Annotated in this window: 41 protein-coding genes, 3 tRNA genes and 1 pseudogene (2 of these 45 cut by a window edge); 15 read left to right on the top strand and 30 right to left on the bottom strand. The window is 67.1% G+C overall.

The annotated features are described in order from the left end of the window. The 8 genes from AAHH99_RS19125 to AAHH99_RS19090 form a co-directional block, all read right to left on the bottom strand. Positions 1 to 3,063: the 5' portion of an NAD-glutamate dehydrogenase gene (locus tag AAHH99_RS19125; RefSeq protein ID WP_418770086.1), read on the bottom strand. Its footprint begins 1,830 nt before the window's first position; only the first 3,063 of its 4,893 coding nucleotides appear in the window; it begins with the start codon at positions 3,061 to 3,063; the stop codon falls past the left edge of the window. A 135-nt stretch (positions 3,064 to 3,198) separates the two neighbouring features. Next, complete coding sequence (gene ettA, locus AAHH99_RS19120; protein WP_418770085.1) at positions 3,199 to 4,872, bottom strand: energy-dependent translational throttle protein EttA; 1,674 nt, start codon at positions 4,870 to 4,872, stop codon at positions 3,199 to 3,201. Between the two features lie 122 nt (positions 4,873 to 4,994). Next, positions 4,995 to 5,453 carry a single-stranded DNA-binding protein gene (gene ssb / locus AAHH99_RS19115; protein WP_418770084.1) on the bottom strand — a complete coding sequence of 153 codons (459 nt, stop codon included), beginning with the start codon at positions 5,451 to 5,453 and terminating at the stop codon, positions 4,995 to 4,997. A gap of 240 nt (positions 5,454 to 5,693) precedes the next feature. Next, positions 5,694 to 6,536, bottom strand: a complete 843-nt coding sequence (locus tag AAHH99_RS19110) for a hypothetical protein (protein ID WP_418770083.1) — start codon at positions 6,534 to 6,536, stop codon at positions 5,694 to 5,696. Between the two features lie 119 nt (positions 6,537 to 6,655). After that, positions 6,656 to 8,659, bottom strand: coding sequence for a cytochrome c oxidase assembly protein (locus tag AAHH99_RS19105; RefSeq protein ID WP_418770082.1), 2,004 nt, complete (start codon positions 8,657 to 8,659; stop codon positions 6,656 to 6,658). Positions 8,660 to 8,763: 104 nt separating this feature from the next. Continuing rightward, the gene (locus AAHH99_RS19100; RefSeq protein WP_418770081.1) at positions 8,764 to 11,106 is read right to left on the bottom strand and encodes a glycerol-3-phosphate 1-O-acyltransferase; all 2,343 of its coding nucleotides are present in this window, start codon (positions 11,104 to 11,106) and stop codon (positions 8,764 to 8,766) included. After that, on the bottom strand, positions 11,103 to 12,755 hold the full coding sequence (locus AAHH99_RS19095) for an HAD-IB family hydrolase (RefSeq protein ID WP_418770080.1): 1,653 nt from the start codon (positions 12,753 to 12,755) through the stop codon (positions 11,103 to 11,105). Before AAHH99_RS19095 ends, AAHH99_RS19100 begins: the two co-directional genes overlap by 4 nt. Then, on the bottom strand, positions 12,752 to 14,236 hold the full coding sequence (locus tag AAHH99_RS19090; RefSeq protein ID WP_418770079.1) for a wax ester/triacylglycerol synthase family O-acyltransferase: 1,485 nt from the start codon (positions 14,234 to 14,236) through the stop codon (positions 12,752 to 12,754). Before AAHH99_RS19090 ends, AAHH99_RS19095 begins: the two co-directional genes overlap by 4 nt. A 150-nt stretch (positions 14,237 to 14,386) precedes the next feature. On the opposite strand from AAHH99_RS19090, the gene AAHH99_RS19085 reads away from it, so the two are divergent. Next, positions 14,387 to 14,459 (top strand) — tRNA-Arg (locus AAHH99_RS19085). A gap of 137 nt (positions 14,460 to 14,596) precedes the next feature. Then, positions 14,597 to 14,761 (top strand): annotated as a pseudogene (locus AAHH99_RS19080) (IS481 family transposase); the annotation flags it as partial. A gap of 104 nt (positions 14,762 to 14,865) precedes the next feature. Here the strand turns inward: AAHH99_RS19080 and AAHH99_RS19075 are convergent. Beyond that, positions 14,866 to 16,416 (bottom strand): hypothetical protein, encoded by a 1,551-nt coding sequence (locus AAHH99_RS19075; protein WP_418770078.1) that lies wholly within the window; start codon positions 16,414 to 16,416, stop codon positions 14,866 to 14,868. Positions 16,417 to 16,533: 117 nt separating this feature from the next. On the opposite strand from AAHH99_RS19075, the gene AAHH99_RS19070 reads away from it, so the two are divergent. From AAHH99_RS19070 to AAHH99_RS19055, 4 genes are all read left to right on the top strand, one after another. Beyond that, positions 16,534 to 17,286, top strand: a complete 753-nt coding sequence (locus AAHH99_RS19070; protein WP_418770077.1) for an acyl-[acyl-carrier-protein] thioesterase — start codon at positions 16,534 to 16,536, stop codon at positions 17,284 to 17,286. 62 nt (positions 17,287 to 17,348) lie between these two features. Then, complete coding sequence (locus AAHH99_RS19065; protein WP_418770076.1) at positions 17,349 to 18,797, top strand: PE-PPE domain-containing protein; 1,449 nt, start codon at positions 17,349 to 17,351, stop codon at positions 18,795 to 18,797. Between the two features lie 111 nt (positions 18,798 to 18,908). After that, complete coding sequence (locus AAHH99_RS19060; protein ID WP_418770276.1) at positions 18,909 to 19,256, top strand: hypothetical protein; 348 nt, start codon at positions 18,909 to 18,911, stop codon at positions 19,254 to 19,256. A gap of 29 nt (positions 19,257 to 19,285) precedes the next feature. Then, the gene (locus AAHH99_RS19055; protein ID WP_418770075.1) at positions 19,286 to 20,038 is read left to right on the top strand and encodes an enoyl-CoA hydratase; all 753 of its coding nucleotides are present in this window, start codon (positions 19,286 to 19,288) and stop codon (positions 20,036 to 20,038) included. 1 nt (position 20,039) lies between these two features. Here AAHH99_RS19055 and AAHH99_RS19050 read toward each other — a convergent pair whose 3' ends face one another. The 9 genes from AAHH99_RS19050 to AAHH99_RS19010 all read right to left on the bottom strand — a co-directional run bounded on the left by AAHH99_RS19050 (position 20,040) and on the right by AAHH99_RS19010 (position 29,923). Further along, complete coding sequence (locus AAHH99_RS19050; protein ID WP_418770074.1) at positions 20,040 to 20,420, bottom strand: YchJ family protein; 381 nt, start codon at positions 20,418 to 20,420, stop codon at positions 20,040 to 20,042. Positions 20,421 to 20,438: 18 nt separating this feature from the next. Continuing rightward, a complete protein-coding gene (locus AAHH99_RS19045) occupies positions 20,439 to 21,611 on the bottom strand; it encodes a dihydrolipoamide acetyltransferase family protein (RefSeq protein WP_418770073.1) in 1,173 nt (390 codons plus the stop codon). Next, complete coding sequence (locus tag AAHH99_RS19040) at positions 21,608 to 22,639, bottom strand: alpha-ketoacid dehydrogenase subunit beta (RefSeq protein WP_418770275.1); 1,032 nt, start codon at positions 22,637 to 22,639, stop codon at positions 21,608 to 21,610. The genes AAHH99_RS19045 and AAHH99_RS19040 overlap by 4 nt, the downstream gene beginning before the upstream one ends. Positions 22,640 to 22,667: 28 nt before the next feature. Next, a complete protein-coding gene (gene pdhA, locus AAHH99_RS19035) occupies positions 22,668 to 23,777 on the bottom strand; it encodes a pyruvate dehydrogenase (acetyl-transferring) E1 component subunit alpha (protein WP_418770072.1) in 1,110 nt (369 codons plus the stop codon). Between the two features lie 100 nt (positions 23,778 to 23,877). Beyond that, complete coding sequence (locus tag AAHH99_RS19030) at positions 23,878 to 24,693, bottom strand: HpcH/HpaI aldolase/citrate lyase family protein (protein WP_418770071.1); 816 nt, start codon at positions 24,691 to 24,693, stop codon at positions 23,878 to 23,880. Beyond that, positions 24,693 to 25,217 carry a MaoC family dehydratase gene (locus tag AAHH99_RS19025; RefSeq protein WP_418770070.1) on the bottom strand — a complete coding sequence of 175 codons (525 nt, stop codon included), beginning with the start codon at positions 25,215 to 25,217 and terminating at the stop codon, positions 24,693 to 24,695. Before AAHH99_RS19025 ends, AAHH99_RS19030 begins: the two co-directional genes overlap by 1 nt. Then, complete coding sequence (locus AAHH99_RS19020; protein ID WP_066840722.1) at positions 25,214 to 26,377, bottom strand: acyl-CoA dehydrogenase family protein; 1,164 nt, start codon at positions 26,375 to 26,377, stop codon at positions 25,214 to 25,216. Before AAHH99_RS19020 ends, AAHH99_RS19025 begins: the two co-directional genes overlap by 4 nt. After that, on the bottom strand, positions 26,374 to 28,365 hold the full coding sequence (locus AAHH99_RS19015; protein ID WP_418770274.1) for an acetyl/propionyl/methylcrotonyl-CoA carboxylase subunit alpha: 1,992 nt from the start codon (positions 28,363 to 28,365) through the stop codon (positions 26,374 to 26,376). Before AAHH99_RS19015 ends, AAHH99_RS19020 begins: the two co-directional genes overlap by 4 nt. Positions 28,366 to 28,372: 7 nt before the next feature. After that, a complete protein-coding gene (locus tag AAHH99_RS19010; protein WP_418770069.1) occupies positions 28,373 to 29,923 on the bottom strand; it encodes a carboxyl transferase domain-containing protein in 1,551 nt (516 codons plus the stop codon). Between the two features lie 90 nt (positions 29,924 to 30,013). Between AAHH99_RS19010 and AAHH99_RS19005 the strand changes: the two genes are divergently transcribed. After that, the gene (locus AAHH99_RS19005; protein WP_418770068.1) at positions 30,014 to 30,646 is read left to right on the top strand and encodes a TetR/AcrR family transcriptional regulator; all 633 of its coding nucleotides are present in this window, start codon (positions 30,014 to 30,016) and stop codon (positions 30,644 to 30,646) included. Between the two features lie 27 nt (positions 30,647 to 30,673). On the opposite strand, the gene AAHH99_RS19000 is transcribed toward AAHH99_RS19005, so the two are convergent. From AAHH99_RS19000 to AAHH99_RS18990, 3 genes are all read right to left on the bottom strand, one after another. Continuing rightward, complete coding sequence (locus AAHH99_RS19000; protein ID WP_165595612.1) at positions 30,674 to 30,829, bottom strand: DUF6131 family protein; 156 nt, start codon at positions 30,827 to 30,829, stop codon at positions 30,674 to 30,676. A gap of 33 nt (positions 30,830 to 30,862) precedes the next feature. Next, a complete protein-coding gene (locus AAHH99_RS18995; RefSeq protein WP_418770067.1) occupies positions 30,863 to 31,072 on the bottom strand; it encodes a hypothetical protein in 210 nt (69 codons plus the stop codon). Between the two features lie 91 nt (positions 31,073 to 31,163). Then, positions 31,164 to 33,005 carry an alpha/beta hydrolase family protein gene (locus AAHH99_RS18990; protein WP_418770066.1) on the bottom strand — a complete coding sequence of 614 codons (1,842 nt, stop codon included), beginning with the start codon at positions 33,003 to 33,005 and terminating at the stop codon, positions 31,164 to 31,166. Between the two features lie 125 nt (positions 33,006 to 33,130). Between AAHH99_RS18990 and AAHH99_RS18985 the strand changes: the two genes are divergently transcribed. Further along, on the top strand, positions 33,131 to 33,925 hold the full coding sequence (locus AAHH99_RS18985; protein ID WP_418770065.1) for an MmpS family transport accessory protein: 795 nt from the start codon (positions 33,131 to 33,133) through the stop codon (positions 33,923 to 33,925). On the opposite strand, the gene AAHH99_RS18980 is transcribed toward AAHH99_RS18985, so the two are convergent. Continuing rightward, positions 33,922 to 35,232, bottom strand: coding sequence for an MFS transporter (locus AAHH99_RS18980; protein WP_418770064.1), 1,311 nt, complete (start codon positions 35,230 to 35,232; stop codon positions 33,922 to 33,924). The two genes, AAHH99_RS18985 and AAHH99_RS18980, sit on opposite strands and share 4 nt — an antisense overlap. Positions 35,233 to 35,258: 26 nt before the next feature. On the opposite strand from AAHH99_RS18980, the gene cmrA reads away from it, so the two are divergent. Beyond that, positions 35,259 to 36,065: a mycolate reductase gene (gene cmrA, locus AAHH99_RS18975; RefSeq protein WP_418770063.1), complete on the top strand. Its 807-nt coding sequence runs from the start codon at positions 35,259 to 35,261 to the stop codon at positions 36,063 to 36,065. Between the two features lie 81 nt (positions 36,066 to 36,146). Here the strand turns inward: cmrA and AAHH99_RS18970 are convergent, their stop codons facing one another. Continuing rightward, positions 36,147 to 37,754 (bottom strand): helicase HerA-like domain-containing protein, encoded by a 1,608-nt coding sequence (locus AAHH99_RS18970; RefSeq protein ID WP_418770062.1) that lies wholly within the window; start codon positions 37,752 to 37,754, stop codon positions 36,147 to 36,149. A gap of 83 nt (positions 37,755 to 37,837) precedes the next feature. On the opposite strand from AAHH99_RS18970, the gene orn reads away from it, so the two are divergent. Then, positions 37,838 to 38,485, top strand: a complete 648-nt coding sequence (orn, locus tag AAHH99_RS18965) for an oligoribonuclease (protein ID WP_066840825.1) — start codon at positions 37,838 to 37,840, stop codon at positions 38,483 to 38,485. Positions 38,486 to 38,526: 41 nt separating this feature from the next. Then, positions 38,527 to 38,602, top strand: a tRNA-His gene (locus AAHH99_RS18960). Positions 38,603 to 38,779: 177 nt separating this feature from the next. Here AAHH99_RS18960 and AAHH99_RS18955 read toward each other — a convergent pair. Further along, on the bottom strand, positions 38,780 to 39,997 hold the full coding sequence (locus AAHH99_RS18955; RefSeq protein WP_418770061.1) for a L,D-transpeptidase: 1,218 nt from the start codon (positions 39,995 to 39,997) through the stop codon (positions 38,780 to 38,782). 159 nt (positions 39,998 to 40,156) lie between these two features. Here AAHH99_RS18955 and AAHH99_RS18950 point away from each other — a divergent pair. Beyond that, a tRNA-Lys gene (locus AAHH99_RS18950) sits at positions 40,157 to 40,229 on the top strand. A gap of 520 nt (positions 40,230 to 40,749) precedes the next feature. Here AAHH99_RS18950 and AAHH99_RS18945 read toward each other — a convergent pair. Next, positions 40,750 to 40,977 carry a DUF3618 domain-containing protein gene (locus AAHH99_RS18945; protein ID WP_418770060.1) on the bottom strand — a complete coding sequence of 76 codons (228 nt, stop codon included), beginning with the start codon at positions 40,975 to 40,977 and terminating at the stop codon, positions 40,750 to 40,752. Positions 40,978 to 41,087: 110 nt separating this feature from the next. Between AAHH99_RS18945 and bcp the strand changes: the two genes are divergently transcribed. Next, a complete protein-coding gene (gene bcp / locus AAHH99_RS18940) occupies positions 41,088 to 41,561 on the top strand; it encodes a thioredoxin-dependent thiol peroxidase (RefSeq protein WP_418770059.1) in 474 nt (157 codons plus the stop codon). On the opposite strand, the gene AAHH99_RS18935 is transcribed toward bcp, so the two are convergent. From AAHH99_RS18935 to AAHH99_RS18920, 4 genes are all read right to left on the bottom strand, one after another. Beyond that, the gene (locus AAHH99_RS18935) at positions 41,538 to 42,884 is read right to left on the bottom strand and encodes a dipeptidase (RefSeq protein ID WP_418770058.1); all 1,347 of its coding nucleotides are present in this window, start codon (positions 42,882 to 42,884) and stop codon (positions 41,538 to 41,540) included. The genes bcp and AAHH99_RS18935 overlap by 24 nt on opposite strands. A gap of 122 nt (positions 42,885 to 43,006) precedes the next feature. Continuing rightward, positions 43,007 to 43,399 carry a holo-ACP synthase gene (locus tag AAHH99_RS18930; protein WP_064396968.1) on the bottom strand — a complete coding sequence of 131 codons (393 nt, stop codon included), beginning with the start codon at positions 43,397 to 43,399 and terminating at the stop codon, positions 43,007 to 43,009. A 43-nt stretch (positions 43,400 to 43,442) separates the two neighbouring features. Further along, positions 43,443 to 52,694: a fatty acid synthase subunit beta domain-containing protein gene (locus AAHH99_RS18925; RefSeq protein ID WP_418770057.1), complete on the bottom strand. Its 9,252-nt coding sequence runs from the start codon at positions 52,692 to 52,694 to the stop codon at positions 43,443 to 43,445. A gap of 524 nt (positions 52,695 to 53,218) precedes the next feature. Next, positions 53,219 to 53,944: a DUF1906 domain-containing protein gene (locus AAHH99_RS18920; protein ID WP_418770056.1), complete on the bottom strand. Its 726-nt coding sequence runs from the start codon at positions 53,942 to 53,944 to the stop codon at positions 53,219 to 53,221. 164 nt (positions 53,945 to 54,108) lie between these two features. Here AAHH99_RS18920 and AAHH99_RS18915 point away from each other — a divergent pair, with 164 nt between their 5' ends. Next, the gene (locus AAHH99_RS18915) at positions 54,109 to 55,317 is read left to right on the top strand and encodes an ABC transporter substrate-binding protein (RefSeq protein ID WP_418770055.1); all 1,209 of its coding nucleotides are present in this window, start codon (positions 54,109 to 54,111) and stop codon (positions 55,315 to 55,317) included. On the opposite strand, the gene AAHH99_RS18910 is transcribed toward AAHH99_RS18915, so the two are convergent. Continuing rightward, on the bottom strand, positions 55,307 to 56,080 hold the full coding sequence (locus tag AAHH99_RS18910) for a MerR family transcriptional regulator (RefSeq protein ID WP_418770054.1): 774 nt from the start codon (positions 56,078 to 56,080) through the stop codon (positions 55,307 to 55,309). The genes AAHH99_RS18915 and AAHH99_RS18910 overlap by 11 nt on opposite strands. A 322-nt stretch (positions 56,081 to 56,402) precedes the next feature. Here AAHH99_RS18910 and AAHH99_RS18905 point away from each other — a divergent pair, with 322 nt between their 5' ends. Then, positions 56,403 to 57,671, top strand: the 5' portion of a protein-coding gene (locus AAHH99_RS18905) for an MFS transporter (protein WP_418770053.1). The gene runs 15 nt beyond the window's last position; only the first 1,269 of its 1,284 coding nucleotides appear in the window; the start codon lies at positions 56,403 to 56,405; the stop codon falls past the right edge of the window.

Below are 57,671 nucleotides of genomic sequence, written 5' to 3'. Positions count from 1 at the left end.
GCGGTGGTCGAAGGCAGCCAACAGGCGAATGTGCTTGGACAGCAACATGCCGTTGCCGAACACGTCGCCGCTCATGTCGCCGACACCGACGACGGTGAAGTCCTCCGCCTGGGTGTCGACACCCATTTCGCGGAAGTGCCGCTTGACCGACTCCCACGCGCCTCTGGCGGTGATGCCCATGGCTTTGTGGTCGTATCCCACCGACCCGCCCGAGGCGAACGCGTCGCCGAGCCAGAAGCCGTAGGACTTGGCGACCTCGTTGGCGATGTCGGAGAACGTCGCGGTGCCCTTGTCGGCGGCGACAACGAGATAGGCGTCGTCGCCGTCGCGGCGCACCACATCCGGCGGCGGGGTGACCTGGCCGGACCCCTTGTCGACGTTGTCGGTCACATCGAGCAGACCGGCGATGAACAGCTTGTAACACGACACGCCTTCGGCGCGTTGGGCTTCGCGGTCGTCGGCGGCGTCTCCGGTCGGTGTCGGCGGCTGCTTGACGACGAAACCGCCCTTGGCGCCGACGGGCACGATCACCGCGTTCTTGACGGCCTGTGCCTTGACCAACCCGAGGATTTCGGTGCGGAAGTCCTCGCGGCGATCCGACCAGCGCAGGCCTCCGCGCGCCACATAGCCGAACCGCAGGTGCACACCCTCGACCCGCGGCGAGTACACGAAGATCTCGAACTTCGGTCGCGGCAGCGGCAATTCGTCGATCAGGCCGGGATCGAGTTTGAACGACAGCACGTCCTCGTGCCGAGCCGACTCCTGCCGCCTGACGAAGTAGTTGGTGCGCAGCGTCGCCTGGATCATCGACGCGAACGCCCGCAGCACACGGTCGGTGTCCAGGCTGACCAATGCGTCGATGTCGGCGCTCACCGCCGCGGCGGCCGCCTGGGCGTCGTGACGTTTCGGTGCATCATCCTGCTCGTCCTCGAACGGACAGAACAGCGCCTCGAACAGTTCGACCAGCGAACGCGCGGTCTTGGCGTGGTCGTTGACCACGGCCTCGATGTGCGACTGGCTGTACGGAAAACCCGCCTGCCGCAGGTATTTCGCGTAGCTGCGCAGGACCGACACCTGCTGCCAGTTCAGACCGGCCCGCATCACCAGCTCGTTGAACCGGTCGGTCTCGGCGCGGCCCTGCCAGATCGCGGTCAGTGCGTCGGCGAAACGCGTGGCGGTTCGGGTTCGTTCGGATTCGCTCTCGATGCGCGGGATCGACTTGTGCGGTGAGATTTTGAACTGGTAGATCCACACCACGAGTCCGTCGGGCCGTTCGACGGTGAACGGGCGCTCTTCGAGAACCACCACGCCCATCGACTGCAGCATCGGCAGCAGATCGCTCAACGAAGCGGAGTGCCCACCCAGATACAACGTGAGCTGCGCGGTGCCTTCCTCGAGATCGGTGAGCACCGGTTGGATCGAACCGTCCTGCAGCTCTTCGATGACCGTGATGTCATCGATCGCGTCGAGCGGCGCGACCGCCTGCTTGTACGCCTCAGGGAAGGCGGCGGAATAGTGTTGCGCCGTGCGCTGATTGATCGAACCCGTCTTCACCGCGCCGATCAACCGGTCTCCCCAGGTGCGCGCCGCTTCGGTGAGCAGATCCTGGATCCGCGATTCGTTGGTCGGGGACGTGTCGATGTCGCGGGCGTTGGTGTCGTCGGGCATTCGCACGGCGAAATGAACTACCGCCCATGGCGATTCGCTCACCCGCGCGGTGTACTCGATGCTTACACCGCCGAGTTCGCGCACGAGGATGTCCTGCATCTCCAACCGCACCGCGGTGGTGTAACGGTCGCGCGGTAGGTACACCAGGCACGAGACGAACTGCGCGAGCGAATCGGCGCGCATGAACAGCAACGTGCGCCGACGGGACCCGAGGTCGACGACGGCTTTCACCATGTCCAGCACGTCCTGCGCCGACAGGGCGAACAATTCCGCTCGGGGAATGGTCTGGATGATGTCGAGCAGCAGTTGCCCGGGGTGGCTGGGGTCGTTGCGGGACAGCGACAACGCCTCGTTCACTCTGCGTGAGATCAACGGGATCTCAAGCACGTTCGCGTTCATGGCCGCCACCGTGAACAAGCCGACGAAGCGATGTTCGATGACGGTCGGCCCGTGTTGTTCGCGCACGACCGCGATGTGCGGATAGGCGCCGTATCGCAGGTAGCTCGGAATGGTGGCCTGCGCCAATACGAGAAGGTCGTCGTCGTCGGTCAGCGGCGGCAGCACATCGTGGCGAAGTCGAAGCGCCCCCAGCCGGCTGGACGGATCGACCGACGACCGGCCGTCCTGTATCGAACATCGCTGGTAACCCAGCAGCACGAAATGTCCGTCGGCCAGCCATCGCAACAGCGCGGCGACGTCCTCGCGGTCGGGCCCGCGGAACCTGTTGCCGGTGTCGGTGGCCAGGTCGTGCGCCAACCGGCGCAGCGTCGACGACAGTTCGTCGGCATCGAGCGCGACATGACGCGCATCGGCGAGCACGCTCGGCAGCATCTGCGCCACCTGGGCCAGCGCCTTGGGGTCGACGGTCGCCGCGAGCTGAACGTGAATCCAGGCCTCGAACACACCGTTTCGGGACCCGCCGGCTTCAGCGGCCGGCGCGGCGTCGAGCAGTTCGCCTGCCCGAGCGCGGTGCACCCGCAGCACCGGGTTCATGATCGCGGTGTAGGCGACGCCGAAGCGGTGCAGCAGCACCGTGACCGAGTCCATCACCATCGCGGAGTTGTCGGTGACGATCTGCAGCGCGGGGCCGAACCCGGGCGGGTCGTCGGCGCGGTACACCTCGACGCGGGTATCGCCGTAGGGGCGGAAGCGACCGAGCCGGTGATGCGCCGCGATGAGGTTCGGCGTGACGACCTTATGCGCCGTCGCCGTCACCGGCATGGTGACCGTGGACTCGGCGGCGGGGGCGTCGGCGTGCGGACCCCGGTAGGTCTCGAGATAGGCCCGCGCGAGTCGCGCCATGGTCTGGTCGTCGAGTCCAGGAGAGTGGTTGGCCCCGGTGACGCCGACCCCGGCGCCCGCTGATCTCCCGACGTCTCCCGGATTCACCGACATGCGACGCTCCTGAACTGTAGGCGCGGACCTCCGCCATTGGATGTCACCACCAGCCCCGATGGGCGAAGCGGCTCCGCGGTCCGCAGAAGACGACCCTAGTAGCCCGCACGCGGGCTTTGCGGCTACCCCGCCGGATCAGTCGCGCGTGAGCTTCCGGTGCGTCACGCGATGCGGGCGGGCGGCCTCGGCGCCGAGCCGTTCGACCTTGTTCTCCTCGTAAGCGCCGAAGTTACCCTCGAACCAGAACCACTTGGCCTCGTTGTCCTCGTCGCCCTCCCACGCCAGGATGTGGGTACACGTGCGGTCCAGGAACCACCGGTCGTGGGAGATCACGACCGCGCAGCCGGGGAAGCTCTCGAGCGCGTTCTCCAGCGACGACAGCGTTTCGACGTCCAGGTCGTTGGTCGGCTCGTCGAGCAGGATCAGGTTGCCGCCCTCCTTGAGCGTCAACGCCAGGTTGAGCCGGTTGCGTTCACCGCCGGATAACACACCGGCCGGCTTCTGCTGGTCCGGGCCTTTGAAGCCGAACGCGGAGACGTAGGCCCGCGACGGGATCTCGTTCTGGCCGACCTCGATGTAGTCCAGTCCGTCGGAGACGACCTCCCACACCGTCTTCTTCGGGTCGATGCCCGCACGGCTCTGGTCGACGTAGCTCAACTTGACCGTCTCGCCGACCTTGACCGTGCCGCTGTCGGGCTGCTCGAGGCCCACGATGGTCTTGAACAGCGTCGTCTTACCGACACCGTTGGGACCGATGACCCCGACGATGCCGTTACGCGGCAGCGTGAACGACAAATCCTTGATCAGGGTGCGTCCACCGAAGCCCTTGTCGAGATGCTCGACCTCGACGACGACGTTGCCCAGCCGTGGCGGCGTGGGAATCTGGATCTCCTCGAAGTCGAGCTTGCGAGTCTTTTCCGCCTCGGCGGCCATCTCCTCGTAGCGCTGCAGGCGGGCCTTGCTCTTGGCTTGCCGTGCCTTGGCGCCCGATCGGACCCAGGCGAGCTCGTCTTGGAGACGCTTTTGCAGTTTGGCATCCTTGCGTCCCTGCACGGCGACGCGCTCGGCCTTCTTCTCCAGGTACGTCGAGTAGTTGCCCTCGTAGGGATAAGCCCGCCCGCGGTCGAGTTCGAGGATCCACTCGGCCACGTTGTCCAGGAAGTACCGATCGTGCGTGACGGCGAGGATCGCGCCCTTGTACTCGGCGAGGTGCTGTTCGAGCCACTGCACGCTCTCGGCGTCCAGGTGGTTGGTGGGCTCGTCGAGGAGCAGCAGGTCGGGCTTGGACAGCAGCAGCTTGCACAACGCGACCCGTCGGCGCTCGCCTCCGGACAGATGGGTGACCGGCTCGTCGGGCGGCGGGCAGCGCAACGCGTCCATCGCCTGCTCGAGCTGGGAGTCGATGTCCCAGGCGTCGGCGGCGTCGAGCTCCTCCTGCAGCCGGCCCATCTCCTCCATCAGCTCATCGGAGTAGTCGGTGGCCATCAGCTCGGCGACCTCGTTGTAGCGGTTCAGCTTCTCCTTGATCGCCACGCCCTCTTCGACGTTCTCGCGGACGGTCTTGTTCTCGTTGAGCGGGGGCTCCTGCTGCAAAATGCCCACAGTCGCTCCGGGCTGCAGGAACGCGTCGCCGTTGTTGGGCTGGTCCAGCCCGGCCATGATCCGCAAGACGCTCGACTTGCCGGCCCCGTTGGGACCGACGACGCCGATCTTCGCGCCCGGAAGGAAGTTCAGGCTGACGTCGTCGAGGATGACCTTGTCGCCGTGCGCCTTGCGGACCTTCCGCATCGAATAGATGAATTCGGCCATGCCGTGGGATGCCTTTCAAAGTTGCGAGTCTCTCGGGTGATGCTCGCGGACCATCGTAGGCGTGGCCCCGCCGGCGCAGCCGAGTGAGCTACTCGAGCTCCTGCGCCGGCGGCGTCCCCGCGCTACGCGGTCAGGGGCAGCGCCGTGTGGGGCTGCTCCGTGTCGTCGTCATCACCGGTGTCTTCGGAGTGGTCTTCCGGGTCGGTGAACCGCTGTTCGGTCTGCTGGCGCCCCCGGTCGATGCGTGCCGAGCACCGTGCCAGATCCGGCCCGACCGATGTGGCGCGAACTTCGACCGACGAGCGTCGGTTGCCGTCCCGGTCGTCGTATTCGCTTGTGTAAACGTGTCCGACGACGATGACGGGGTCGCCCTTGACCAGCGCCGCGCTGGTCCCGGCAACCACTCTCCCCCAGCAATTCACCGTCACGAACAACGAGTTTCCGGGCTCCCATGTTCCCTCTGCCGTGCGGCGGCGCGAGTTGCTCGCGACCCGGAACCGGACCATCTCCTGATCCCCCACCCGCCGATGGATCGGGTCGGTGACGATGTTGCCGACGATGGTGAACGGTGTCTCGAACATGACGATCTCCTGTTTCTTTGCGTTTGCTTGCCGACCAGCCTTGTGGCGTGTCGGTGACACCGCTATTGAGCGCCGCGGCGCCGACACCGGAAGAAGATCAGCGCGCGTCGCGCAAAGATGCTGTGGATGAATCAGGCGTTGGGGATGAGCCGCCTATCCCCCCGCCGAGCCCAACGTTTTGGTTGCTCGACTCGCGCGAACTCGACCATTGCGTCGGTTTCGAGCGGGCGTCCCCGGAACCTACGGGCGCCAGCCCCTCGACAGCAGGGCGTTTCGCGCCTGCTCGACGATGTCGACCCCGCGGTCCTCTTTGATGACGTGGATGACGTGCCAACCGAGCCGCTGCAGAACGCGATTGACCTGAACGTCGAGCACATATTGTCGCCGGCTGGTGAGGTGTTGTTCTCCGTCGTACTCGGCGCCGACTTTGAAGTCCTCCCAGCACATGTCGATGCGCCGGACGTAGCGGTCCCACTCGTCACGGACGACGAATTGTGTGGCGGGGCGAGGTAGGCCGGCGTCGATGAACAGCAGCCGCAGCCACGTTTCCCTCGGCGACTCGGCGCCGCCGTCGACGAGCGGCAGCGCCGCCCGTAGCTGGCGCAGACCACGCACACCGCGATGACGTTTCGCCAGTAGCGCGACGTCCTCGGTGGCGAACGGGCACGCATTCATCAACGCGTCCAGGCGTGCGACAGCCCGGTCACGAGGCTGATGGCGGCCCAGGTCGAACGCGGTTCGAGCCGGGGTGGTCACGCGAATGCCCGCCACCGTGGTGACCTCGCCCTCCCCGAGGGTCTCGTCACGGACGATCAGCCCGCGCTGGCGCCGGAGCGCCGCGACCAATTCGATGGGAACGTCGTCCACGACCCATTTCGCCCCGTGCATCGCAGAGGCGGCCACCCCGGCGATCACCGCCGAAGGCGAGGCGAGGGATACGCCGGCGATCCGGTCGCGCAGCGACACGTCGTGGCGTCTCGGCACGTAGATGCCCCGATACAGCGGCCGATACTGACTACGCAGGCGTGCCCTCGTGAGGTGGCCGGCGGCCACGGCGTCACGGCCGACGAACGGGATCTCCACACTGTTGGGACGCAGACGGCCGCTGGTCTGGCTCCCACCGTTCTCGAAACCGACGCAATGGTCGATTCGCCGGCCGGAAACCAGCCAAAGCGTCGGTCTGGGCGCCAGATCGCCAGATCTCAGCGCGAAGAGGCGTCGCGGCGGGCGAGCTCGGCGAGCATCGCGTTGTAGGCGGCGAGCTCCGCGTCGTCGTCGCGGTCGGCGGCCCGGTCGATCCGCTCGGCCGTGCGCTGGTCGCTGCGCGTCCACTGGATCAGCAGCGCGAGCATCACCAGCACGAGCGGGACCTCACCAGCGGCCCAGGCGATTCCACCGCCGGTGCGCTGATCGGCGAGCAAGTCGGTGTGCCAGCTCAACTGCAATGACCGGTAGAACGGCTCGCCCAGCACGGTCTTGGTCCCCATCAGCACCACACCGAAGAACGCGTGCAGCGGCAGCGACGCGAACACCATCGCGACCTTGCCCAGGTGAGGAATCTGGCGCGGCGCCGGATCGATACCGATCGTCACCCAATAGAAGAGGTATCCGCTGAGCAGGAAGTGCACATTCATAAGCACGTGGGCGCCGTGGTTGTCGACCGCCGCGTCGAACAGCCCGCCGAAGTACAGCCCATAGAAACCCGCCACGAAGATGACCGTCGCGATGATCGGCTGGGTCAGGAACCGCGACACCCGCGAGTGCAACGCGGCCAGCAGCCACTCCCTGGGACCCGGCGGCTCGCCGCGGCGAGCGGTCGGCAGTGCCCGCAGGGCCAGCGTCATCGGCGCGCCGAGCACCAGCAGGATCGGCACCAGCATCGACAGCGTCATGTGCGCGATCATGTGCATCGAGAACATGGCGGGCATGTAGCGGCCCAGCCCCGACGACGTCGCGATCAGCAGCGACGCGCAGCCGCACAGCCAACCCAGTGTCCGTCCGACCGGCCACGCGTCACCCCGACGGCGAAGGCGACGCACACCGAGCAGGTAGACCACTGCGAAGACGATCGCGGCGGTGCCGAAGATCAGGTCGAAACGCCAGTCGAGCACGATCCGCTCGAAAGTGGGCGGGCCTGTGAGGTCGTATCCGATCGCCACCTCGACGGGGGTGGGCTGTTCGGCCAGCGGCGGTGGTGGAGTGCGGCCGAGCCCGACCGCGATGCCGAACGTCGCCCCGAACAGCAGCGCCTCGAGCAGCGCCAGACGCATCAGCGGACCGCGCGCGTCCGGGTCTTCCTGCAACGCGGCCACCGCGGAGCGGCGTTGCCACCAGCCGATCACCGCGAGCAGGGCCAATGCGCAGATCTTCGCGACGATCAACCAGCCGTACTCGGTGCGCACCAGGTCGGCGGGTTCGACGCGCACGAGCGCGTTGATCACACCGCTGACGGCCATGACGACGAAGCACCAGAACGCGAGCGCCGAGAACCGGCGGGCGGCGAGATCGGCGTGCTTGCCGCGCCGCATCGCGTGTACCAGCAGGGCGAGCAGACCACCCGCCCACAGCGCTGCGGCGGCCAGGTGAAACAGCAGGCTGTTGGTTGCCATGTCGTGAGCGCCGCCGGTGGACGAATGCCCGGCCAACCCAAGCGGGATCAGCGTCGTCAACGCCCCGCCCAGCAGGACCGGCGTCCATGACCAGCGGAGCACCGGGATGCTGGCCACCGTGACGGCGGCAGCCAGAAACGCCGTCCACCGCCACGCGCTGGCCATGTCGACGAGGTCGGCCGCCGACCAGACGGCCACCGGGTCGAGCGTCTGGTTCAGTGGCTGACCCGAGACGTCGGACACCGTCAACGGAACCATCAGCGCCGCGCACACCGTCCAGGCCGCGGACGCGCCGGTGCCCAGGCGCAACGCGCGGTACCCGCCGGCGTCGAGCACGCCGTTGGTTTGGGGCGGCGTCAGGAACGCGGCGAACAGGAAGGATCCGACGGCGATGACCGCAGCGATTTCGCCGGCGGCCCGCACGAACGGCAGGCCGTAGGTCGTGATCGGGCCGGGATCCGGCAGTCCGGTCGCACTCAGCGCGTCGGCCAGCGACAGAGCGCCGATACCCGCGGCGATCGTCCCCGCCAGGACAGCCACCCCGACGAGCACCGGCCATACCGCGCTGGTGCGCATGCGCGATGCCGTCGTCGTCATCCCACCAGCGTATGGCGCGGCTCGGCCTTCAAGGGAATCGCCGAGCGTACGGTTGCTCACGCTGCTACTCGCGATACGCGTACACCACCGTGCGCTCGGCGGACTCAGGAGGCTTGGCGCGCCTCACGACGCGCGATCTCGCGCGCGATGAACTGCTCGCGGGCGAGCTGCTCGACCTTGTCCATATCGCGCAGGATGGCCCGCAGTTCGTCCCGGAACGCGGTACGGCGCTCGTGCAGGTCGGCGGCGGGTTCGATCAGGTCCTGGTCGGCGGCGACCTGGCGGGCGGTCGCGAACAGCAACGCCGACACCGCTTCGTTGCTGCGCACCCGGCTCTGCGCGACGTACTGGTTGCCCAGTCCGAGTGCCTTCTTCGTCAGGTCCTTCTCGTCGATCTCAGCGGGGGCGTCGAGCAGCACGTCGGCGACGATCTCGTACGCCTCGAAGAACGGGCGCAGCATGGCGCCCGCCAACAGCGGCGACTTGGTCCGCAATAGCTGCTCGACCTGCGGCTCACCGGCCGTCACCTGCTCCTCCCAGCCGCTCTGCCAGGACAGTTCCTCGGCGACGTGTTCACGGAACGCCGCCGAATCGGCGAAGTAGAAGTCGAACTTCAGCAGATCGCGCAGTCGCATCACCTGCGACCAGAACGCCTCCAGCCGGTCGGACCCCGCACGGCCGGCGTGCACCAGCGCCAACTCGACCAACGAGGTTTCGAGGAACGCGTCGATAAGGGTGTTGCGGTAGAACGCCGCTTCGTGTTCGTCCTCGGGAGCGATCCGCCAGACCGGCTCGCGCCCGCCCTCGACGCAGGTGACGGGGTGCCGGTTGGACAGCGCGTCGAGCGCGGCCCGCACACCTTCTGGGGTGCGCAACCGCAACGCGCTGTTGGTCATCGGGGTCTGCTTACGCTCGAGGTAGTCCAGCGAAGGCTGCAGAGTGTGATGAATCTGGTTCAGCGTCAATGCGATTCCGCGCGTAGTGAGCAACAGCGCCGACACCAGCGCCGAGGCGTTGACCGGTGTCGCCCGCAGGATCCGCCACGACACTTCGAACGCCATCTTCTGCAGGGCAAGGCGTTTGGCGCTCTCATCGGTGGTCATCGGCCCGTGCGGCGCATCGAGGTACTCGCGCATGGAGACGGCCTCGGGGAAGCGGACGTAGATCTTGCCGTAGTTGCGCTCGCCCTGGGCCTTGATGAAGTTGTACATCCACGACAGGCTTTCGGGCGTCTTCTCGCCGCCGCGGGCGTAGGCGGCGTATTCGGACGTCTCGTGCAGCTGGTCGAAGCTGATCGACACGGGCTGCAGCAGGATGTCCTCGCTGCGGCCGTCGAGGTACGCGTCGGCCACGTAGGCGAGCAGGCCGAGCTTGGGCGGCAACATCTTTCCGGTCCGCGACCGCGTACCCTCGATAGACCAGCTGAGGTTGAATCGCTTCTCGACGATGTAGCCGACGAACTGCCGCAGCACATACTTGTAGAGCGGATCGTCGAGCTTGCGACGCAGGAAGATCACGCCCGAATGGCGCATCAACGGCCCCATGAAGCCGAACGAGAGGTTGATGCCCGCGAAGGTGTGCACCGGCGGTAACCGGTTTTCCTGCATCGCCACCGGTACGATCACGCCGTCGAGGTAGGACCGGTGCGAGAACAACAGCACTGCCGGATGGTTCTCCAGGTTGCGCCGCATCAACTCGACTTCGTCGCGGTCGTAGTCGATATTGGGATCGAAGCCGCGGCTGAAGATCGCGCGCCCCAGCGATGGAATCAGATCGACCGAGAACCGACTCCACCCGGTGGAGAGTTCGTCGAGCATCTCCCCAGCGGTCTCGAGGTCAGCACCCGGAATTTTCGTCAGCCCTTCGCGGAAACGCGCCGACGCCAACAACTCCGGCTTGATGAGCCGTGGTGATTTGTATTCGGGTCCCAGCAGCCGCAGTTCCACCCGCTCGATCGCCAGAATCGCGCGGCGGATTACGAAACGCGCGAATTCCCGGGGGTTTTCGGCGACGGTAGTGTCGGCCCACTGCTGACGCAGTTCGGAGACCTTCGCCGGTTCACCGGCGACGACGCGGGCTCGCGTCCGGTCGCGGCGCAGGATGCGGCGCTGCAGAATCTCGGGCGGCCGATAGGTGTCGCGGCCCGAGAGCAGCGCCACCACCTTGGATCGGGTGGGCAGGCCGCCGGGCACCCAGAACACCCGCACCGGCACCACGGAGCGGTCTTCTCCCGCTTCGAGTTCGGACACGAGCGAAGCCAGCACACCGGCAGGCGGGTCCTCATACGGCAACAACAGGACGTCGATCTTGGCCTCGGGGTTCTCGCGCCGTTGCCGCTCGAGCCAGTCGTCGAGCAGATCACGTTCGGCCGCAGAGGAAGCCGACGCCAGCACGAGCGCGTCACCGGTGGGCGTGAAGGGCGTGTACTGATCGACAGACGGCTTCACGGACGCCCCCTCCCCGCGGATTTCGTCGCCGACTTCTTGGCGGCCGGCGCGTTGCGCACCGACTTGGTCGCAGACTTGGCTTCGGACTTGGTCGCCTTCTTGGTCGCCTTCTTCGCCGTCTTCTTGGCGGGCGTGCTCTTCGGCCGCACGTTGCGGTCGTAGAGCTCGGGAAGCGACGACTCGTCGTGCGGCCAGTCCGCCAACGTGTCGAGGTAGAGCTGGCGCACCTCGGCGATGCGCTCCCCGAGATTGTCGTGCGTCCAGTCGTCGACCGGGATGGGCGGATAGACCACGACGTCGACGGTGCCCGGGTTGAAGGTGCTCGAATCGCGCGCCGCGATCACTTCGGCGTTGCGAATGACGATGGGCACCACCGGAATACCGGCTGACATCGCGATTCGGAACGGCCCCTTCTTGAACGGCCCCACCTCGGTTGTGTCCAACCGGGTGCCCTCCGGCGCGATCAGGATCGACAGCCCCTTGCGCGCGAGTTCCTCGACTTTCTTAAGCCCTTCGACCGCCTTCTGCGGATCCTCGCGGTCGATGAACGCAGCGTCCATGATCTTGCCGAGGGTGCCGACGATCGGATCCTTCTCCAACTCCTTCTTGCCCACCGACGTGAAGTTGGTGTCTACCAAGTGGCCTGCGATCAACGGGTCGGCCTGGTTGCGGTGGTTGAACAGGAACACCGCGGGACGCTTCTTGGTCAGGTTCTCCTTGCCCAACACGTTGATGTTGATGCCAAGGGTGCTCATCAGCGCCCGGCCGAAGGCCGCGGTGAAGAAGTTGACCCCGTTGCGCTTGCTCCGCGTCAACAGCCCCAGACCGAGCGCCCCGGCCGCGATGGGTCCCATCGTGGCGATACCCGCCGCCGTGCGCAGATGTGAGACCGGGCTCGCACCACTGCGACTGCTGAAGCGCAGCACCGGCCAGCCCCGCTTCGCGGCGACCGCGGCGAGTTTGCCTCCCGGATTCGTCGGGCGGGGGTTGCCCACCAGATACATCAGCGCGACGTCCTCGTCGCCGTCGGCGTAGAAGTAGCTCATCGACAGGTCGACACCGTGCTCGGCGGCGAACTTCTGCACCGCCCTGGCCTTGCCCGGCCCCCAAATAATCGGGCGTGTCACCTCGCCGGTGAGCAATCCGTGCTCATCGATCTCGAACTTGTTGCTCAACACATTCGAAATGCCGAGGAAGCGCGCGACCGGCTCGACCTGCACCGTCAGCGCCGACGAGCTGAGGACGACGGTGTGACCGCGGGCCATGTGCGCGCGCACCAACTCGCGCATCTCGGGATAGATCCGGCCGACGATCTTCTGGACGAACAACCGCTCGGCGAGTTCGTCGACGTCCTCGAGCGAGTTGCCGCGCAACATGCGCGCACCCTTGCCGATCAGGTCCTCGAACTCCGACCGCCCCAGTTGGTGGTTGAGGCCGGCCTGAACCATGCCGATAAACTCGCCCATCGACATCTGGCGACGACGAAACCGGTCCTGCGTCATCACGACGCCCGTGAAGCCGGCGACCAGGGTGCCGTCGAGATCGAAGAACGCGCCGACTTCGGGTCCCTGCGGGCTGGCCTGAATCTCGGCGACCGAACCCGGCAGACGCATGGTGCGCCGCGAGGTCTGACCATTTGGCGAAGTCATTGCGCTGCGCTCCCATTCGACGACGAAACAGTGGAAGGGGCCGGGTCGACGGTGAACGAGGCGGGTTCGGCTCGACCGTCGCCGCCCAGGGCGAGGACCTCGTCGAAACCCGACAGCAGGCAGCGCGCCCACAACTCCTGGTCGGTGATCGCCGCGCGGTCATAGCGGGTGGTGATCGTGCAGTAACCCGAGCGCGAGATCAACACCACCATCATCGCCACGCCCGGCAGCGGACCAAGTCCGTACTGGCGCAGGACTTTTGCGCCCGCGATGTAGGTGTCCCCCGCGTACACCGGGACATTGCTGGCCTGCACGTCGGAGTTCACGATCGAGCCGGCCATCGTCTCGAGGGCGGTGTCAGGTAGCAGGCCGACCAACGGAGCGATGGCGCTGACCATGTCGATCGCGCGTTCCTCGCGCTTGGTGGTCATCTGCGAGCGGATGTTGCGGATGCGGATCTCGGGGTCTGTCAGGCCGATCGGCGCGGCGAGGTTGAGACCCGCGAACCGGTTTCCGCCCGCCGGGTCCGCATCCGAGCGGAGGTTGACCGGAACCGCCATCGGCAGCGTGTCGAGCGGTACGCCCTTGGCTTCGTGGTAGAGCCGCAGCGCGCCACTCAAGCCCGCCAGATACGCGTCGTTGATCGAACCGCCGGCCGCCTTAGCGGCCCGGTGCAGGATGCCGAACTCGATGTCGATGGCTTCGCTGCGCGACGACAGGCTGCGTCGCCGCAGCACCGGCGACGGATCGGCGACGGGACCGATCACGCGCGCACCCGACATGGCGTATCCGACAGCGCCGCCGAGCCGGGAGATCGGGTCGCGGATCACCTCCCCTGCTACGTGCGCGGCGCCGAACAACGCTCCGCGCACGCGGCCCGCGATGGTGCCGGGCAACCGGACGAGCCCTTGGCGCATCAGGTCGTTGGGCGACAGGTCCTGCGGGATGGGAAGGGGCGGGAGGGGCTGTGGCGACGGGTCGCGCTCGAGGTCATAGAGATTGGCGAACATCTCGACTCCGCCGACACCGTCGGTGACCGCATGGCTGAGGTGAACGACCATCGCGGCGCGGTCGTGGGCGAGTCCTTCGACGAGCGTCGCCGTCCACAGCGGCCGGGAGATGTCGAGCGGCGATTGCGCGGCAACCTCGGCGAGGTCGAGCACCTGACGGAACGTGCCGGGTTGCGGGGCGCGCACCCGACGGAGGTGGAAGTCGAGGTTGAAGTCGGGGTCCACCACCCACCTCGGCGCCACGGTCGGCAGCGTCGGCATCACCACCTTCTGCCGCAGCCGCAAGACCTTGCGCGAGGCGGCGTCGAACTTGGCGCGGAACGTCTCCCAGTCCGGCGCGCAGTCCAGGAGCTCGACGGTCATGATCCCCGAACGGGTACGCGGATTGGCCTCGCCGCGATGCAGGATCTGGTCGAGCGGGCTGAGCTCCTCAGGAAGTCCCGCCGCATCGAGTTCCGGCACGTCGCTCATAACCCGTAACGTCCTCCTGGTCGTGAAGCTGTCGTCCCCACGCTAGTCGGCGGCAAGAGGGCGCGAGAGCCCTTTAGTGCTGTCGTGCGGCAGGAGTTGGCGCGTGCTGACCGGTGACGCCGTGGGCCATTGGTTAGGGTTAGCCCACCCGCCCCCGTAGCTCAGTGGATAGAGCAACCGCCTTCTAAGCGGTCGGTCGCAGGTTCGAGTCCTGCCGGGGGCACTTCGCGTTTTGTATTAGGTCGGCTGATGCTGGACATATCTGTTTCGGGTGATTCCTGACAGTGTTTCGGCTGATGCTTGACAGTTGCTTCGGTTGATCCTTGACACTCCCTTAATGAGGGAGTTGAGCGTGGCTAGCAAGTCAGCCTGGGGCAGCACTACGCCGGTTCGCGCTGTGATGTTCACGTCGACGGTGACCTGCTGCGCTTTTACATTGGCGACGTTCTGGTCAAGACCGCCGCACGCGCCAGCACCGGCAAGGTAAGAAACAAACGGGCCCTGCGCACCCAAACAGAGCCCTAACCACCACACCGAGTGTCAAGGATCAACCGCAGTAGATCCGTCAAGAATCAACCGAAGCCCAACAGGGGGCGCTCATAGCGCGGCGCCCTCCATGCCCGGCGCCGTCACCTCCGCGCACCAGCGATCACGGCGGCGGTCTGCGGATCGCTGGCATCACACTGCGGGAGGATCGCGTCGTTCGGATACCCGATGCCGACGGTCCAGGCGTTGCCGGATTCGTTCTTCTCAGAGCCGCTTGACACGCAACTCTGGAGACGGGCTCGGGCGATTGCCTCGAGGCAGCGCCACTGCTGATAGCGAGGATCCGTCTTGTCGGCCTCGATGTTCAGCCACTTGCTGTAGTCGTCCAGGTCCGTGAAGAGTCGGTCGTCGAACAGAGTTCCGTACATCTCGAACCCCTTCGCGCACACCAGCGTGTTCTCGAAGGCGTCCGGATTGTTGACCCCCGGGAAACCCTTCACCGTGGCACGGATGTCCCGATAGGCGGTGAAATTGGGGAAGTACTGCGGCAACTCGTTCAGCGCAATGGGCTTGCCCCCGGGTTTGGTGGGCTTTTGAATCGTCAGGGTGTTGGTGAACAGCTGCCAGCGCCACATGAAGTCGTTCACCTGCCCAACCTGCTTGTCATCGGCGGCGAGGTCGCCGGCGGCAATGGCCGCCGGCAGAAATTTCTCCTTGAAGAGCTGCTGCGGTACCGCATAGGTCGAGGTGAAACCGTTGTAGGAGAGTTCAAGGACGACGATCTGTTTGTCGTTGTCCACGGTGTACTTGGCGTGCATCACCGAGTCCGGGGCGGCCAGCGTGTCATCGGTGCTACCGGGCGTCCGTACGGCGTAGCCGGCAGGCGGCCCTCCGGCCCCGTTGCCCAGCGCCATCAACGGATAGGCGGTCCAACCGTCGAAAAGTTCGTCGTTGAATCCCGCCTGCCACGGTGAGTTCCAGGGCACGACCTCTCGCGCATCGCCGACGTCGAAGCCGGTGTTGCCCGCAGTGAGTTCGAAGTTGAAACCGCCGTTGGCCCACAGGGTCTTCGTTCCGCCGAACCCGCAGTAGGTCGGAGCCACATCGGAGAAGACGGGCATCGGTTGAAGAATGGTCATCTGGTCCCAAAGGCTTTGCGCATCGTGGATCGCGGGCAGAGCACTGCGGGTGACCGGCAAGTCGAAGGAGATCTCCTCGAAGTTGTTCTTCGCGAACATATTTGGGCCGTCGTAGTAGCGCAGCCAGACTGGGGGCCTGCCGTCGCTGGGACACTTGCGCGCATCCAGCCGAAATGCGTCGGTCTTCCGGGTGGTGGTGAAGGTGGGGTCGCCGACGATGCCGATCGCGTCACCGTCCTTGGTGAGGCAGACCGCGGCTTGATTTCCGTTTTCGACCCTCAGCTGCGGCGGGCCGCAGAGTTCGGACAGGAAATTGCCGTCCGTGGCGAAGGTCTGCGCGGGTGAGGAGCAGCTGACGAGGGAAAGGGTCAGGACTGAAATTGCCGCGATGGCCACAGCGTTGACTCTGGAAAGCCTGATCGGCATTGAGGTTCCTCCCGATCGTGGAGTCGCCTCCGCGGCACAAGTTATCAGGCTTCTGCGGCCCAGGGCGGTAATGACCATCAACTGCGCATGCATGTCCTCGCGCCGGTGCCAAATGGCGGTGCCGAGCACTACGGCCGCCACAGGGCGCGAAGGGCAATCCGCCCGCGCGCACGCCGAGACGCCGGACTGAGGCAGGAGTCGCGCCCGCTTACGGGCGCCGCTGTCGGAGGAGGTACACATGACTCAATGCCCGCCAACGACGTTGACCACCGACTGAGCCCGCCGCCGGAGACGGGCTACATCTATCGCACGGCGTGGCGCGTCGCCACGGGCGACATCGACGGCGACCTGAACCTGCGCCTCGACGGCGTGGCCCGCTACATCCAGGAGGTCGGCGCGGAGAACCTCGTCGACGCCGGCGAGGCCGACGACCACCCGCACTGGCTCGTCCAGCGCACCGTCATCGATGTCATCGAGCCGATCGACTTTCCGAACGAGATCTCGTTCAGCCGCTGGTGCTCAGCCCTGTCGACCCGGTGGTGCACGATGCGCGTCGACCTGGTCGGCAGCGACGGCGGCCGCATCGAGACCGAAGGCTTCTGGATTGCGATCAACAGCAAGACGCTCACCCCCCAGCGCGCCTCGGACAGCCTGATCGCGCGGTTCGCCACCACCACCGACGAACTCCGCCTCAAGTGGCGGCCCTGGCTGACCAACCTCGACGACGCCGACGAGCAGATCCCGTTCCCGCTGCGTCGCACCGACATCGACATCTTCGAACACGTCACCAACACCGCCTACTGGCACGCCGTCCACGAAGTGATGGCGCACGTGCCCGACCTCGGCCGCGCCCCGTACCGCACGGTGGTCGAGTACCGCAGGCCCATCCGGTACGGCGAGGACGTGACCATCCGGTGGGCGCGCCGCGGTGACGCCGTGCACATCGCGTTGACCGTCGGCGAGGACGTCCGCGCCGCGGCTCTGATCGCCAAGCTGTAGCCCGTCGCGTACTATCGCGCCATGCGCCGATGTTTGCTGCGCATGGGGTGGGAGGACGAAGGATGGCCGGTTCGGGCAAAAGATGGACGCGGTTGGCGACAGGCGTCGCCGCCACGGGGGTCGCGACCTGTGTCGTCGGCCTCGCCGCCACCCAGCCGGCATCGATCTCCTCTGCCGCGGTCGACCTGACTGCGCTCATCGTCGTCGGCAGCTCCACCAATCCGACCGGCGCGGGCGTCGCGGATTTCTTCGGTGGGAAGTTCCGTGACCCGATCTACACGGGCGCCGACGGCAAAGACATCGTCCTCGTCGACTTCCGCACCGGTCCCGCCGGAATCGAACAGGCCCTGCGAGCCAACGCCGGCGAACCGAACGCGGTGCTGGCCTCGGGCTGGGGCGCGGCGAACGCCAGTTTGCTGCTTCTGCGCAATCGAGATGATCTCGGCAACACGGTCTTCATCGTCGACAACGACGTCGCGCGCCCCGACGGCGGCTTCGGCACCCGGTATCCGTGGTTCGCGCTGATCGGGGTGAACCCGATTCCGACCCCGAGCGACGTCCCCGCATTGCGCGTCGTCAACACCGGCTACGAGTACGACTACAACTCCAACGCCCCGGCGGACGTGCTGAACCCCGTCGCGGCGGTCAACTCGCTGGTCGGCTACCTGTACACCCGGCTCAACCAGTCCGAGCGCGAGCTCCCGGTGGACGCCGAGGGCAAGCCCACGGTCGACTGTGACGCCAACACCTGCGCGATCCTGGCGACCGGCGACGTCCTCGACTGTCCGGACGCGCAGTGCAGTGCTCCCCCCGGCGACAGGATCACGGCTTACGTGGCCGAGAGGGACAACACCACCTACGTCACGTACACCGCCGAAGAGCTTCCGCTGACTCGGCTGATCCGCGACGTCTTCGGTGACCAACTCGCCGAGCTCACCGGGCCGGTTCTGAAGCTGGCCGTCGACTCTGCCTACTACGGCGGCAATCCGATCCCTCGGGATCCGAGCGCCTACCGCCCGGCCCGGCTGGCTCCCCCGCCCGACGAGTTGTTGGCCACGGCGGTGAAGGTCCCGGGCGCGATCCTGCAGGGTCTGTCGGCGGCGTCCTCGCCGCGGCCGACGGTGCAGCCGGAGACGACGGTGGTGCAGGAGACGACGGTGGTGCAGGAGGCGACGGTCGACCCGGAACCGACGGTCGAGCCGGAGACGACGCAACGGCGTACCGACACCACTCGGCTGGCCACGGTAGAGCCGCCTCGACGACTCGGAGCAGGCGATCCGGATACCGCGCAGGAGCGCCGACCACAGCTCAACGTGCTGCGCGACAGCGTAAGAGCCGTGCCGGGCCAGCTCCGCGACGAAATCAGCCCGAAACGGGTTCAGCGGCACGATGATTCCGCTGTCAACGGCTCGCAGCCCGGCACCGCAGACGACGCCGAAACCGACGCCACGGCCGGCAACGCCGGCGCACCCGGCGAGGGCGCGAAGGCGGGAGCCGACGCCGCCGCCTGACGGCCTTCGTGCACCGGTCGGGCGATATCTCCCTGGCCGCAGCGCCCGGTCGATAGACTCAGCGGCGTGAACTCGAGGCGCGGGATCGCCGCCGCCGTGTCGGCAGGCGCGATGGCCGGCGTAATGCCCATTGCGCTCGCCCTGCCCGTTCATGCCGCGCCGCCGCCCAGTTACGGCAGCAACGGCGTCTTCAACGTCACCACGAACCCGAGACCGGGCTGGACCACGGCCTCCATCGAACCCGGCCGCTACCGGGTCGACCAGGCGCCCAGCATGTTTCCCTACCAGAGTGCACCCGGCTCTTGGTATCGGTGCCACAACTTCCCGTGCAGCCCCAGCTACCCCGGAAACCTGATCGCCTCGGGCGGCGCGATCCGCGACGTAGCGACGTTCGTCGACATCCTGCCCAGCGATGTCGCGGTGGCGCTGCACAACGTCACGCTCACCGTCACCAACTGACGGGGCGCGCCGGTCACTAGGCTGAGCCGGTGACTGATCCGGTACTGATCCATATCGAGGACCGCGTCGCCGTCCTCACCGTCAACGACCCGGAGCGCCGCAACGCGGTCACGTTCGACATGTCCGCCGCGCTGCGCGAGGCGGTGGACGCAGCGGAGGCCAACCCGGATGTGCACGCGGTCATCGTCACCGGCGCGGGCAAGGCGTTCTGCGCAGGCGCGGACCTGAGCGCGCTCGGTTCGGCGACCGAGGACGGGCTGCGCAAGATCTACGACGGTTTCCTCGCCGTCGCCAACTGCGCGCTGCCCACGATCGCAGCGGTGAATGGCGCCGCCGTCGGCGCCGGGTTGAACCTGGCCCTTGCGGCCGACGTACGCATCGCCGGGCCGGCCGCCCTATTCGATCCGCGCTTTCAGAAGTTGGGGATCCATCCCGGCGGAGGCGCCACCTGGATGCTGCAGCGAGCGATCGGTCCGCAGGCCGCGCGCGCGTCGCTGTTGTTCGGCATGCGGTTCGACGCCGAGGCCGCGGTCCGCTACGGCCTGGCGCTCGAGGTCGCCGACGACGCCGTGACCGCCGCGAAGGAGTTGGCCAAGGGACCGGCGGGGGCGCCGCGGGTGGTGGTGCTCGCGACCAAGGCGTCGATGCGGGCGACGGCCAACCCCGGCGTCGTCGACGTCGAGCAGCACCGCATCGCGGTCGACACCGAACTCGGCCCGCAGGCCACCTCGATCCTGTCCCCCGAGTTCCAGCAGCGTCTGGCGGCCGCACAACGCAAGTGAGTTACACGCGGTCGACGTAGAACCAGCGGCCCGCGCGGCGCTCGAACCGGCTGCGTTCGTGCATCGTCCCTGGCCGGCCCGCGTGGATGTACCGGGCCGTGAACTCGACCTGGCCGTGCTGGTCGGCTTCGCTGCCAGCGATCACATCGCTGATCTCGAGCCCGGTCCACGCCATTTCGCGGTCGAGCGTGACGTCGGGTGGCCGTGTCCGCGGGTGCCATGTCGTAAAGAGGTAGTCCGCAATGCCTTTGGCGAATGCGGTGTAGCGCGAACGCATCAGCTCCTCGGCTGTCGCCGCAACGCGTGCACCGTCGTGCAGTGGTTCGCAACATGCGGAATACACGTCCCCGCTGCCGCACGGACACTTATCGTCTTGCGCCATGGCAGAAATCATTGCCTGCTACAGATCGAGCAGCGCTGTCTCCGGTGCTTCGATCAGATCGCGCAGTTCGCACAGGAACGCGGCCACCTGCGCTCCGTCGGCGATGCGGTGGTCGAACGCGCAGGTGAGGTTCATCGTCGGGCGCGCGACGACCGCGTCGTCGACCACGACGGCGCGCGGTTTGAGCGAGCCGACGCCGAGGATGGCGGCTTCGGGGTAGTTGATGACGGGCACTCCGTCGTCGAGGCCGAGCGCGCCGAAGTTCGACACCGTGAACGTCGAGCCCTGCAGCTCGGTCGGTTTCAGCGTGCTCGCGCGCGCCTTGCGAATCAGCCGGGCCACCTCGTCCGCGAGTTGGCGGGTGGTCTTGAGGTGGGCATCGCTGACGACGGGCACCAACAGGCCACGCGGCGCGGCGACACCGAAGCCGAGATGTACGGCCGAATGTAGGTGGATCTGAGCACCGTCGGTGGTGTCGACCCACGTGGCGTTCAGAATGGGGTGGTGTCGCAGGGTGATCGTCAGAAGTCGCAGCGTGAGCACGAACGGCGTGATCGGCGCGTCCTCGTCGGCGCGGTCGCGCAACCGGTCGCGCAGCCGCAGCAGGTTGGTCCCGTCCACCTGCACGCCGGTGTGCGCATCGGGAATCTGCTTGCGCGACATGGTCATCCGCCGCGCCATCTCGGCCTGCACACCGCTCACCGTCACCATGTCGGGGCTGGGCGCGGACCGGCCGGCCGCGGCGAGCACGTCTTCGCGGGTGATGACACCGTCGGGGCCGGAGCCCGTCAGCGCCGCCAGATCCACGTTCAGCTCCGCGGCCAGCTTGCGCACCGGCGGCTTGGCGCGGACGCGGTGCGGCGGCGCCGTCGCTCGCCTGCTGTGGTCCATCGTCGCGTCGGCGCCGTAGCCGACGAGTAACGGTTTGCGCTTCTCTGCGGGCGGTTCCGCCGCGGTCGCGATGCGCACCAACGTCGCGCCGACCGCCAGCGTCTCGCCTTCGCCGCCGCCGAGTTCGACCACGCGGCCCGCGTACGGGCTGGGGATCTCGACCTCGGCCTTGTTGGTCTCGACGGTGCACAGCGTCTGGTTGAGGTCGACATCGTCGCCGACCGCGACGCTCCACGCGGTGATCGTCGCGTCCTCGAGTCCCTCGCCGAGGTCGGGCACCAAAAAGTCCATGACGGTCATGGCTGCTCCAACGTTCGTTCGACGCAGTCGAGCAGTCGGTCCACCCCTGGCAGCCACAACTTCTCGAGACGCGCAGGCGGGTACGGGGTGTCGAATCCGGTCGCCCGCAGCACCGGGGCCTCCAGGTCGTAGAACAGTTCCTCCGAGATTCGTGCCGCCAGTTCGGCGCCGAAGCCCAGCATGCGGGGCCCCTCGTGCATCGCGACGACCCGGCCGGTGCGCCGCACCGACTCCGAAATCGCCTCGAAGTCCAGTGGATTGAGCGTACGCAGGTCGATCACCTCGAGGCTCCAGCCGTGGTGCTCGGCGGCGATGTCCGCCGCGCTCAGCGCCGTTGCTACCAGCGGACCGTAGGTGAGCACGGTCACGTCGGCGCCGGGGCGCCGTATCGCCGCCCGACCTAGAGGAAGGCCGGGGATCGACGTGTCGACGGGTTCGCGTGCCCAGTATCGGCGCTTGGGCTCCAGATAGACGACAGGGTCGCGGCTGGTGATCGACTGCCGCAGGAGCCAATACGCATCCGATGGTGTCGAGGGCACGACGACCTTCAGGCCCGCGGTGTGCAGCCAGTAGGTCTCGGTCGACTCGGAATGGTGTTCGACCGCGCCGATTCCGCCGAACGAGGGGATGCGGATGGTCACCGGCATGTCGGTGTCGCCGTGTGTGCGCGTCCGGTATTTCGCCAAGTGGCTCACGATCTGGTCGAAGGCCGGGGCGGCGAACCCGTCGAACTGGATCTCGGGCACGGGGATCAGGCCGCGAAGGGCCATGCCGATCGCGATTCCGACGATCGCCGATTCGGCCAGCGGCGTGTCGAAACACCGCTGGGCGCCGAAGGTTTCGGCCAGGCCCTCGGTGACCCGGAAGACACCGCCGAGGGTCGCGACGTCCTCGCCGAAAACCAGCACCCGGTCGTCGGAGGCCATCGCGTCGTGCAGTGCGCGGTTGATGGCCTGCGCCATGGTCAGCGTCGGTACGGCCGGCATCGCGGTCATCAGCGGCTCGGGAGGTTCGTCCTCACCGAACATCGACGGGCGCTCGATGATCTGCGTCATGTCACGCCTCCTTCGCGAGTTCGGCGGCGAGTTGCTCGCGCTGGGCGGCGAGGTCCGGCGTGATGTCGTGGTAGACCGCGTCGAACACCTCGGTGACGTCGAAGTCCTCGGCGCCGACGACCGCGTCCCGCAGGTCGGCGCGCAACCGTTTCGATCTGGCCCTGACCCGCTCCTCGAGCCGTTCGGTCCACACGCCGGCCGACTGCAGATACGTCCGGTAGCGCGCGATCGGGTCGCGGGCCGCCCACTGCTGCACCTCTTCGGGGCTGCGGTACCGGTTCGGGTCGTCGGAGGTGGTGTGCGGGCCCATCCGATAGGTGACGGCTTCGATGAGCGTCGGACCGCCACCGTCACGGGCCCGGTGCGCGGCCTCGGCGGTGACGGCGAAGCATGCGAGCACGTCGTTGCCGTCGACGCGGACCCCCGGCATTCCGTAGCCGATCGCGCGATGGGCGATGGATGGCCCAGCCATCTGCTGGTGAACCGGCACCGAGATCGCCCACTGGTTGTTCTGGACGAAGAACACGCACGGCGCCCGGTACACCGCGGCGAAGTTCAGCGCCTCGTGGACGTCGCCCTCGCTGGTGGCGCCGTCGCCGACGAACGCCAGCGTCACCGACTCTTCGCCCAAGCGTTGGGCCGCCATCGCCGCGCCGACCGCGTGCAGACCGTGGGTGCCGATCGGGATCGCGATCGGGGCGACGCACTTGTCGGTGAAGCCCAGTCCGCCGTGCCACTTGCCCCGCCACACGGCGGCGATCTGCGCCGGCGTGATGCCGCGCACCAGGAAGGCGCCGATCTCGCGGTACTGCGGGAACAGCCAGTCGGTCTTGCGTAGGCACGCGGCGGCGCCGATCTGAGCGGCTTCCTGGCCGCGACACGAGGCGAACAACGCCAGTTCACCCTGTCGCTGCAGGTTGACGAACTCTCCGTCGAGATCTCGCGTGACGACCATCGACTCGTAAAGCCAGGCGAGTGTCTCGGGCGGAAGGTCTCTGCGGTACCGGGTGGCCCTGTCCGAGGTGGTCGGCGTCCCGTCCGGGGCGACCAGTTGTATGGGCTCCATCTCGACGTCGAGCGACTCGAGGGGTGCCGAAGCCAACCCTGCCATACCGCCTCCTAGGGTCACTGGCGGCGGATCGCGCCGTCAGGCGACTGAGGTGCTCAGCACGGGGGCGGGGAGAACAGGCTCTCCGGTGGGAGGCTGTCGGCTAGTCGCCGGGGTGGGGCGCTAGCGCGACGATGCGCTCTGCTCGCCGCAGTACTGGGGCATCCACCATTATGCCCTCGAACTGGAAAACGCCTCGGGCATCGCGGGCGGCCGCCAGCACGTGTCGCGCCCACTGCACCTGCTCGGGCGTCGGTGTGTAGCCCTCGCGGATCACCGCGACCTGGGACGGATGGATCGCGACCTTCACGTCGAAGCCCACCGCGACCGCATCGTCGACCTCACCGCGCAGACCGTCGAGGTCTCTGATGTCGAGGTACACCGAGTCCAGCGCGAGCCGGCCGTAAGCCTTGGCCGACAGCAGCGTCTGCGATCGCACGTGCCGCGCCACCTCGCGGTAGCTCCCGTCGGGATACCGGTTCGCGGTGCCGCCGGTGACCGCGAACAGGTCCTCGGCCCCCCACATCAGCGCGACCGTGTTGTCCATGCGAGCCAGATCCGTCACGGCCAGCGCCCCGAGCGGTGTCTCGATCAGCACCACGACGTTGCGCGGTGCCAGATCGCGCACCTGCTGCGGGCCCTCGGTCTTGGCGAGCATGACGGTGGTGTAGTCGGTCTTCGCGAGCGCCTCGAGGTCGAGCGGATGGTCGGCCGTGGCGGCGGGGTTGACGCGCACCACGGTCCGGTCCGGGTCAAGGCGCGTCTCGATCAGAGCCGCGCGGGCGGCTTCGCGATCCCTGGCCGCGACGCCGTCCTCGAGGTCGAGGATCACGACATCTGCTGTCGCTGCGGCCTTCTCGAACCGTTCCGGGCGGTCGGCCGGACAGAACAGCCACGCGGGTCCCGTCGCGAGCGCCACTACGACTCTCCCTCCGGGCGCTTGCGCACCATGGTCTTGCGCGACGCGGTCGCCACGATGTCACCGTGCTGGTTACGGCCGACGTGCGAGAACGTCACGATGCCCTCCCCCGGCCTGCTCCTCGACTCGCGCTTCTCGAGCACCTCGGACTCCGCGTACAGCGTGTCGCCGTGGAAAAGCGGCTTCGGGAAGGCGATTTCGCCGAAGCCGAGGTTGCCGACGATTGTGCCCTGCGTCAGCTGCGTCACCGACAGGCCCACCAGCGTGGACAGCGTGAACATCGAGTTGACGAGCCGCTGGTTGAACGGCGGCAAGGCATCCGAGAACGCGGCGTCCAGGTGCAGCGCCTGAGTGTTCATCGTCAACGTGGTGAACAAGACGTTGTCGGCCTCGGTGATGGTGCGTCCGGGCCGGTGCTGGTACAGCACGCCGGTCTCGAACTCCTCGTACCACAGCCCGCGCTGGACGATAACTTTCCCGCCGCCCCGCCCGCTGATCTTCTTCGTCCCATCTTTCTCACTCACAAGCCCAGCTCCCGCCCGATCAGCATCAACTGCACTTCCGTTGTGCCCTCACCGATTTCGAGGATCTTGCTGTCGCGGTAGTGCCGGGCGACGGAGTATTCGTTCATAAAGCCGTAGCCGCCGAAGATCTGGGTGGCGTCGCGGGCGTTGTCCATCGCGGCCTCACTGGCCACCATCTTGGCGATCGACGCCGCCTTCTTGAACGGCTTTCCAGCCAGCATCAGCGCGGCGGCGTCGTAATAGGCCGTGCGGGCGACGTGTGCGCGCGCCTCCATGCGCGCGATCTTGAAGGCGATCGCCTGATAGCTGCCGATCGCGGCGCCGAAGGCCTCGCGTTCCTTGGCGTACTTGACCGATTCGTCCACACACCCCTGGGCAGCGCCGACCGACAGCGCGGCGATCGCGATGCGGCCCTCGTCGAGGATGCGAAGGAAGTTCGCATAGCCCCGGCCGCGCTCACCGAGAAGGTTCTCCTCCGGCACGCGCACGTCGTCAAAGCTCAACGGGTGGGTGTCCGAGGCGTTCCACCCCACCTTGCTGTACGCCGGTTCGGCGGTGAACCCGTCGATGGGCACCGGAACCAGAATCGACGAGATCTCCTTCTTGCCATCGGGTTTCTCGCCCGTGACGGCGGTGACGGTGACCAGCTTCGTGATGTCGGTGCCCGAGTTGGTGATGAACTGCTTGGAACCGTTGATGACCCAGTGGCCGTCGTCGAGACGGGCGGTGGTCTTGGTGGCGCCGGCATCGCTGCCGCCGCCGGCCTCGGTGAGGCCGAACGCACCGAGCGCTTTACCGCTCGCCAACAGCGGCAGCCACTCCTGCCTCTGCTGCTCGCTGCCGAACCGGTACACCGGCATCGCACCCAGCGACACCCCCGCCTCGAGCGTGATCGCCACGCTCTGGTCGACCTTGCCGAGTTCCTCCAACGCGAGGCACAGCGCGAAATAGTCGCCGCCCATGCCGCCGTACTCCTCGGGGAACGGCAGGCCGAACAGTCCCATGTCGGCCATTCCCGCGACGACCTCGTACGGGAACGAGTGTTCCTCGTCATGTTTGGCCGAGACGGGCGCCACCACGCTCTGGGCGAAGTCGCGAACCGTCTTGGCCAGCTGCTCGTAATGATCGGGAAGTGTCCCCGTAGCTAGAAAATCAGTCATGCTTCTTCCTTCTCGACGATGAGGTCCGCGATGACCTTCGCCAGCGGTTGCCCCACCTTGACCTGATCACCTTCGGCGACAAGGAGTTCCACCACGCCGTCGACCGGCGCGCTCAGCGCGTGTTCCATCTTCATGGCCTCGACGGTCACCACGACGGTGCCCGTCGTCACCCGATCGCCGTCGGCCACCCCCACGGCCACTACGGAACCCGGCATCGGGCTGGTCAACTCGGCGTCGCCGCTGTGCGCGTCGTCGGGTCGCACCGGCGCTTCGCGCACCTCGTCGACAGCAAGCGTGCGGCCCCCACCCGCCAGCCAGATCCGGTGGTCGTCGGCGACCACCACGTAGTCCGTGACGATCCCGTCGAAGGTGACCGCCAGCCGGTCGCCTGCCATCGACACCGCCAGCGATCGCGATGGGCCATCTTCGATCGCTGCACCACCCGCCGACGGTGTGCCGGTGAGGTAAACGTGGTCGACACGCTCACCGGACTGCAGCCGATACGTCGTCGGCGCATCGCGGCCCATCCGCCAGCCCGACGGGACCGCCCACAGGTCACCGACGGGTTGCGGCCACGAGCGCAGCCACCTGTACGTCGCGGCGGCGACCAGGTCGGCGTCCTCGGCACTCGCCGGGTGAAAGTCCGGGCTGCGACGATCCAGCAGGCCGGTGTCGAGGCGGCCCGCCGCGACGTCGGGATCGGCGAGCAGGAACCGCAGGAACTCGACGTTGGTGATGACCCCTAGAACCGCGGTGTGCGCCAGCGCCCGATCCAGCGTCCGCAAGGCCGCTGGCCGGTCGCTGGCATGCGCGATGACCTTCGACAGCATCGGGTCGTAGTCGCTGCCGATCACCGAACCCGGGGCCAGCCCCGAGTCGACCCGGATGCCGGGGCCTTCTGGCTCGGCGAGGCCCAGCACGGTGCCGCCGGTGGGCAGGAACCCGTGTCCGGGGTCTTCGGCGTACACCCGCGCCTCGATCGCGTGCCCGGTCATCGAGATGTCGTCCTGCGCGATCGCCAGCTTCTCCCCCGCGGCGATCCGCACTTGTTGCTCGACGAGATCGATGCCGGTGACCATCTCGGTGACCGGATGCTCGACCTGCAGTCGGGTGTTCATCTCCATGAAGAAGAACTCATCGGGCCGGTCGGCGGACACGATGAACTCGACGGTGCCCGCGCCGGTGTAGTCGACGCTGCGCGCGGTGTCGCACGCCGCCGCACCGATTCTCGCCCGCGTCGCCGCGTCCAGCAGCGGCGACGGCGCCTCCTCGACGACCTTCTGATGACGCCGCTGCAGGGAGCATTCGCGCTCGCCCAGATGTACGACGTTGCCGTAGCCGTCGGCGAGCACCTGCACCTCGATGTGGCGCGGGTTCAGCACGAACCGTTCTAGAAACAGCGTGTCGTCACCGAACGCGGCGGCCGCCTCCCGGCGCGCGCTGGCCAGCGCGGCAGGCAACTCGGCCGGCTCATGCACGACGCGCATACCTTTGCCGCCGCCGCCCGCCGAGGGTTTCACCAGCACGGGGAATCCGACGTCGCCGGCGCCGGCGACGAGATCGTCGTCGGACAGGCCGGGACGCGAAACTCCGGGTACCACCGGAACCCCGAACGCCGACACCGCCGCCTTGGCCGCGATCTTGTCGCCCATGGTCTGGATGGCACCGACCGGTGGGCCGATGAACACTATTCCCGCGTCCTGGAGGGCAGCGGCGAATTGCGCGTTCTCCGAGAGGAATCCGTAACCCGGATGCACGGCCTGGGCGCCGGTGCGCCGGGCCGCTGAGACCACGGCGCCGATGTCGAGGTAGCTCTGTCTGGCCGGCGGCGGTCCGATGCGGACTGCGACGTCGGCTTCCGCGACATGGCGGGCGCCCGCATCGGCGTCGCTGAACACCGCGACCGATCGGATGCCGATGGCGCGCAGCGTGCGGATGACGCGGACGGCGATCTCACCTCGGTTGGCGACAAGGACGGTATCGAAGATCATGTCCTCACATCCGGAACACGCCGTAGGAGATGGACTCGAGCGGTGCCTGACCGACCGCCGAGAGCGCCAGTCCGAGAACCGTTCTGGTGTCGGCGGGGTCGATTACCCCGTCATCCCACAGCCGGGCCGTCGAATAGTACGGATTGCCCTGGTGCTCGTACTGCGCGCGTATCGGCGCCTTGAAGTTCTCCTCCTCTTCGGCGGTCATCTCGCCGCGCACGGTCGCCAGCACCGATGCGGCCTGCTCGCCGCCCATCACCGAGATGCGGGCGTTGGGCCACATCCACAGGAACCGCGGCGAGTACGCGCGCCCGCACATCGAATAGTTACCCGCCCCGTAGGAGCCACCGATGACCACGGTCAGCTTCGGCACCCGCGCGCAGGCCACCGCGGTGACCATCTTCGCGCCGTGTTTGGCGATACCGCCAGCCTCGTAGTCGCGGCCGACCATGAACCCGGAGATGTTCTGCAGGAACACCAGCGGGGTGTTGCGCTTATCGCACAGCTCGATGAAATGGGCTCCCTTGAGCGCTGATTCGCCGAACAGCACACCGTTGTTGGCGATGATGCCGACCGGATGCCCGTGGATGCGGGCGAATCCGGTGACCAGGGTGCTGCCGTATTCGGTCTTGAACTCGGCGAATTCGCCGCCATCGACGATGCGGGTGACGACCTCGTGCACGTCGTAGGAAACGCGCGAGTCCACCGGCACCACGTCATAGAGCTCATGTTGATCGGCCACCGGTTCCACGGTCGGCCGCACCTCCCAGGGCAGCGGCTCACGGGGGCCGAGCGTGGCGACGATGCGCCGCACGATGCGCAATGCGTCGCGGTCGTCGTGCGCCAAATGGTCTGTCACACCGGAGGTCTTCGAGTGCAGGTCGCCCCCGCCCAGATCCTCGGCGGTGACCACCTCGCCCGTCGCGGCCTTCACCAGCGGTGGGCCGCCGAGGAAGATCGTGCCCTGGTTGCGCACGATCACGGCCTCGTCGCTCATCGCGGGCACGTATGCGCCGCCGGCAGTGCAGGATCCGAGCACCGCGGCGATCTGCGCGATCCCCTGGGCGCTCAGATTGGCTTGGTTGTAGAAGATGCGGCCGAAATGATCGCGATCGGGGAACACCTCGTCCTGTCGCGGCAGGAACGCACCGCCGGAGTCGACGAGATAGATGCACGGCAGCCGGTTCTGGCCCGCGACTTCCTGCGCCCGTAGGTGCTTCTTGACCGTGATCGGATAGTAGGTGCCACCCTTGACGGTCGCGTCGTTGGCGACGATCACACACTCACGTCCCGACACGCGACCGATTCCGGTGATCATGCCCGCACCCGGACACTCGTCGTCGTACATGCCGTCGGCGGCAAGCGGCGACAGTTCGAGGAACGGGCTGCCCGGGTCCAGCAGGCCGTCGACGCGGTCGCGCGGCAACAGCTTGCCGCGGCTGACATGACGCTCGCGGGCGCGCTCGGAACCTCCGAGGGCCGCCGCGGCGAGCTTGGAACGAAGTTCGTCGACCAGCGCGAGATGCTCCTCGCGATGTGAAGGCCGCGATGCCATCGGAAACCCGTTCGTTGAGTTAATGAGGAATAACTGATGGTATGTTAGCCACGATTAACTCCAGATGTCTACAGGCGGGCGGGAGGCGCGGTGTCGTCAACTTCGATCCCCGACGTGCCCGCGACCACCAGGCGCAGCAAGGCGAAGTCGGACCGGCGATCCCAGTTGATAGCCGCGGCCGAACGCCTGGTTGCCGAACGCGGCTATCTCGCGGTGCGACTGGAGGACATCGGCGCCGCGGCCGGTGTCAGCGGTCCGGCGATCTATCGGCACTTCCCGAACAAGGAAGCACTGCTGGTCGAGTTGCTGGTTGGGATCAGCACCCGCCTGCTGGCCGGCGCCACCGAGGTGGTCGCGCGCGCCGACGATCCCGCGTCGGCGCTGGAGGGCCTGATTGACTTCCATCTGGATTTCGCCCTCGGCGAGTCCGACCTGATCCGCATTCAGGATCGCGATCTCGCGAATCTGCCGCCGACGGCCAAGCGTCAGGTGCGCCGCGCGCAACGGCAGTACGTTGAGATCTGGGTCGATGTGCTTCGGCGGTTGGACGACTCGTTGGCGGAGGCCGATGCCCGGTTGATGGCGCACGCGACGTTCGGGCTGTTGAACTCCACGCCGCACGCCCTCAAGCCCAGCGCCACGAAAACGGCCGAGGCCAGACCGCGATCCGTCTTGAAAGCGATGACGGTCGCGGCGCTGACCTCGGCCGCGCGGGACGCTTAAGCGCCTAGCCCGTTAGTACCGGGCCCGTTAGTACCAGGCGCGTCTGCCTCCGACGGGACGGCCCATGGACCCCAGAATCCAGAACACCGCTCCGATGACCATGAGTACGATGCCGATGGTCCAGAGGATGTTGATTCCAAAGATCAGTCCGAGGATGAGGAGAATCGCTCCGAGGATGATCATTAGCATTCCTTTCGAATTGGCAAGTGCCAGTTGTCACTGGCTGGGTTCTGGCAGGTTGCAGGCTTCAACCGTGGGGTTGACGCCCGCGTAGTTCAGCGGACCGGCCACCACCGTCAAAGCGATGCTTCCCGCTGTCGCGCAATTGGTTTCACTGGTTTCGAAATAGCCGCGTTGGTAGGCGGCGAAGGCACCGATCAGCAACCAGATGAGCACCAAAACGCCGAGAATTCCGCCACCTCGCATGCTCCGCCTCCTTTGTCGCGCCGTATCGGCGCGTGCGCAGCGTTTACCCGGCAGATAATTTCGGTAAACGTGGCTACGGAGAACGATTCGGTTACGGATTCGAATACGGGCTGAATGCCGCAATCAGCCACTCGCGCATGGCTTTGACCAGTACGGCGCGATTCTCGCGCCGGTCGATCTCGTGTCCGTCGTCATCGAACATCAGCAGTTCCACTTTTCGGTTAAGTGACTGCAGGGCCTCGAACATTTGCTGAGATTCGGTGGGGGGCACGTTGGTGTCGTTGGCGCCGTGCACCAACAGCAATGGCGCGGTCATGGCATCGACCCGTTGTAACGGCGATAGCTGCTCGAGCAGTTCGCGGTCGCCGATCGGGTGGCCGTACTTCGGATATGCCGCGGCGGCGATCCATGGCTCGGTGTTGCGGTACCAGGTGTTCAGATCGCTCATTCCGCAGATGCTGATTCCGGCGGCGAACCGGTCGGGGTGGAAGGTGAGCGCCGCCTGGGTCAGGTAGCCACCGTAGGACCATCCGCAACATGCGATCCGGTCGGCCGGAGCGACCTCACGCTTGACCAGATAGTCGACCGCGTCGGCCACGTCGTCGATCGCGGCGAACCGTCGCTCCTTGTCGTCGGCGTGCATGAAGGTTCTGCCGAACCCGCCCGACCCACGGACGTTGGGCAGGAACACACTGATGCCCTCTTCGAGCAACGCCGGGAAGAACTCGTTGTAGCCGGGCCTCCCCTGCCCCTCCGGGCCGCCGTGCAGGAACAGCATCGCGCCGATCACCGGAACTCCGTCGCGCGGCCGGAAGAGCCACCCGGTGAACTCCATGCCGTCGCGTGCCGTGACCCGTTCCAGCGTCGGGTCCGGCGACACCGGTCCGGAGCTGGGTTCGCGGTCGACGATCTCCCACTCCCGCGTACGCGGGTCGACCAGTTCGACGGTCGGCGGGGTGGACGGGCCTTCGACGGTCATGGCCAGCATCGAGCCACCGGCACTGATGCTCAACTGGGTGGCCACCATCCCCGGCAACGGGATCGGCGGCTGCAGCGTGTGGTCGGTGCGTTCCATGATCTGTAACTCGCTGGCACCGTGGATGTTCCAGAGAACGGCCACGGTCGACAGATCGTCGCTCACGGTGAACTCGTCGAGTTCATAGCCGGGACGTTCGGCGATGACCTGGTAGGCCACGCCGTCGGCGGTGACCGTCACCTCGAGGAGTCGCGCATGTTCGGTGCCGTTCTCGCTGCGGATCAGGGCCCGGACATAACCTTCGGTGCTGTCGGCGTCGTAGGTGCTCGCCGGCTGGTAGAGCTTGGTGAGCTCGCCCTCCAGGCCTGCGCGCAGTCGGCGCGCGTAGTGGTCGTCGAGGATGATGCCGGTGTCGGTGGTCGAGCCTGGATCGTATGGCAGCAGCGCGGTTTCGGTGCGTCCGCGCAGCATGATCAGATCCCGGTAACCGCGCGGTCCGACGCGCACGAGCGCGGCGCCTGCCCAGGCGTCGACCAGACGGCCGCTCGAGCGGCGGTCCAGCACGGTGGTGCGGCCGGTGGCCGGGTCGATGAGACAAGAGCTACCGACACCGTCCCCGCCGGTGAGGATCGCCGCCACCAAGGTGCCGTCCCAGGCGATCAGTTCGGCGGTGCCCTCGGGCGCTCCTGGCGTCCACGAGTCGATGCGGCGGGCGTCGCGGTCGTCGGGATCGGTTGTCACGACCCAGATCTGGGTTCGGGTGCTGCCCTCGGGTGCGACCTCACATGCGAGCCAGTGGCCGTCGGCCGAATGCAGTACGCGCGTCACCGGCCCTTCGACCGGCAGCTCGACGTCTCGCGACGAGCTCGCCCGCCAGCCGCGCAGGAAACGCTGCACTGCGCGCGGAAAGCCACCGTCGTCGACCAGATGTGCGAACGCGGTGGCGTCCGGCGACATGGATGCGCCATAGACTCTGCGAACCTGCTCTCCCACCGGACCAATTGTGCCTACCCAGGCAAGTCCAGTGCCGACCTGCGCCTGTTGGGCGGTCGCACAGGTACCCTCGCACGCATGAGGTGGGTATGACCGGTACACCACAGCCCGGCCGCGACGAGCAGTCGGGTTACGGCCGCGGGGAGCAATCGCAGGGCTACGGCTATTCCGGATACAGCGATCCGGCATACGCCAGCCAGGCGTACGGCCCCACCTATCAGGCACCGCCCGAACCCGCTCCGACTCAGCATCTGCCGCCGTACGGCGCATACGGGTACGAAACCTACGGTTCGGGCCAGTACGGGGCGCCCTACCCGTCGGGCGATCCGCCCCCGCCGCCAGAGGAACCGAAGTCACCCCGCTGGTTGTGGGTCGCCGCCGGGATCGCGGTGCTGACCGTGCTCGGCCTGGTGATCGCGCTGGTCGTCGTCAACAGTTCGCAACAGCAGACGGTCGTCGCGCCGCCCCCCATGCAAGAGCCCGACTTCAACACGCCGAATCCGACACCCGCGCCGCGCCCGACCGTTCCGCGCACGACGCGGCCCACCGTGCCCGCGGTCCCCACGGTGCCCAGTACGCCCGGCGCACCCGGTGCCCCTGGTACGACGACCCCTGGCGTCACCCAGACCGTCGTCTACGTCGTCAGCGGTTCCGGGCGCGCGATCAACATCACCTACGTCGACACCGGCGGTCTGCTGCAGACCGAGTTCAATGTGATGCTGCCCTGGAGCAAGGAAGTGGAGTTGTCGCAGTCCGCGGCGGCGACGGCGAGCATCAGCATCATCAACGTCGGCCGCGAGGTGAACTGTTCGATCTCCGTCGATGGTTCGGTGGTGCAGAAGCGCACGGGCGCGGGCCTGACCATCTGCACGGCTAGCGGTTAAGCCGGCGCGCGCCGCGGAACCCGCACGGCGAGCATCGCGATCAGTCCGGCGGCGAGGACCACGACCAGCCCGCCCATCCCCGCGCGGTCGCTGCCGAAGACGGCGATGAAGACCGAGAACAGCATGGGCGCAAGGTAGGAAACAGCGCGGCCCGTGGTGGTGTAGAGCCCGAACGCGACGCCCTCCTTGCCCTCGGCGGACATGCGCAGCATCAGCGTCCGCGCCGCGGACAGCGTCGGCCCGATGAACAGACAGAGCAGCAGTCCGCAGATCCAGAACGCCAGGACCCCGTTGAGCGACATCAAGATGAGGCCGACCGCGATCATCCCGCTCAGCGCGACGACGATGACGGGTTTGGCCCCGAACCGGTCGTCGAGGAACCCACCGCCGACCGCGCCGAGGGCCGCGACGGTGCTGGCGCACACCCCGAACAGCAGCACATCGGCCTCGGACACGCCGTACACCCGCACGCCCAGTACCGCCCCGAACGCGAATATCCCGGTCAGCCCGTCGCGGAACACCGCGCTGGCCAGCAGGTAGTACACCACGTTGTGGTCACGCCGCCATTCGCTGCGGATGTCGGCCCACAGCTTGCGGTACCCGCCGACGAATCCGACGGTCTGGCGTTGATCCAGCGGGTCGGGTTCGGCGCTGGGCCCGGCGATCAACACCGGTAAAGCGAACAGCCCGAACCAGACGGCCGTGAAAACCATGGCGGCCCTGACGTTTCCGCCGTCCTCGACCGGCAGACCGAACAACCCACCGTCGCCGGTGATGAACCCGAAGTACACGACCAACAGCAGCGTGACACTGCCGAAATAGCCCAGGCCGAGCCCGAAACCCGAGATCTGACCGGAGGTCTGCGGAGTCGACAGTTGGCGCAGCATCGCGTTGTAGGGCACGGTGGCGAGCTCGTTGCACGCCGACGCGCAACCCAGGAGCACCAGACCCAGCGCCAGGTAGCGGTAGTCGTCGCGAACTGCGCTCATCGAGGCGATCAGTACGACCGCCAGCGCGCTGAGCACCGCCAGCACACGGCGCCGCCGCCACGGGGCGTCGACCCACACTCCCGTCACCGGAGCCAGCAGTGCGACGACCACGCCGGCCGCACCCAGCGACCAGCCCAGCCAGCTGGTGGCGCTGGTGCCGCCGGGCAAGTCGGCGCCCACGGTATTGGTCAGGTAGATCGAGAACACGAAGGTCACGACCACCGCGTTCAATCCGGTCGCGCCGAAATCCCACAGCGCCCAGGAGATGATCTGGCGGCGAGCCGCCCGAGGGGCGCCGGAATCGGGTGGGTCGCTCATGGTCCGCCCACGATATAGTCCGGCGCATGCCAGTACCCGCACCCAGCGCCGACGCCCGCGCGGTGGTCACCGGCGCGTCCCAGAACATCGGCGAATCGCTGGCCACCGAACTCGCCGCCCGCGGACATCACCTGATCATCACCGCGCGCCGCGAGGAGGTGCTGCGGGCGCTTGCCGACCGCCTGGTGCAGCAGTACGGCGTGACGGTGGAGGTGCGCCCCGTCGATCTGGCCGACCCCACCGAGCGCACGAAGCTGTGCGACGAGTTGGCGACACGCAACATCTCGATCATGTGCGCGAACGCGGGCACCGCGACGTTCGGTCCGGTGTCCTCGCTGGATCCAGGGGACGAGAAGGCGCAGGTTCAACTCAACGTGTTGGGCGTGCACGACCTCGTGCTCGCCGTCCTGCCGGGAATGGTGCAGCGCAAGGCCGGCGGGATCCTCATTTCCGGTTCCGCGGCGGGCAATTCACCGATTCCCAACAACGCGACCTATGCCGCGAGCAAGGCGTTCGTCAACACGTTCAGCGAGTCGCTGCGCGGCGAGCTCAAGAAGGACGGCGTGCATGTGACGTTGCTGGCACCGGGACCCGTGCGCGAGGCGCTGCCGGCCCCCGATGAGCAGTCGTTGGTGGAGAAGGTGATCCCGGACTTTCTGTGGATCTCCACCCAGTACACCGCCAAGCAGTCCTTGGATGCGTTGGAGCGCAACAAGATGCGCGTCGTCCCCGGTGTGACGTCGAAGGCGATGTCGGTTGCGGCGGGGTACACGCCGCGCGCGATCGTGACGCCGATCGTCGGCGCCGTCTACAAGAAGCTCGGCGGCAGCTGAGCCGTTCTGCTGCCGCCGCGAAACTGCGTTCCGGCAGGGCCCTTCTCGCACTTTCGCTGCGGGAATGCAGTTTCGAAGCCACTAGCGACGACGACGGCTGCGCCTGCGCCCGGTGCCGAAGATGCTGCGGGTGATCTCGCGGCCGATCACCGTGCCCGCCGAGCGCATCGCGCTCTTGAAAGCCGGACTGCTGACGACCTTCTCGACCATCGACGGCTCTGCGGTGTCGCGAGACTTGACCTGACCCGAGGCGCTGGCCCCACCACCCTGCGACACCGGAGGCAGCGGCGGCGGTAAGGCGTCAGGCGCGGCGGGGGGCTCCTCCGGCGGGGCCAACCGCGCGTTGAGTCGCTCGTAGGCGGACTCCCGGTCGATGTTCTGGCCGTATTCAGCCTGCAGCGCACTGGCTTTCGCGGCGGCGGTGATTGCTTCTGGACCGATGGTGTCCATCAGCGATCGCGGGGCTCGCATCCGGGCCCACGCCACGGGCGTCGGCGCGCCCTTATCCGACAACACGGTGACTATCGCCTCGCCGATACCCAGCGACGTCAAGGCCGACTTCAGGTCGTAGACATCGGTTTTGGGATATGTGCGCACCGTCTTCGACAGGGCCTTCTCGTCGTCGGGTGTGAATGCGCGCAGCGCGTGCTGAATACGCGCACCCAACTGCGACAGGACGTGGTTGGGCACGTCGGTGGGCAACTGCGTGCAGAAGAACACCCCGACCCCCTTGGACCGGATCAGCTTGACCGTCTGCTCGACCTGTTCGAGGAACGCCTTGGATGCGTCAGAGAACAGCAGGTGCGCCTCGTCGAAGAAGAAGACCAGTTTCGGCTTGTCGAGGTCGCCGACCTCCGGAAGCGTCGCGAACAGGTCGGCAAGCACCCACATCAGGAAGGTGGAGAACATCACCGGACGGGCGGCCTGGCTGCCGAGCTCCAGCAGCGTGATGATGCCGCGGCCCTGCTGGTCGACACGCAGCAGGTCCTCGGGCTCGAGTTCGGGCTCTCCGAAGAACGTGTCACCGCCGTCGGCCTCGAGATTGATGAGCGCCCGCAGGATCACTCCAGCGGTCGTGGTGGACACCGCGCCGAGCGCCTTGAGCTCGGGCTTGCCCTCGTCGCTGGTGAGGTACTGGATCACCGCGCGCAGGTCCTTGAGGTCCAGCAGCGAAAGCCCCTGCTTGTCGGCCCAGTGGAAGATCAGGCCCAAGGTCGACTCCTGCGTGGCGTTCAGCCCGAGCACCTTCGACAGCAGGATCGGGCCGAAACTGGAAATGGTCGCGCGCACCGGCACCCCGATACCGGTGGTGCCCAGGGACAGGAACTCGACGGGATACCCCGTCGGCGCCCAGTCGTCACCGGTGTCGGCGGCCCGCGCAGTGACGTTCTCGTTGGCCTCGCCGGGTCGCGACAGCCCCGAGAGGTCGCCCTTGACGTCGGCCATCACACACGGCACCCCCGCGGCCGAAAGCTGTTCGGCGAGCACCTGCAGCGATTTCGTCTTGCCGGTACCGGTGGCGCCGGCGACCAGCCCGTGGCGGTTGACGGTGGCCAGCGGGATGCGAACCTGCGCGGTCGGATCACAGGCGCCGTCGACGACGACGGAGCCAAGCTCCAGCGCGGCCCCTTCGGCGGCGTAACCTGCGGCGATCTTCTGTGCGGGGGTGGGCGTGGACTCACTGGCCATGGCTGGCACCCTAACGCCCGCGACGCACCCGACGGACGGGGTGCAACGGGCCGCATGCAGCGGCAAGGCTTAATGTGAGCGTCGTGCGTGACGAACTGGTGTGGATCGACTGCGAGATGACGGGCCTGGATCTCAAGACCGACCGGCTCATCGAAATCGCGGTGCTGGTGACAGACGCTGATCTCAACATTCTCGGCGACGGCATCGACGTCGTCATCCACACCGACGACGAAGCGTTGGCGTCGATGATCCCGGTGGTCACCGAGATGCACACCCGCTCGGGGTTGATCGACGAGGTCAAGGCGTCGACCGTCACCGTGCCCGAAGCCGAGGAGCTGGTCCTCGACTACATCCGCACCCACGTCAAACAGGCCAAGACGGCGCCGCTGGCGGGCAACTCGATCGCCACCGACCGCGGCTTCATCGCCCGCGACATGCCCAAGCTCGACGACTACCTGCACTACCGGATGATCGACGTGAGCTCGATCAAGGAGTTGTGCAGGCGCTGGTATCCCCGCATCTACTTCGGCCAGCCCGAGAAGGGCCTCGCGCACCGTGCGCTGGCCGACATCCACGAGTCGATCCGTGAGCTGCAGTACTACCGCCGCACCGCGTTCGTGGCCCCACCCGGGCCGTCGACCAGCGATATCGCGGCCGTGGCCCAAGAATTGGGGCCGCCGAACGAGAGCGCCGACGACATCGATTCGGCCGCCGAGCGTTCGAGCGGTTAGTATCGACGTCGCCGCCGTGCCCAACAGGGTTCGCGGCGATGGTGGCTGTAGTTCAGTTGGTAGAGCACCAGGTTGTGATCCTGGATGTCGCGGGTTCGAGTCCCGTCAGCCACCCCAATGAGTCAGGGAGCGAATCTTCGCTTCCTGACTCTTTTTTCGACCGTCGGCAGGGCTTATGGCGCCCATTCGTGAGCCCATGCGAAATTCCGGGCGCAATTCCGCCCAGGTTTCACATTCGCCGCGGCGCTGAGGGGCCTTCGGCGCTGAGGCGCTGTGCCCCGTCAGCCGCTCACATCAGAGGTTGGCGTTGCCGGCCTTCCACTGATCCCACGGGATGTTCCAGTCCCCGAGACCGTCGGTGCCCGGCAGCGTCGACCCGACGGTGTTGACGATCTCAACGACGTCTCCGCGCTTGGAGTTGTCGTGGAACCACCGTCCGTTGCTCGTGCTGACGTTGATGCACCCATGGCTGACGTTGCTGTAGCCCTGACTGCCCACGGACCACGGTGCGGCGTGGACGTAGATGCCGCTGTAGGAGATCTGGGTCGCCCAATCCACCTCGGTGCGATACCCGTTGGCGGAGTTGACCGGAACGCCGTAGGTCGACGAGTCCATCACCATGTGTGAGCGCCGGTCCCCGACGATGTAGACGCCGTTGTTGGTGGGCGTGCTGTTCTTGCCCATCGACACCGGCATGGTCTTGATCACCTCGCCGTTGCGCTTGACCGTCAGCGTCTTCGTGCTGTCGTCGATGCTGGTGATGACCTCATCGCCGATCGTGAAGCTCGTGGTGACGTTCTCCTGACCGAAGAGGCCGTCTCCGAGGTCGACGCCGTAGGTGTTCACCGCGACGTCGACCTTCGTGCCGGGCTCCCAGTAGTTCGCGGGCCGCCACCGCACCTCTTGGTTGCTCAGCCAGTAGAACGCGCCCTCGACCGGTGGATCCGTCTTGATCTTGATGGCCTTCTGCGCGGCCACCCGGTTGGTGATGCTCTCGTCGAACCGGACGGCGACCGGTTGTCCGACGCCGACCACCTCACCGTTGTTGGGCAGCACGTACGGCATGGTCAGGTTCTCGGGCGAATGGGTCTCGAAGGCGATCCGCCGGGTGGTGGCGCCGCCGAGCCCAAGCGACTCGGCCGTTAGCGTGTAGCGCTTGTTGTAGCCGAGTGGTTCGGTGGTCGACCAGGTCAGCCCGTCCGGGCTCAAGACGCCCGCGACCGACTTGCCGGACTCGTTCACCATGGTGACCGATTCGAGCACGCCGTCCTCCGCGCTGACGGTCACCGGTGAGTCCACACTGACGCCCACGGCGCCGTCGGTCACCGATGCGGTCAGCTTCGGGACGAGCAGGTCTCCGAACGGAGTTCCCTTGTCGTCGATCACCTGGGGCTGCTGCGGCGCCGAGTTACCGCCGCATGCGGACAACGCGAGCGCCATGGCGGGGATCAGCGTAACGGTCACCAACCATGCACGTCGACGCGGACGGGCCACTGAACGGACTCGCCACATTGCTTACTCCACCTCACAACCAGGGACTACGGGATCGATCATTCTTGGCAACAGTCTAAGGGCAAAATCGAGGACGGGTTGCGACGCGGACATCGTCGAGGCGACGTCGGGGCCGGAGATTTCGTCCTGCACAGCAAGTCCTGTTATTGTCGCACCCGCGCGCCGTTAGCTCAGTTGGTAGAGCAGCTGACTCTTAATCAGCGGGTCCGGGGTTCGAAACCCTGACGGCGCACAAGCTTCGATTGAGTGCGACCGTGACAGTGCGTCACGGTCGTGTTCGTTTTTCCCGCGCGGTGTCGCGCGCAAACATCAAGTGCCGACGTTGCCGGATTACGGTTGCGTAAATTTTGAGCCCAATTTGCTGCCTTGTGAGACATGTGTGCTGTGGACTACATAACGCGGCTTATGGAGACGAACATCTCACCTTCGGCGCCGTTGCGGAGATGCTGCCCCCCTGGACTTTCTATGGTTCAAGCTGCGATAAAAGAAGTCGGTCTGCTACAGTCACGTTAGCTGACCTACGAGAAGCACAAAGACAGCAAAAATCCGAAAGGAATAAGGAACTTAGCTGATGGCGCAGCCTAGCGGCTCATATACGGCAGACGGAGCGGGCGCGGGTGCGTCCGCCGAAGTAACTGCCCGGGGTCCGGTCGCTGTGTACAGCTGCAACCGGCTGGGCCGGGTCGCCAATCCCCCTGGTTTCTCGTTCTCCGACCTGTTCCGCACGCCGCGACGGCGCTGAGAGCGTTCGCTCAGTTCTGCCGAACCCGGCGCACGACGAGCACGAGCGCGACTACTCCGAGACCGGCAAGCGTCACCGCCACTGCGGGTTTCGTCACAAATCGGATTGCCGCCGACTTGGCGTCGTCGAGCAACCGACTGGGGTTGGCACGCTCGGCGAGGGTGTCCACCGTCGCCGCGAGTTGCTCCCGAGCCTGGTCGATGTCCTGCTTGATGGTCTCGGGATCGCGGTCTGCCACGTGCGCCTCCAAGCCGTCCAAGTCGGTGCTCCCAGATGGAGCCTGCCGATCTACCCTAGAGCAGCCCGCGCTCGCTGTAGCGCACCGGTCGACAGAAGGGATGCCCGCGCGTGCCACAGACTCCGCGACTCGAGGTCGGTGACAAAGCCCCTGCGTTCAGCCTGCCCGACGCCGACGGCAACACCGTCAAGCTGTCCGACTTCAAGGGCCGCAAGGTCATCGTGTACTTCTATCCGGCGGCCTCGACCCCCGGCTGCACCAAACAGGCCTGTGATTTCCGCGACAACCTCCACGAACTCAACGATGCCGGCCTCGACGTCATCGGCATCTCACCGGACAAGCCGGAGAAGCTGGCCAAGTTCCGCGATAAGGAGAAGCTGACCTTCCCGCTGCTGTCCGACCCGGATCGTGAAGTGCTCACCGCGTGGGGCGCGTTCGGGGAAAAGACCATGTACGGCAAGACCGTTCAGGGTGTGATTCGGTCGACGTTCGTCGTCGACGAGAAGGGCAAGATCGAGGTCGCCCAGTACAACGTGCGCGCCACCGGGCACGTCGCCAAGCTACGACGCGACCTGTCCCTCTGAGCCCAGGTTCGCCAGCAACAGGGCCTCGGACACGGCGGCGCGTTCCAGCACCCCGAGGTGCAGGCTCTCGTTGACGCTGTGCGCCTGTGTCGCAGGGTCTTCCACGCCGGTCACCAGGATCTTCGCCGACGGGAACGCATCGGCGAACTCAGCGATGAACGGGATCGAACCGCCGACGCCGGTATGGACGGGCTCGGAGCCCCACGCCTCTCGGAAGGCCGCTCGGGCAGCGTCGTAGACCGGGCCGGTGGCGTCGATGGCGTACGGCTGCCCGTGGTCACCCCGGGTGACGGTCACCTGGGCACCCCACGGGGCGTGCTGCTCGAGATGGCGGGTCAACGCCTCCATGTGCTGTTCCACGTCTGCACCCGGCGCGATGCGCATGCTGACCTTGGCCCGTGCTCGCGGGATCAAGGTGTTGGACGACTTGTCGATCGGCGTCGTGTCGATCCCGATGATGGTGATCGCCGGTTTGGCCCACAACCGCTGCGGCACTGAGCCCGAACCGATCTCGGACACACCCGCCAGCAAGCCGGTCTCCTCGCGGACACGCTCGGGTGGGAAGTCGACGTCGGCGGCCACACCCTCGTGCAGGCCGGTCACCGCGACGTTGCCATCGTCGTCGTGCAGGCTGGCCAACAATCGCACCAGCACGCTGACCGCGTCGGGCACGACGCCACCCCACAGCCCGGAGTGAAGGCCGTGGTCGAGCGTGGCCACCTCGACGACGCAGTCGACGAGCCCGCGCAGCGACACCGTCAGCGACGGCACCTCGGTGCTCCAGTTGTCGGAGTCGGCGATGACGATCACGTCGGAGGCCAGGGCGTCGTGGTGCGCGGCCAGCAGCCGCGACAGTGACGGGGACCCCGACTCCTCCTCCCCTTCGACGAACACGGTGACGCCGACGGGCGGGTTGCCGCCGTGCGCGCGGAAGGCCGCCAAATGTGTTGCGATGCCTGCCTTGTCGTCGGCGGTGCCTCGACCGTAGAGGCGTCCGTCACGCTCGGTCGGTTCGAACGGCGGCGAAAGCCACTGCGCCGGATCGCCTTCGGGTTGCACATCGTGGTGGGCGTACAACAACACCGTCGGCGCTCCGATCGGTGCGGGATGGCGCGCGATGACGGCGGGCGCACCGCCCTCGCTCACGATCTGTACATCACCGAAACCGGCGTCGGTCAACAGCTTCGCCACCGCGTCGGCGCTGCGTTGCACCTCGCCGCGCCGCGCCGGGTCCGCCCACACCGATTCGATGCGCACCAGATCTTCCAGATCGCGCTGAACCTCCGGCAACACCTCACGCAGCCTCTGCACCAGATCGCCCATGGCGACGACACTAGCTGGTCAGTCACCTGCCGCGAGCGACCGCGAAGTGCCGCAAATCCGCGGCGTGTCGTGTGCGGACACGGTCGCTCGCCTACTGGCGTGGGGTCGCTCGCATGTCGGGGTTAGCGCTCTTCGAGGATGGCGACGGCGGCGGCGGTGCCCGCCTCGTGGGTCAACGACAGGTGGATCGTCACATCCTTCAGGTGCTCGGCGATCGCGCCCGACAGCCGCACCTTCGGCCTGCCCCACATGTCGGTGATGACCTCGATGTCGCGGTGGATACCCTCGGGCAGCACCGGCCGCTTGGAGAACCGCGACCCCGACCACGCCTTGATGACAGCCTCCTTGGCCGCCCAGCGCGCGGCCAGATGCCGCGCCGCCGACGAACTCTTGTCGGCGGCGTCGCGCCGCTCACCGGGGGTAAACGTCTCGGCAAAGACCGTCCCGGGCTGGTCGACCTGTTCGGCGAACTCGGGAATGGAGACCAGATCGATCCCCACCCCGACTATCGCCATGGGCCGAACGCTATCTCATACCCTTCGCGCGTCGCGCAAGCGCTCATCGCCCGCTTCCGCCGGGCACATACACGTCGTCGTCGCCGAGCCGCGATGCCGGATCGAGAAGCATGTCGGCTTCCTGCCGCTTCTCGGGGGCGTCGTGGCCGAACCGGCGGTCGGCCGGCTTCTCGTACAGCGACTTGCCGCCGGCGATCGCCGATGCCAGCCGGTGTTGGCCGGCCAGCACCCGGGCATCCGCACGCTGCTTGTAGTCGGCGCGCTGCTCGGGGCTCAGCGCGGCAAGGAACGCCTGCGGATGCACCAGCGCGATCAGACCGGACACATGGCCGAAGCCCAGGCTGGTGATCAGCCCCGCCTTCAGCGGGAACGAGCCGCCGAAGTGCAGGGTCTCCCGCAACCACACCATGTGCGCGGAGCCGGCGAGCTCGTCGTCGACACAATCCAGGCTGCGGTTCGGCGGAATGACACCGTCGCGCAGGATCTGACACAGCCCCATCATCTGAAACGCTGCCGCGCCGCCCTTCGAGTGACCGGTCAGGCTCTTCTGCGACACCACGAACAGCGGTGCCCCGTCCGAGCGACCCAGCGCGTCGGCGAGCCGCTCGTGCAGCTCGGTCTCGTTGGGATCGTTGGCCAGCGTCGACGTGTCGTGCTTGGACACCACGGCGATGTCGTCGGGTCCGACGCCGAGTTCGCCCAGCGAGTTCGCCAGCTGCGACTTGCGACCGCCGCGGCCTGCGGCCAACGCACCAAGACCGGGCGCCGGGATCGACGTGTGCACACCGTCGCCGAACGACGACACGTAGCCCACCACCGCGAGCACGGGCAGTCCCATCTTGAGCGCGAGATCGCCGCGGGCGAGCAGGATGGTCCCGCCGCCTTGGCCCTCGACGAACCCGAGCCGACGACGATCGTTAGCGCGGGAGAACTTCGAGTCACTGATCCCCCGGGCCCGCATCATCGCGGTGTCCGCGGTCGCGGCCATGTCACCGAACCCGATGACCGCTTCGAGGGTCGTGTCGTCGTACCCGCCGGCGACCACGAACTCGGCCTTGCCCAGCTTGATCTTGTCGACGCCCTCCTCGACGGAGATGGCCGCCGTCGCACAGGCACCGACCGGGTGGATCATCGCCCCGTAACTGCCGACATAGCTCTGGACGACGTGCCCGGCGATGACGTTAGGCAGGACCTCCTGCAGGATGTCGTTCGGCTTGTTCCGGCCCAGCAGGTTGCCGTGGTACATCGTCTGCATCGACGTCATACCGCCCATGCCGGTGCCCTGCGTGCTGGCCACCAGGCTCGGGTGCACCCAGCGCATCAGCTCGTTCGGGCTGAACCCCGCCGACAGGAACGCATCGACGGTGGTGACGAGGTTCCAGATCGCCAGCCGGTCAATGGAGTTCGTCATCTCCTGGCTGACACCGTACACCATCGGGTCGAACCCGGTCGGGATCTGCGCGCCCACTGTGCGGGACAGCTTGACCTTCCGCGGAACCCGGACCTCGGTGCCCGCCTTGCGGGTCACCTGCCAGTCGCCGCTGTCGGGCACGGGCGCGATCACGGTGTGCTCCGGATCGAACTTCAGGAATCCGCGGGCCTCGGCCTCCGACGACACGACGAATGTGAAGTCCTTATCGAGGAAGACCGAAACCAGAAGCGGCGACGCGTGATCCGGGTCGATCGCTCCGTCGTCCACCCATTCGCGGATACCGACCCGCTCGACCACGGCGTCGTGGTAGCGCTCCACCAGCTCGCCCTCGTCGACCAGGTCACCGGTTTCGGTGTCGTACCAGCCCGGCGTGGGATCGTCCTCCCACTTGACCAGCCCGGTCGTCCACGCCAGTTCGAGGACGCCGGCGGCCGACAACTCGTTCTCGACCTCCATCTCGAAACGGGTGCGCGAGGAACCGTACGGCCCGAGTTCGGCGCCGCCGACGATCACCACCATATCGGCGGGATCGACGTCGAGGTCGGCCCACTCGGGCGCCGGCGCGGACTTGTAGCCGCGCGGCGGTGACGGCAGGGCACGCACGGTGCCCTCGGGATCGGTTTCCTCAGTGTGGCTTTCGGTCACCATCTCTTCGCGGGCCTTGGCGGCCAGCTCGGCCATGTCGATGTCGACATCGGCCAGCCCGCCGGTGAAGTCCGCCTGCAGCGGCTCACGCGCCGCGGCGACCTTGGCCTCGATGTCGCACAGCCCGAGCAGCATGCCCGCCATCTCGTCGGTGGTGAACGTGCGCACACCGGCCTCTTCGACCGCACCGACGATCGCGTCGTTGTGGCCCATCAGACCAGTTCCCTTGGTCCAGCCGATCAGCGCGTGTGCAAGCGAAACCCGCTGCGCCCACGACGACTCGGCCTTCCACCGCGAGACCAGCGCGTCGAGCGAGGACTTCGCCTCGCCGTAGGCGCCGTCGCCGCCGAACATGCCGCGGTTCGGCGAACCGGGCAGCACCACGTGCAGGCGTGCGGCGATGTCGCGCTCGGCGCCGATGTGCGACAGGCCGGCGATCAGCCGCTGCACCGCCCACAACAGCACCTTCATCTCCATCTCGGCGCGCGACCCGGCGTCGGACAGGTCGCCCGCCACCCGCGGCGCGGCGAACGGGAACAGCAACGTCGGGGTCTGAGCGTCCTTGATGTGGATCGACTGCGGCCCAAGGCTTTCGGTCTGCTCGGTGCCGACCCACTGAACCAGCGCGTCGATGTCGGTGTAGGACGCCATGTTGGCGGGCACCACCCACAACTTCGCGTTCCAGCGGGCGTGGTCGCGGTAGAGCGTCCGGTAGAACGCCAGCCGGTCGTCGTCTAGCTTCGACGTCGTCGCGATGACGGTGGCACCGCCGTCGAGCAACTGTGCGACCACCGACGCCGCGATCGAGCCCTTGGACGCGCCGGTGACGACGGCGACCTCGTGGTGGTAGCGGCCGGTGCCCGGATTCTCGGCACCCGCGGCCGCGCGGCCGTACAGCGAGGCGTGGATGTTGCGACCCGCGGCCAGCGCCTTACCTTGCCACCACGTGGCCTGCGTACCGACCACGTGGCCTGCGCCCTCGAAGCGTTCCGAGAGTCGCTGCCAGCCCTTGTCGATCTCGTCCTCGTCGTACAACCAGAGACGGGCCAGGTCCTCGCGGGCGCTGGCCCAGCGGTCGTCGAAGAGCACCGCCTTGCGACCGTCGAACACGGGCGCCACCAGTCGCGGCCAGTCCGAACCCAGTTCGGCGGTGACCAGATCGATCAGCTCGGCGTCGGTGGCCTCCGGCACCGGGACCGGGGTCTCCAGGCCGAGCTGTCCCAGGATCATCCGCGCTGCCGAGGCGAGCACGCCGTCGGGGCCGGTGACCCGTTCGGCGAACTCGGTCAGCGCGGCGGAATCCACCACGCCCCCACTGCTTCCCGCGGCCGAAGGCAGAGACACCGCCACACCGCGGCGTGCCGCCACCGAGGCGACCGCGCTGTCGATGACCTTGTCGACGGTGGCGGCGTCGGCCAGCGCGCCGTCGTGCAGGCCACCCAACTCACCACCGCGCACGCTGGTTCCCTCACGGGTACCCAGCGCCACCTCGACGGTGACATGCTTGATCCAGCCCGGGCCCAGCTCCCAGGTCTTGGTGACCCGCTCGCCGATGTAGGCCGGACGCTTGCCGGACGGCCCGAAAGCGGTGCGCAGCTGGTCGTTGACCGCGTCGGACAGCACGGGGCCGAACGGTTTGTAGGTCCTGGCCAGCTTGGTGACCTGTCCCTTCAACGCGGCCAGGTCGGCTTCGCCCGCCCCGTCGATGGCACCGAGGTTGAGCTCGGAGCCGAGATCCACCAGCAGCTGGTTGCGCCGCGAAGACGCACCGTCGGTGATCGACTCGATGGAGTCCAGCGGCTCGATCTGGTCGATGCGCATCTTGGCCGACAGCGCGATCAACGCCATGGTGGCGTCGGAGGCGTCGAACGTCAGGTCGTCGGGTCGCGGAGCGCCCGCGGGTGCGACAGACGGCGAAGGACCGCCCGCGGGCGCGGCCGCCGCCGGGGCGGCCGGTGCGGCCGTCTCGACGGGCGCCGCGGCTTCGGCCGCGGGAGCCGGGGCCGGTGCGTCCTCGAGTTCGGGCTCAGGGTCGGTGTCGGTGGCGAACAACACCGCAGCGTCGCGCTCCGAGTTCAGCACTTCGGTTGTGCTGTGCGAGTACTCGGGAAGCTTCAGTGTGTTGGCGGCCAGACCCGCGACGGTCGGCGCGGACTTCACACCGATCTCGACGAAGCGCTCGATCCCGAGACCGCCCGCGGCCTCCTCGATGAACAACAGGTCCTGGGTCTCGATCCACCGCACCGGGCTGGCGAACTGCCACGCCAGCAGCTCGATGACGATCTTGCGGCAGAGCTCGCGTGGCTTCTCGTTACGCCAGGTGTCGTAGTCGGCGAGGATCTCGTCGAGCGGCTCGGCAGGCACCAGATCCCTGATCTCCTCGATGAAGTCGCGATCGAGTGTGAACGGACGCGGCACCAGGTTCGGAATGTACTTGCCGACAATGAGATCCGGATCCTGATCGCGCGGCATCACCCGCTCCAGGGAGCGGCGGAAGTCGGCCACGCCGACCCGCAGCACCGAGGAGTGGAACGGCACGTCGATGCCGGGCACCAGGATGAACGACCGCTTGCCGCCGCTGATCTCGCGGCGCCGCTCGACCTCCTCCTCCAAGGCCTCGAGGCCGCGCACCGTGCCGGCGATCGCGTACTGCGAGCCGCGCAGGTTGAAGTTGACGATTTCTAGAAATTCACCGGTACTCCGGGAGACGTCAGCAACAAACTGTTTGACGTCGGCATCGTCGAGGTCGATCTGCGACGGCCGGATCGCGGCGAGCCGGTAGTTCGACCGGCCGAGGTGGTCGCGCGGCACGATGTCGTGCATCTTGCTGCCGCGGTGGAACACCACCTCGAGTAGCGCCTCGAGCTCGTAGACGCCGCTGACGCACGCGAGCGCGGTGTACTCGCCGACGGAGTGACCGCAGGCGATCGCACCCTCGACGAACGCGCCCTGCTCCCGCATCTCGGCGACCTGGGCGGCGGCCACGGTCGCCATGGCGACCTGGGTGAACTGCGTCAAAAAGAGCACACCGTCGGGATGGTGGTAGTGCACACCGCTGGCGATCAGGCTGGTCGGGTTGTCCCGCACCACGTGCAGCACCGAGAAGCCCAGCGTCTCGCGGGTGAACTTGTCGGCGGTGTCCCACACCTTGCGGGCCGCCTTGGACCGGGCTCGCACCTCCATGCCCATGCCCTTGTGCTGGATGCCCTGACCGGGGAACGCGTACACGGTTTTCGGCGCGGCCAACTGCGCCGTCGCCGACATCACGAGCTCACCGGCGACCTTGGCGCTGATCTCGAGAATCTCGGCGCCGCGGTCGATTCCGACGCGGTCGACGCGGAACTCGATGTCGTCACCCGGCAGCACCATGCCGAGGAACCGCGACGTCCAGCCGACCACCCGGGCCGGCGGGGCGGGCCTGCCGTCGGTAGCGGCCACGACGTGCTGCGCGGCCGCCGACAGCCACATGCCGTGCACGATAGGCGATTTCAGACCCGCGAGCAGCGCGGCGGCGCGGTCGGTGTGAATCGGGTTGTGGTCTCCCGACACGACGGCGAACGCACTCATGTCGGTGGGCGCGGTGACCGTGACGTCCCGGCGGCGACGACGCTGGGTGTCGGTCGCGTTGTCGGTGACCGCACCGCCCGCGCGCGACGGGTCGCCCAGTTCGGCAGCACCGGTGCGCCCGCGGATCGCGAAGCGTTCCTCGAGCTCGGCCAGCAGCGTGCCCCCGGTGTCGCGGATCTGCACCGACACGGGTACGACGCGACCATATTCGGTGTCGCGGGCAGCCGAAGCGGTTGCGGTGACGGTCAATTCGGCCCGGTCCTTGGGCATCTGCGTCAACAGGTGCGCAGCGTGGTCGAGGTGGACCAGGCTCAGCAGCCCTTCGATGACGGGGAAACCGTCATCGGTGATCGCCGAGCCGATCGCGGCGAACACCGCGGGCCAGCAATAGCCGACGAGCGCGTCGGGCACCAGCGTCAGGCCGGGCGCCAGCGGCGCACCGAACGCGGCGGTGACCCCGGTGTGGTCGGCGACCCGTTCGGGGTCCCAGTCCGCGGTCACCGTCGCGGTGTTGTCGTGCACCGGTGGAAGGGCATCGGGCCCGTCCACACCGGCGGCGATCGCGAGCACGGAACGCATTGCGACCGAGGCGTCTTCGACGGTGACGACCGGCATGCCGCCGTTGACGGTGCACGACGGCAGGGTGAACGGGATGTCGATCCAGATGTCGGACAGCGGGACGCTCAACGTCACGCGCTCACCGCTGAGCTCGAGGCGGGCACCGGTCGACGGGTGGGTCGCACTCCGGTTCTCGTTGGCCTGCCACTCGTCGGGACAGCCGATCCGATGCACCGGGTTGATCGCGACGCGGCCGGCCCACAACACGTCGGGCGAATCCAGCACCACCGCAAGCGGGCCGGTGACGTCGGCGCGCGCCTGCCGGCGCGACACCACCTTCACCGGTTGGCCGTTGACGACCACCGCCTCGTCGATGGCGGCCTGCTCGAAGCGGTCGAGCAGCTCACCGACCGGCTCGTCGACGCGGGTGATCCCCGCGACGGCCTGGGTACCGGGGATGATGCACACCTGGTCGGCGGTGTAGCGGGCGTCGTGGGCCTGCCACAACGAGTCGCTGCGCCACCACCGACGCACGTCCTTATCGATCACCGGGACGAAGTTGACCGGCTTACCCGGCTTCTTGCACAGCGTGACGAACCATGGCACGTCGGCGGGGTGCAGGCGCAGCGTCTCGGCCTCCGGGTAGCGCCCTGCCAGGGTTGCGATCGCCCGAGCCGGATCGTCCAGCAGCGCAGCGTCATTGAACAGCGTCGGGATCGGGCCGGAGTCCTGCGGGTGCAGGCGAGCTTCGGCGCGGTGCAGCATGTCAGCGAACCGCTCGCGCCAGGTATCGGCCAGCCATGGGCTGTCGGCCAGTTTGGTGTCGGCGGTGCTGTCGTCGTCACCGATGGCCAACTCCACGTAACGCTGCAGCCACTGCAGGTAGGTCATCTCCCCGATGTCACCGAAGTACGGCTTGCAGGTGGTGGCCATCGCCGCGATGATCTCGTCGCGCCGCTCGGCCACGGCCTCGGCGTCACCGGCGACCTCGTCGAGCAGCCGGCCGCACCGCGAGGCGGCGTTGTCGATCTCGTGGATGTCCGCACCGAGCTGGCTGCGGCTGGATGCCATGCCGCCCTGCGCTTTTCCGGCGCTGATCCAGTGGTCGGTTCCACTGGTCTCGACCAGCATCTGCTTGACGGCCGGAGACGTGGTGGCCTCCAGCGTCGCCATCGCCGCGGTCCCGACGAGGATGCCGTCGACCGGCATGGCCGGGAAGCCGTACTCGGAGGCCCAGCGTCCGGACAGGTACTCGGCAGCGCGCTCGGGGGTGCCGATGCCGCCGCCGACGCAGACGGTGATGTTCGACAGCTTGCGCAGCTCGCCGTAAGTGCTCAGGAGCAGGTCGTCGAGGTCTTCCCAGGAGTGGTGTCCACCGGCCCGGCCACCCTCGATGTGGACGATGACGTCCTTGTTCGGCACCTCGGCGGCGATCTTGATGACCGACTTGATCTGGTCGACCGTGCCGGGCTTGAACACCACGTGCTTGATGCCGACGGTGTTCAGTTCGTCGATCAGCTCGACGGCTTCCTCGAGCTCGGGGATGCCCGCGGAGACAACGACACCGTCGATGGGCGCACCCGACTGACGGGCCCGCTGCACCAGGCGCTTGCCCCCCAGCTGCAGCTTCCACAGATAGGGATCGAGGAACAGCGAGTTGAACTGCACGGCACGGCCCGGCTCGAGCAGGGTGGTCAGCTCGGCGATGCGGTCGGAGAAGATCTCCTCGGTGACCTGCCCGCCGCCGGCGAGCTCGGCCCAGTGTCCGGCATTGGCTGCGGCGGCGACGATCTTGGCGTCGACGGTCGTGGGGGTCATGCCCGCGAGCAGGATCGGCGAGCGCCCGGTGAGGCGGGTGAACTTCGTCGAGAGTTTCACCGAACCGTCGGGCAGCTGGACGGTGGTCGGCGCATAGCTCGACCACGCTGGCGGAACCTCGGGTTCAGCGCCGACCGTGAACAGGTTGCGCTGTCCCACCCGGGTGGCGGCGGGGACGATGCCCACGCCCAGCCCGCGGATGATCGGGGCGGTCAGCCGAGTCACGGTGTCGCTGGGGCCGAGGTCGACGATCCACTTCGCGCCCGCATCGTGCAGCCGCTCCACCTCGGCGACCCAGTCGATCGGGCGCACAAAGATCGCCTCGGTCATTTCGTGGGCGAGATCGGGGTCGATGCCGCACTTGGCAGCCCACCCGTCAACCACCTCAACACCGTCTGCCAGCCGCGGCGTGTGGAAGCCGACCTCGACCTGCACGCCGTGGAAGACCGGGCTGAAGATCGCGCCACCGCGAACCTTGTTCTTGCGCTCGGCTTCTTCCTTCTCGGTGATCTTGGAGCAGTAGAGCTCGAACCGCCCGAGCTGCTCGGGGGTGCCGGTGATGACGACCGAACGCCTGCCGTTGCGGATCGACAGCACCGGCGGCAGCACTGTGCGCACATCGGAGGAGAACTCTTCGAGCAGTTCTGCGATTCGGTCGGGATCGACGTTGGTCACCGACACCATCGGCGACTTGTCGCCGCGGCCCACCATGCCGCGCCGACGGGACACCAGTGACCCAGCCGCGCCGATCAGCTGCAGCAGCGCCAGGAGTTCGGCGTCTTTGGTGCCGCGCGACCGCAGGGATTCACAGGCCATGATTCCCTGCGAGTGCCCGGCCATCGCGACAGGCGGGGCGTCGTACAGATCCAGGCCCTGGCGGACGGCGGCGCGGATCGCGGCCATCTGCGCCAGCAGGATCCCGGGTCCGGAGATGGCCGCGGTGATGAGTTGCTTCGTCGCGGGCAGAGGCTCGTCGGCGGCCAGCGCGCGCACCCATTGCAGCGGCTCAAAACCGATCGGGCGCACGACGACCAGTTCGCGTGCGACGGGCTCGAGGAGAAGTGCCGCCTCACCGACCACCTCGCTGAGTTCGGACTCGATGCCGGCCGAGCTGACCAACTCCTCGAGGTTCTCCAGCCACGAGCCGCCTTGGCCGCCGAAGGCCACGGCATAGGGCTCGCCGGAGTTCAGCCGATCGACGAGGGCCTGATTACCGGCATGGGCCGCTCCCGCAGTGCGGTCGGTGGTCACCCGGTGCTGCTCGTTGATCGTCACGTCTCGTTATCTCCCTCTGTCCCGCGTCATGCTCGTCGTCGGCTGTCGTCTCAGAAGCTCGGATGGCTCCCGGCTTCCTGCCGCGGCGCCACGCGATTCGGCGTCGAATCCGCTGGTCCGGTCGGGCGGTTTCGAGGCCTTCCGAGGTTTTGTCGTGACCTCGCCGAACCGCCTTCCGTGCACTCCAGCCGTACTAAGAGTGTCATAAGAAGCGCGCTCGATTTCGCACCCGAAATGGTTACTGACGGGTTCTACGCTCGGGTAACCAGCGGTTGGATAACGTGCAGTTCGACACCGGCCGAAGGTATTCGGGACAAACGTCCTGCATGAAGGTGGTTACGGTCGAGTAGGCAGAAGTGCCCTGATCACGGCGGTTTCGTTATCAAATCGTTATGAAGAAATTTTCGACGCGTCTCACCAGCGGCGTCGCCGAGCTCAGACGAGACAGACGGGCGTGATCTGTCTTCTCGGAGCCGTCGGCCACCGAGAAAAGTTTGCTGAACGTACTTACTGATCGGTAAGGTTTAGTCCCACTGCCCAAATTGGGGCTTGAGGATGTGGTTGATGTCCACGCCGACCCCCGCGATCGATCGGCTGTCGATCTCGACCTGATGCAGATGGGCGGCCGCATGCGCGACCTTCCCCGGCGATCCCCAGTTGTGCTGCCAGTAGTACGTTCCGATGCCGTCCTGTAGCGCCCACTCGATCGTCTTCGAGTTGGCATAGACACCGACGCGCTGCTTGCCCAGCACCGCTTCCCAGCCACGCAGGTACGGGGCCACCTGCTGTTTGTACTGCTCGTAGGTCGGATTGTCGTCGATCGATGCATAGATCGGCGCGCCTTGAGGGCCGCCGGCGGCGACGTGCAGCTCCCAGCCGCGTTTCGCGTGGGCCACGCCGGCGTTCTGGCCGCCGAGCCAGTCGGCAGTGTCCTTCTTGCCGTACTGATAGCAGGACGCGATTTTCAGCCCAGCCTGGTACAGGTCGCGCGCCTCGGCCAGTTGGATCGGCTTTCCCAACATCCATGCGCCGCCGGGTCGTCGGTCGGAGACGTAGCGAACCGCCCCCATGGCGCCCGCCGCTCGGATGTCGCTGGCCTTGAGCACACCCGCGGCGTAGTCAAGGAGAATCCCAAGCGGCGCCGCCGACGCGGGTGCGGCGTGCACACCGCCACCGAGGACGAGCGCCGCAGGCGCAGCCACCGCGCCCTTGAGGACGGTCCGCCGCGATATCGGCCACGATCCTGACACGTGCCACAGAATACGACAGCCGTCACAGCAATCACGCGGATGTCACTGGCAACATCTGCACCAATCTTCGCTCTCTCGGCGCGGCGTTGCCGAGCTAAGCCGAAACGCGAAATCATCGGGTAGCACGGTTCGACGATCCGCCAACCGACCGAGGAGTGACACCCATGGCGCGCAGGCCGCCCACCGCCGCGCGAACCGGCTTGATCGTCATCACCTGTGCTGTTCTGGTGTTCGCGCTGACGTCCGGATGCTCACCCGGGCAACGGTCCCCCGCGGGCCAGGAGCCACCGAACATCGAACCGCTCAGCTCGGTCGGCGAGGGCGAGGGCCGACTCAACCTGATCGCCTGGGCCGGATATGCCGAAGACGGCTCCAACGACGCGCAAGCCGACTGGGTGACGCCGTTCGAACAGCAGACCGGATGTCAGACCGAGGTGACGCTGGGCAACACGTCCGACGAGATGGTCGGGCTGATGCGCAGCGGGCGATACGACGGGGTGTCGGCCTCCGGGGACGCGACCCTTCGGCTCATCTACGCGGGCGACGTGGCTCCCGTGAACACCGCACTGGTCCCCCACTACGAATCGATCTCGCCGTTCCTCAAGGACAAACCGTGGAATTCGGTCAACGGTCAGATGTACGGCATCCCGCACGGGTGGGGCGCCAACCTGCTGATGTACAACATCGCGGTCGTGCGCGACGCGCCGAACTCCTGGGCGGCGGTCTTCGACGACGCCGACAGGTACCGCGGCAAGGTCACCGCATACGACTCGCCCATCTACATCGCCGACGCGGCGTTGTACCTGTCCAAGAAGAGACCCGAACTGGGCATCGACGACCCGTACTCGCTCGACGACCGGCAACTCGACGCCGCCGTACACCTGCTCGAAGAGCAACGCCAAAGCATCGGCGTGTACTGGTCGGACTATCTCAAGGAGGTGGAGGCGTTCGAGTCCGGCGCCTCCGTCATCGGCACCACCTGGCAGGTGATCGCCAACACGATCGGGGCGCGCAACAAGGTTCCGGTCAACACGGTGCTGCCCAAAGAGGGGTCCACCGGTTGGTCGGACACGTGGATGATCGCATCGAAGGCCGCGCACCCGAATTGCATGTACAAGTGGTTGAACTGGATCTCCTCGCCGGAGGTCAACGCCGAGGCCGCCGAGTTCTTCGGCGAGGCACCCGCCAACGCCAAGGCCTGCGAGTTCACCACCGAGCGCGACTTCTGCGACATCTACCACGCCACCGATGCGAGCTTCGCCGCCAAGATCCACTACTGGACCACACCGCAGAAGAAGTGCGTCGACGGCGGCGGTGACGACTGCACCGACTACGACGAGTGGGTCGAACGATGGCGGCAGATCACCGAGTGAGCGGGCCGCGCTGAGGGGGTCCCGCCTGTCCGCCGAGTAGACCGCCCACGCTGTATTTCGCGTCGGATATGTGACGGTGCAGCGCCTCGTCCAGGCGAGTGGACACGACGCTGGTCCACAGGTTCCGGTACTCGCGCACCGTCCGCGTGAGCTCATCACCGCTTTCCGCCGTCGGCGCGTACTCTGCGCCAAACCGTGCCGCGACGAAGTCGTCGAGGGCCTCGAAGAACTGAGCCGCCAACGCGTCGACAGGCCCGTCAGTGGCCTCGACGATGTGCGACAGCACTTGCACGGATAAGAGTGGATCCGCCGACTGCGCCACCGCCCGGCGCACCGCGGTATCGGTCAACACCACGGCGCCATCGACCACCTCCGCCAAGCCGAACTCGACCAACTGCCGCACCTCGTGGCTGTCGGCGCCGATCGCAAGCCCCTCCCCGTTCGCCTCTGCCGACACGGACGCTTCCCGGGCGTCTGCTTCGGGTTGAGGACGACCCAGCACGGCCCGCTGGATGCCGAGGATGTCGGCGAGGTCGGCGCCCTCACGCAGGCTGGCGAAGAACTCGGCGATGTGGGCGGAGTTGAAGCCGCGGCGGTGCAGCTGGTTGATGGTGCGCAATTGTGAAAGGTGGTAGTCGTCGTAGAACGCCGACCGGCCGACCCGGCGCGGCGGATCCAGCAATCCACGCTCGCGATACGCACGAATGTTGCGGGCGCTGACACCGGAGATCTTCGCCAGCTCGTTGAGGCGATATTCAGTCAACGTAGCGAACCCCGCCGGGGGCGCGTGCCGGCTGAGCCACGCGGCGATCCATGCGATCACTGTAATAGCGCCGACGGTCGCGAGCAAACTATCGACCTCGCGGCCACTGTCGCTCTACGAGGCGATCATAGTGCTTCTATCAGCGTCAATTTAGTAGTCTCAATCGAGAACCTACGCGAAACCACTGTTGCTAGCCAACTCGGCGCCACGGCCCGATCAGGTCGGTGAGCGAACTCACCGGCGCAGAATTAGCGCTGCCGCACGGCCGTGCGGAACCATGGAAAAGTCAGACTTATCAACCGCGGGCGAGAAAGGGTTCGGTGTGCGTCCCTGGATCGTCTGGGCCACCGGCCTGTTTGCGTACATCGTCGCCGTCCTCGACCGCACCACGTTGGGCGTGTCCGGCCTCGATGCCGCCGAGCGGTTCCACGCCACCCCCAGCGTGCTTTCGACGTTCGTCGTGCTGCAGGTCATCGTCTACGCCGCGGCGCAGGTGCCTGCCGGGGTACTACTGGACCGCTTCGGTTCCAAGACGCTGATCCTGATGGGTGCGGCGCTGATGTCCGGCGGCCAACTCACGCTCGCGTTCACCGAATCGCTGCCCACCGCCATCGGGGCACGGGCGGTGGTGGGTCTCGGCGACGCGTTCACGTTCATCTCGGTGCTGCGACTCGTGCCGCACTGGTTCACCCTCCGCCAGGTTCCGCTGGTGACGCAGCTGACCGGTATCTGCGGCCAGCTCGGCCAGGTTTTGTCGGCGGTTCCGTTCTTCGCCGTCCTCAACGCGTGGGGCTGGACGACGGCCTACGTTTCGGTGGCCGCGCTCGGCGTCTTGTCGATGGCGCTGACTGCCGCGTCGGTGAAGAACACCCCGCACGGCAACGCGATAGCGATCCACGCGGTCTCCGTGCGTGAGACGCTGGCAAGCGTCAAGACCGTCTGGCTGCGACCGGGCACCCGACTCGGGTTCTTCACCCATATGGGCACGCAGTTCTCGGTGACCGTGTTCGCACTGATGTGGGGCGTTCCCTACCTGACCAACGCGCAGGGCCTTTCGGCCGGCGTAGCCGGCTTGATGCTGACCGTCTCGGTGATGGCCGCCATTTCGGCGGGGGTGCTGATCGGCATCATCACCGGACGACGGCCACACCGCCGCTCTCGCCTGGTCCTGGCGATCATCGCCAGCAACGCGTTGATATGGACCATTGTGTTGGCGTTACCCGGCAGGGCGCCGCTGTGGCTGCTCGTGGTGCTGATCGTCGTGATATCGGTGGGCGGACCTGGTTCGATGGTCGGCTTCGACTTCGCACGCACCTTCAACCCCAGTGCCACGCTGGGCACCGCTTCCGGTCTGGTCAACATGGGCGGCTTCATCGCCTCGCTGCTGGTGATGCAGGCGATGGGCGCGATCCTCGACGCGACGGGCGGATTTTCCTCCGACTCGTTCCGGCTGGCCTGGACCGTGCAGTACGCGATCTGGACGTTCGCGGTCGTCGGCATTCTCATCACCCGCGGCAAGGCACGCCGGGTGATGAGGGTCGAGCAGGAGCGGATGCTGCTGGAGGGGCTGGATACCAGCGGCCGACACACC

This window comes from Mycobacterium neumannii (assembly GCF_048452905.1).
Taxonomy (GTDB): domain Bacteria; phylum Actinomycetota; class Actinomycetes; order Mycobacteriales; family Mycobacteriaceae; genus Mycobacterium; species Mycobacterium neumannii_B.
The sequence above is the reverse complement of the archived record's forward strand: the minus strand, read 5'-3'. Positions and strand labels throughout refer to the sequence as shown.

Coding starts and splice junctions, on each gene's coding strand:
- ettA (WP_418770085.1), bottom strand. CDS start 4,872: ATGGCCGAATTCATCTATTCGATGCGGAAGGTCCGCAAGGCGCACGGC.
- ssb (WP_418770084.1), bottom strand. CDS start 5,453: ATGTTCGAGACACCGTTCACCATCGTCGGCAACATCGTCACCGACCCG.
- AAHH99_RS19105 (WP_418770082.1), bottom strand. CDS start 8,659: ATGACGACGACGGCATCGCGCATGCGCACCAGCGCGGTATGGCCGGTG.
- AAHH99_RS19095 (WP_418770080.1), bottom strand. CDS start 12,755: ATGACTTCGCCAAATGGTCAGACCTCGCGGCGCACCATGCGTCTGCCG.
- AAHH99_RS19090 (WP_418770079.1), bottom strand. CDS start 14,236: ATGAGCGACGTGCCGGAACTCGATGCGGCGGGACTTCCTGAGGAGCTC.
- AAHH99_RS19070 (WP_418770077.1), top strand. CDS start 16,534: ATGCCCGCCAACGACGTTGACCACCGACTGAGCCCGCCGCCGGAGACG.
- AAHH99_RS19065 (WP_418770076.1), top strand. CDS start 17,349: ATGGCCGGTTCGGGCAAAAGATGGACGCGGTTGGCGACAGGCGTCGCC.
- AAHH99_RS19060 (WP_418770276.1), top strand. CDS start 18,909: ATGGCCGGCGTAATGCCCATTGCGCTCGCCCTGCCCGTTCATGCCGCG.
- AAHH99_RS19050 (WP_418770074.1), bottom strand. CDS start 20,420: ATGGCGCAAGACGATAAGTGTCCGTGCGGCAGCGGGGACGTGTATTCC.
- AAHH99_RS19045 (WP_418770073.1), bottom strand. CDS start 21,611: ATGACCGTCATGGACTTTTTGGTGCCCGACCTCGGCGAGGGACTCGAG.
- AAHH99_RS19040 (WP_418770275.1), bottom strand. CDS start 22,639: ATGTTCGGTGAGGACGAACCTCCCGAGCCGCTGATGACCGCGATGCCG.
- pdhA (WP_418770072.1), bottom strand. CDS start 23,777: ATGGCAGGGTTGGCTTCGGCACCCCTCGAGTCGCTCGACGTCGAGATG.
- AAHH99_RS19020 (WP_066840722.1), bottom strand. CDS start 26,377: ATGACTGATTTTCTAGCTACGGGGACACTTCCCGATCATTACGAGCAG.
- AAHH99_RS19010 (WP_418770069.1), bottom strand. CDS start 29,923: ATGGCATCGCGGCCTTCACATCGCGAGGAGCATCTCGCGCTGGTCGAC.
- AAHH99_RS19000 (WP_165595612.1), bottom strand. CDS start 30,829: ATGATCATCCTCGGAGCGATTCTCCTCATCCTCGGACTGATCTTTGGA.
- AAHH99_RS18995 (WP_418770067.1), bottom strand. CDS start 31,072: ATGCGAGGTGGCGGAATTCTCGGCGTTTTGGTGCTCATCTGGTTGCTG.
- AAHH99_RS18990 (WP_418770066.1), bottom strand. CDS start 33,005: ATGTCGCCGGACGCCACCGCGTTCGCACATCTGGTCGACGACGGTGGC.
- AAHH99_RS18985 (WP_418770065.1), top strand. CDS start 33,131: ATGACCGGTACACCACAGCCCGGCCGCGACGAGCAGTCGGGTTACGGC.
- AAHH99_RS18980 (WP_418770064.1), bottom strand. CDS start 35,232: ATGAGCGACCCACCCGATTCCGGCGCCCCTCGGGCGGCTCGCCGCCAG.
- cmrA (WP_418770063.1), top strand. CDS start 35,259: ATGCCAGTACCCGCACCCAGCGCCGACGCCCGCGCGGTGGTCACCGGC.
- AAHH99_RS18970 (WP_418770062.1), bottom strand. CDS start 37,754: ATGGCCAGTGAGTCCACGCCCACCCCCGCACAGAAGATCGCCGCAGGT.
- AAHH99_RS18955 (WP_418770061.1), bottom strand. CDS start 39,997: ATGTGGCGAGTCCGTTCAGTGGCCCGTCCGCGTCGACGTGCATGGTTG.
- AAHH99_RS18935 (WP_418770058.1), bottom strand. CDS start 42,884: ATGGGCGATCTGGTGCAGAGGCTGCGTGAGGTGTTGCCGGAGGTTCAG.
- AAHH99_RS18930 (WP_064396968.1), bottom strand. CDS start 43,399: ATGGCGATAGTCGGGGTGGGGATCGATCTGGTCTCCATTCCCGAGTTC.
- AAHH99_RS18915 (WP_418770055.1), top strand. CDS start 54,109: ATGGCGCGCAGGCCGCCCACCGCCGCGCGAACCGGCTTGATCGTCATC.